This window comes from Klebsiella sp. F11 (genome assembly GCF_056712265.1).
Genome location: NZ_JBWYFE010000002.1, coordinates 1 through 57671, shown reverse-complemented (window position 1 = coordinate 57671; position 57671 = coordinate 1). Strand labels below are relative to the sequence as shown.

Here is a 57671-nt window from a genome sequence, read left to right as displayed (position 1 = left end):
CAGAGATGACCCGTGGCTGGATCGTCGATCTGCAGATGTGCGAGAAAGTCAAATCATTCAATGCAGTCAATCGGATTGCCTCTCCAGAGGAGATTGCCGGGCTTGTGTTATTTCTGGCATCCCCAATGGCGTCATTTATTACGGGTGCCGTTATTCCGGTGGACGGCGCGCAAACGGCTCATTGAGCCTGTGCCGACATTGGTGCGTGCGACATAACAGGAGAACACATGAAGATAATTGTCGTATTCAAATGTTCGCGTAATCCACAAGATGCGCGGGTGGGAGCGGAGGGTTCCCTTGAATGGTGTGGCGTAAAAATGGCCGTCAGTGATGACGATCCTGCGGCTATTCTGGCGGCGGGAGAAATTGCAAACGCTGATGATGAAATTATCGGTCTGACCATCGGCGACGGGGATACAGCTTGGGCCGCGGCACGCGGCGCGGCGCAGACGGTGGTAATAAGCGATGCGACGGTTGTCCCGAATAGTATGGTCACCGGCATGATGTTAGCGGCGGCAGTAAAGGAAATAGCTGACGTAGGCTTGGTTCTGATTGGCGACTCGGTTTGGGATTACGGCGTTGTGGCCGCCTTGTCCGGGCAACTGGGCTGGCCGACATTGAACAGAGTTACGGATATTCGGCGGCAAGGCGAGGACTGGCTAGCGACACGTCGGCACGGCAATTCCAGTCAAGAAATCGCGATCACTGGACCTGCCCTGGTGGCCATGGTCGCCAATCGCGCCGAACAACAAATGCCGAGTATGAAAGATGTGCTGGCTGCACGCAAAAAAATCATCACCAAGTTGGCCTCTGCGGATCTCAACCAAGCAACAGCAGCTACGGTCACTGTGCTCGGCACAGCGCTGCCCGACGAATCGACTACGCATATCATTGACGGCGCGGATCCGCAGCGGGCAACAAATGAACTGTTGAGTGCGCTGCGTACTCAGGGCGTATTGTGAACTGCCGCTTTCCGGCAAAAATGGATGGAGGTATGCAGTGAATACAGGCAGTTGGATTATTATCGTCGATGATCGACGGACAAGCGGCATGGCGGCGGCCGCAGGCCAGATTGGCGGGCACGTCACCGCCGCAGTTATCGGCTCCCGTGCTCTGGCAGATGCCGCCGCAGCGGTCGGTTTCGATACGGTACGCTGGTATGAAGTTGCCGACGGCGTGCCAATCGAAGCCTATGGGGCACAGGTTGCGGCAGATATTGCCAATGCGGCGCCACGCGTCGTTCTGGCATCTGACGCCGCACCGGGACGGGCCGTGCTGGGCACAGTCGCCGCGAGTCTGGATGCCGCCATTGTCGCCGCGATCTGCGATCTTTCTCTCGAAGAAGGTGTATTACACGTCAGCCGAAGTGCGGCGGAAGGCCGGATTATTGAAACATTAGCCGTCCACGGTTCATTGGCTGGCATCTACGAAGGCGCGGATGTTGAGACGGGAAGCAGCCAAACCGCTGAAGTACAGCCCATTGACATGGCCGCGCCCACAGCTACGTTACGGGTGATCAATACCGTACAGAATGATACCGATGGTAGCGGGCTGAACAGCGCCGCACGCGTGATAGGCATCGGACTCGGCGTACACGCTCGTGACGATCTCGCCGTTATCAAAAAATTAGCTACCGCCATGCATGCCGAAATCACCTGCTCTTTACCCGTATGCGACGATATGCGCTGGTTCGACTCCAGCCGGGTAGTTGGATCAACCCATAATCAAATCGCCCCCGAACTTTATATCGCCGTGGGTATCTCTGGCCAACCTCAACATCTTGCCGGCGTACGCGACGCTAAAGTGGTGGTCGCCATCAATAACGATCCTGACGCCAGGATCTTCAAATACTGCGATATCGGCATTGTCGGCGATCTTTATCGCATCGTTCCAGCTTTGACCGCAGCCCTAGAGGCTAGTCAGTAACCGGAACTTAGCTAAGAACAACGCCACAGGAGAAGATATTATGTCCGAACAAATTTCACCGGTTGATGCGGAGTACGATCTTATCGTCATCGGCGGTGGCGGCTCTGGTAAATCGGCCGCACTGACCGCAGCACAGGGAGGACTAAGGGTTGCCCTGCTGGAAAAAATGCCGCAGACCGGCGGCACATCAATCTATGCCGAGGGCACCGCGGCATTTGAATCGAGCGAACAGCAGGCACGCGGTACGCCAGATCATGCCGGTGCGCATTTCCCTACCCGAGCCGAGGGGTTCCGTCGGTATATGGAATACAGTCATCAACGCGCTAACCCAGAAGTCGTACGGATGCAGGTCGACAATACCGCAGAAACCATTGATATCCTCAAATCGCTGGGTATTGTCTACACCGATGTAACCATTTACGCCTATGAACAGCCGTTGGAATTATATACCTTCCATCGACCGGACGGACTGGGCGCCCATGTACAGGACATCTTGTTACGTACCTGTATCAATGCTGGCGTAGACATTTTCACCGATACACGGGCTAAAAAAATCGTCATGAGCGCTGGCGCAGTAGCCGGTGTACTGGCTGAGGATTCAAGCGGAAATCTGCTGCATCTATCTTGTAAAGCGACAATTATCGCCAGCGGCGGTTTCGGCAACAGCCCTGAACTGCGTAAAAAATATGCCTGGCAGGCACGGTATCTAGACGATACTTATGCTTGCGTACCGACACAAAACACAGGGGACGGTCTGACCATGGCTCTGCAAGCCGGTGCCGACACTGATAACATTGGCGCATTGATGATTATTCCTTGCGCACGCGGCAAAACGCTGACCTCGCACGTTAGCGGCGCTGGCTCGCAACCTGTGCTGTGGGTTAACAAAACCGCTTGTCGTTTCGTTAATGAAGAAGTCGCTATGAGTTTCTCGGATGCTGGCAACATCATATCCAAACAACCGGAAGCAACTGTGTTCGCTATTATAGACAGTGAAACTGTCCGGCATTTGATGGAAGATGGTTCAGATATCGGATTAGGCGATTTCATTCCCTTTAAGTTGAAGTTAAGTCGACTGTTGACCGAGCTGGGGCAGGATATTGCCGACGGTCTGGCCTGGAAAGGCGATACGATAACGGCGCTGGCTAAATCTATGGGACTTGACGCGGCGGTGCTCGATCAAACCGTAGCTGACTATAATCTGGCCTACGACAATGGCGTCGATCCGCTATTTTATAAACCAGCTAGGTTTTTACGCCCAGTGCGGAAAGAGCCGTTCTATGCCATCAATATGACCGGTAGCGTATTGGTGTCTACTGGTGGTATCAGGGTTAATGGCAATCTACAAGTCGTAGGCCGTGACAACCAGCCGATAGTCGGTTTGTACGCGGTGGGTAACGATGCCAGCGGATTGTACGGCGATACTTACAATCTGGATGTACCCGGTTCAGCCAATGGCTTCGCGCATACGTCCGGTCGGATGGCGGCGCGTCATGTACTGAGTGTTTTTGGACAACATAGCGCGGCGTGATGATTTACGCCGCGATCGGTAACACCCGGCCACGGCGTTTTCTCTATTTTGTCGTTAGGGAGTCGTAATCGTATGGCTGAACAGTACTCTACCTCCGCCGACGTCGATTTCGATGTCATTGTGATCGGCGCCGGTGTCGCCGGCTGTGTAACAGCATATCAATTGGCTAGCGCGGGTCATTCTGTGTTGCTGGTTGAACGTGGCGCCAAGCCAGGCAGCAAGAATTTATCGGGCGGGATTTTTTATTGTCACGTGATGGAACAGGTGTTTCCCGACTTCATCAATAGAGCGCCAGTGGAGCGGCGAATTACCCGCAACTGTCTGTCTTTTTTGACCCCAAATGCTTTCGTCAATCTGGATTATCTCGATCAGCGGTTAGCACAACCTGCCACCGCCGTCTCGGTATTGCGTGCTCGGCTTGATGACTGGCTGGCGGGGCAGTGCGAAGAAGCCGGTGTTATGTTGATGACGGGCGTGAAAGTCGATTCGCTGGTCAAACAATGCGATCGTATCGTCGGTATTCGCGCAGGCGACGACACGCTGCGCGCCAATGTAGTGGTCGCCGCTGATGGTATTAACTCCTTTATTTGCAAGGACGCTGGTATTCGTGCCCAAGAACCGACCCATCATTTGGCGGTTGGCGTTAAATCTGTGATTCGACTGACGCAAATGCAGATCGAAGATCGCTTTAATTTGACCGGCGATGATGGCGCTGCATATGCGTTGGTCGGCGATTGTACCGATGGCATCGGCGGTGGCGGGTTTATGTATACCAACAGAGATTCGGTATCAATCGGTGTCGTTCTGCGGCTTGATGAACTGGTTCGGCGCCAGGTATGTTCAGCGGATTTGCATGATAGATTTCTTCACCATCCGGCTATCGCGCCTTTCTTACGCGGTGGTGAATTACTCGAGTACGGTTGCCATCTTGTGGCTGAAGGTGGCGAAGCCATGGTGCACGATCTTGTCCGGCCGGGATTAGTCGTGGTGGGCGATGCCGCTGGTTTCACACTCAATACGGGCCTGACGATACGAGGCATGGATCTCGCGGCAGGCTCGGCGTTGGCTGCCGCCAAGGCTATTGACAGCGCACTGCGCCAAGGCAACGTTTCCCAGAGATGCTTGGATGCCTATTTGTCTGAACTGAATAACAGCTTCGTCGGCAAGGATATGCATACGTATGCCAAAGCGCCGGCATTCATGGAAAATCCCCGACTCTACGGTGATTACGGCGCGTTACTTAGCAACGTTCTCCTGGAGATGTACCACCTTGATACGCAACCGCGCCGACGAATACTGCCGACTGCCTTGAAGACATTCAGGCATTCTACGCTAAAAATGGGGCTGTTAATCAAAGATATATTTGCCGCTGCGAGGTCCCTATGAACGATATGCTTTTTGGCTCGGTCGCTGAGCGGCTGTATCACAATCGTTACGATACCGACCCGGAATTATCCCATATCGACGTAGATCAAGCGGCGGCCAGAGCCACTAAGGCAGGTCAGCTTCTGGTGCGAGTGTGTCCAGCAAATGTTTATTCGCTACAACCAGACGGATCGATAGGCGTGATGTATGCCGCCTGTCTGGAATGCGGTACCTGTCTGGCCGTCACGCCGCCCGGAGTAGTCAAATGGCATTATCCGCGCGGCGGCAAGGGCATTATTTATCGCGAAGGGTAATGACGGAAAAATAAGATGAATTTTCACTACCTAGGAGTAGGTTTATGAGTTTATCAATCAAAGTATTTGTCAGCAGCGATCAAGCGGCAGGATTCGGAGTCAGTTCGACGATCATTTACGGAGATAAACAAGCGATTCTGGTTGATGCCCAATTCACGCTATCCAATGCCCATCGATTAGTCGCCGAACTGATGGAGCTGGGACGCGAACTGACGATGGTGTTCATCACACATCTGCACCCAGATCATTTTCTCGGTCTGGAAGTGATCAAAGCTGCGTATCCTGCGGCGCGAGTAGTGTCATATGGCAAGGCGGCGGATGACGTCAACGATGCTTATGATTTCAAAATCGATTATTGGGGCAATGCCGTGCTGGACCAAAACGGTGCCAACATAAAATACGTGGTGGAGAAGCTTGATAGCGACACCCTGCAACTGGAAGGTGAAGAAATCAACATACTGGGCTTGATGTGCGGTGATTGCGTCACTATCGCACCGCTATGGATCCCGTCACTCAGAACACTGATTGCCTCCGACCTGGTATTTTCCAATACTCATGTATGGATTGCCGACATGCGAACACCGGAGCTAATTGAGGAATGGTTGAAAAACCTAAATAAATTGGAAGAGTTACATCCCGTTGCTGTTGTTGCGGGGCATTCGCCGCAGAATCCAACGCTCAGCCCCTCGGCAATCGGTTTCACCCGTGAGTATATTCGCACGTTTATAAAACAGTTCCGTATAACGACGTCCGCTGAGCAATTACAACAGGAAATGGAGCGGATTTATCCTAATCTGCCGGTGAAGATCTGCCTGGAATACAGCGCTCGAATACTCAAAGACAAATATGTCTGGCCCGGCGATTGGCCTTTAGCTTTGCGGCACATGCCGTCAGCATTCTAATTTCCTGTTGAATATTTCAATTTAGGCAGCCAACAGATAAAGGGTAATGCCTCTAATTAGTTGAATTGATGTATAATGCCCGCTTTTGAGGTTTTCTCATGGCCAGCGTTAACGTTCATTGTCCCCGTTGTCAGTCTGCTCAGGTTTATCGCCATGGTCAGAACCCTAAAGGCCGTGACAGATTTCGCTGTCGTGACTGCCACCGCGTGTTTTTACTCACCATGAGCAATGGGGCTTTGTCGGCAGTAAAGCCCGGCAGCACTGGCTCTGGTATGCCTACAACACCAAAACAGGGGGCGTTCTGGCTTATACGTTCGGCCCCCGTAATGATGAGACATGTCAGGAGCTGCTGGCGTTATTGACCCCCTTCAGCATTGGCATGATAACGAGCGACGATTGGGGAAGCTACGCCAGAGAGGTGCCGAAGGAGATACATCTGACTGGTAAAATTTTCACACAGCGCATTGAGCGAAACAATCTGACGCTGCGAACCCGTATCAAGCGGCTGGCACGCAAAACAATATGTTTTTCACGTTCCATCGAATTGCACGAAAAAGTCATCGGCGCATTCATCGAGAAATACATGTTCTACTAATTGGATGCATTACCAACTATTTGAGTAAACGCGAATTCAGATATACCCGTGATCATTGAAACTGCTTGATTTCGTCGGTGCTGAGGATCATGCTCAGGCCATGAACGTAAAACTGACCTCCGCACAGATTGCCGCCCTTGAGGCTCAGCACCGGCAGAGTCGTGACCGCCGTGTCTGCGACCGGATACGCTGCGTGCTGCTTTCTGCTCAGGGCTGGTCTCCTGCCATGATTGCGCAGTCTCAGCTTATTCATGAGACCACGGTTCTGCGTCATCTTTCTGATTATCTCAGCGACGGTAAACTCACCTCTGATAACGGCGGTTCGCAGGAGCATCTGACTCCCGGGGAGTCTGCTAAACTTCGTCAGCTTCTGACTGACACTGTTCACATCACGACGGCCAGTATCGTGTCGCTTGTCCGTGACCGCTTCGGTGTGCGCTACAGCATTCCGGGTATGAATAAGTGGCTTCACCGCAACGGGTTCACGTGGAAAAAACCGTCAGGTATTCCCCATAAGTTCTGCCCTGAACAACAGCAGCAGTTCATGACGCATTATGAGGCGCTGAAGCAGGCAGCCGGTGACAGCGAACCCATCCTGTTTATGGATGCGGTTCATCCGACGCAGTCAACGAAGCTGAGCTGCGGCTGGATAAGAAAGGGGGAACGGAAAGCAGTGAAAACCACCGGGAGCCGGACCCGCCTGAACATCATCAGCGCCCTCAGTGTGAACGACCTGGCCCGGACGGTGACCCGTGATTATCCGCAGATTAATGCGGATGCCATCTGCCGGTTCTTTATTGCGGTTCGCCAGACTTATCCGGTGTCGCAGAAAGTGCATCTGATACTGGACGGCGCGCCTTATCACCGTGCATCGCTGGTTAAGGACTGGGCCTTTGTGATGAATATTGAACTGCATTATCTGCCGCCGTACAGCCCGAACCTGAACCTGACAGAACGGTTGTGGAAGGTGATGAATGAGCATGTGCGGAATAACCGGTATTTTGCGTCGGCGAAAGCCTTCAGGGACGCGATAAAAGGATTTTTTGAACGAACCCTGCCGGAACTGGAGCAGAAACTCCGCAGCCGTATCAACGACAATTTTCAGATGTTGAGTTCAGCATCTTCATAGCATATTGACGTAAAGTAAGAGGCGAACTTATGAATAGTAAACATCCAGAAAAGACAGTGCTAATCACTGGAGGTGCCCGTGGGATAGGGAAATCGATTGCTATTAAACTTGCTAAACAAGGTTTCAGAGTCGCCGTCAACTATACAAATGATCAGCAAGAAGCAGAGAATACAGTAAAAATAATTGTTAATGCCGGAGGATACGCACGAACCTTCAGAAGCGATATTGGACTCCCTCAAAACATTCCAGCATTATTTGCGGATGTAGAAAAAAATTTAGGGAAATTAACTGCTTTTGTTGGTAATGCGGGCATTCAGGGCGATTTTTTAAGAGTAGACGAGCAGACACCCGAAAATTTAGAACGTCTTTTTTCCATTAACGTTACTGGCCTGATCCTGTGTGCAAGTGAAGCTGTACGTCGATTTTCTACCCGGCATGGCGGCTCAGGTGGAAATATTGTCTTTATATCATCCGCTGCCGCACGCCTTGGAGGACTGAATGGATTATCTGCATATGCGGCGAGTAAAGGTGCTGTTGACAGTTTTACCCGGGCCCTTGCTAATGAGGTTGGAAAAGAGAACATCAGGGTTAACGCAATTGCACCGGGGATAATTGAAACCCGAATGGCATCAACTGAAATAATAGATATTGCCCGTCAAATTGTCCCATTAGGAAGGGCAGGTCAGCCACGCGAAGTTGCTGATGTTGTAGCATGGCTTTTATCGCCGGAGTCAACCTATGTGACTGGAAGTATAATACCCGTCACAGGTGGTCGCTGATGAAATTCCCGTGATACGACAAATTGCTGAATGTGTTGCTTCAGGATGTTGCGGCTATGGCAGCGACATGGAACCATACATCCTGCACCTTGAAGTTTTTCGGGTATAATAAGTGCAACGCCCGGTCATGATGGTGTGGAAGGCACTGTTGCAAAGTTCGCGATAAGGTAGCCTGTAGTTTTATTGAAAGGCCTTATATTTCAAATGCTCTGCTCACCAGGCGCATCTCGCTCAGGGGATCTCCATAATAAAATGATGAGGCCTGTCCTTTGCGTAGTGCCCGCATCACTTCAATACCCTTTATTGTGGCGTAAGCCGTCTTCATGGATTTAAATCCCAGCGTGGCACCGATTATCCTTTTCAGCTTGCCGTGATCGCATTCAATGACGTTATTGCGGTACTTAATCTGTCGGTGTTCAACGTCTGACGGACACCGGCCTTCGCGTTTGAGCAGGCCAAGCGCACGGCCGTAGGTGGGCGCCTTATCCGTGTTGATAAATCGCGGGATCTGCCACTTCTTCACGTTGTTGAGGATTTTACCGAGGAACCGGTATGCAGCTTTGCTGTTACGACGCGGGGAGAGATAAAAATCGACGGTGTGCCCCCTGCTGTCGACGGCCCTGTAAAGATAAGCCCACCGGCCATTCACCTTCACGTACGTTTCGTCAATGTGCCACGGGTTCAGCTCGGAAGGGTTACGCCAGTACCAGCGCAACCGTTTTTCTATTTCAGGTGCATAACGCTGAACCCAGCGGTAAATCGTGGAATGATCAACGTTGACTCCGCGTTCGGCCAGCATCTCCTGCAGTTCACGATAACTGATGCCGTATTTACAGTACCAGCGTACCGCCCACAGGATGATGTCGCGCTGAAAATTCCGGCCTTTGAATGGGTTCATGTGCTGCTCCGTCAGCAAAAAGGTGAAGATGAGTCTATCACCAGCAGATTTTTGCAACAGTGCCCACTTATGTTATGTATCTGCATACTGTGCAGGTCTACCATACATTAATACTCTGTACCTGCGCATGGTCTTTCTGATTAGTGCTTAAGGGTCTGGAATTATTAAAATTGTTGCTAAGATAGCAATAATCCACTTACCGCAACAATCCGACCACTTTTGTTCCCTTCATGCAATAATCACTTTCTCCTCCTCCTGAGATCCGAAAAGCGGAGGTTCCGGATCTCCTGATCGCCACCCTGCCCCGCGTCCCCAGCAAACACAATATGTACCACTCTTTCAGCTGATGATTGTTCCATATATTGTGTTTTACCGGGGTGATCGTTAACGGCGAATCCGGGCCGAAAACCGCGATGTGATTATTTTGTGGGCGTGGTAGACTTCCGGAAACTGCTTAATTAAGGAAAAGTCGGATCAGGAAGAAAAGGTGCGTCCGGTAATTGCAGGTTGTGGTTATATGTCTACGTATTATCAGGCAGGTGATTTTTACGGGTAGTGATAATGCGAAATGAAAGGACGGGCGTCAGGGAGAGATGATTACGAGGTGGGACTATTTCTTTATCAATGACCAAGGATGCGAAATGACATTTTATGAAGTGATAACTCTGCTCGAAAAAGAACATGGCCACACTGAACTCTGGTTTTACTCTGGCACGGGTGAAACAGAGCCTGATCTGATTGCCAATAATATCCCAAACTGGAAATGGCCAAAAATTCTAAAGCGCAACGGACGGGCTGTCGCTGAGTTCACAGGAAAAGGCAAAGACTGGGAATTCATGGGGGATTATAAATCTCCTGATAACGATCCCTGTAGCCCACCGTGGGGAGCATGCCGTCTCGACGGCGAATTCATCGCCCTTTGCAATTTTTTTAATTACTGAGCCTCCCTGGCTCATCTTAAGACGTTGGCGGGATTTCGGGAGATTCAGTGAGGCAAAAATGGGAAAAATGAAAGAACTGCTGTTTGAAATGCAGGAAGAACACGCCGATGAATGGATTGCGGAAAATTACCCGGATGCTGAGGAAGGAACTCCTGAATGGGATGCGGCAGCACAGGAATACAGCTGGTTTCAGGACTGGATGGAAGAGGCGGCTGAGCAGCAATATTTTGAGGCTTCGCTTGCCAGTATTCCTGACCGTCTGCAGGGTGCAAAGACTGAGCTGGATGAGTTAGAGAGCCTGATGCAGTTCAACCAACCCAGGATTGTGGAGCGGATGGCTTACGTTCATTGCGTCAGTGTTCTGGACGGTTTTCTAATGTACAGCGCCAGGGCACTTCTTAGCCATCCCCCGCATCTGCAAACATTCCTGAAGAATGCGGGTGCTTTTGTCCGTAATGAGGACCGTAAATCACTTCTTAATCCTAAATGGTTTGAACAGGAGCCTGAAATCGATACTCCTGAAAAGTTTTATATCTTGCGAGCCCAAGCTCTTGTTGAAAAAATGACATTTCAAAGCCACAAAAAAATTCGTCGCTATTTTTCAACCATGCTGAAAACGCCACATGAATGGCCATTGCAGGAGATTGAGGGGTTAATCAAGACCCGAAACGCACTGGTACATCGTAGTGGAGTGTCCGAATCTCTTGAACCTGTATATATCAGCCAGGGTAGTGTGCAGATTGCTATCGGCACGGTACGTAAATTTATTACAGTGGCAGCTGAAACCCTTCTGCAGGAGGATGCACTATACAGGACGGATGATGGCATATTCTGAAATCACCACCGTGACACAATTCATGAACATTTTCACACGGGGTAATGTCGATGACTTCACCCCCCACTAGTTTTATACCAATAAGCAACACATCATTACCTGTTGCCATCGACTATCCGGCCGCGCTGGCCCTGCGTCAGATGGCTCTTGTACAGGATGAACTGCCGAAATACCTGCTGGCGCCGGAAGTCAGCGCCCTGCTCCATTACGTGCCGGATCTTCACCGCAAGATGTTGCTTGCGACGCTGTGGAACACCGGCGCGCGTATTAATGAGGCGCTGGCGCTGACAAGAGCGGATTTTTCGCTGGCTCCGCCATATCCGTTCGTACAGCTGGCCACGCTCAAGCAGCGCACCGAGAAAGCGGCGAGGACGGCAGGTCGTGCCCCCGCAGGCAGTCAGATCCATCGTCTGGTTCCGCTCTCCGATCACCAGTACGTCAGCCAGCTGCAGATGATGGTGGCCACGCTGAAAATTCCGCTGGAAAGACGAAACAAGCGCACCGGCAGAATGGAGAAGGCGCGTATCTGGGAGATCACAGACCGTACCGTCCGAACCTGGCTAAGCGAAGCGGTGGAGGCCGCAGCGGCCGACGGGGTGACGTTCTCAGTACCGGTGACCCCCCATACGTTCCGTCACTCCTACGCGATGCACATGCTGTATGCCGGCATACCACTGAAGGTTTTGCAGAGCCTGATGGGCCATAAATCGATTAGCTCGACGGAGGTCTATACGAAGGTGTTTGCGCTCGATGTGGCGGCACGACACCGGGTTCAGTTCCAGATGCCGGGGACCGAGGCGGTGGCGATGCTGAAAGGACGGGGTTAACGGCTACAGGCTGACGCGCCGGAGGCTTGTCCAACCCCTCGTCTGTCCAGAAGCGAGTACTGAACAGACGACGCGTTCAGAATGAAAAGCCGGGTAGGTACTTTGCCTCATCCGGGCAGTAAACGCGTTCTCAGGAGAGATGAATCAGTGTCGGATCTGCGCCAGGTCGTCTTCGGTCAGGCCGGTCATTTTCATGACAGTATTGCGGTCAATACCGCTCCTGAGCATGGTACGGGCAACTTCCAGCTTGCCTTCCAGCTTGCCTTCCAGCTTGCCTTCGTTACGCCCTTTTTCGATACCACGTTGTTCACCGAGCCGAATTCCCTTCTCGATGCCCTTCTGTTCAAGCTGTTGAGCGATGGTCATAAGTGCGTCTCCGTGTTGCGGCACACGCTGTGCCAGTTCGCGAACAAAGGCTTCGGCGTCAGCTGTTTCGCCTGCCTGGAGTATATAGTGTACCAGCGATATGACCTGGGATGAAGACAGATAGCCGGCCAGTAAAATGGGCGCCAGACGGTCAACCAGTTCAGCGAGGTCCCGCTGGTGAATATGTTTCTGCAGTAAGGTCAGCGCGGCCATGCTGCGGTGGCCGGCGATGTCATCATCAGGAATAACGGTCACATCAACCAGCGGGAAAGCGCTGCTGTAGAGTGTGCCTGCCAGTGTAGGGTCTTCAAACTCATCCAGCCAGCGGGTGGAGTACGGGTACGGGCTGCGCTTACCGGTATAGAACAACACAGGTATCACCAGTGGCAGTTTTTTATGCCCGGCCTCCAGATGGCGCTGCATGGCGGCCACCGCATACCGTATCAGGCGAAACGCCATGTGCCTGTCCGGCGACGACTGGTGCTCAATAAGCACGTGAACATAGCCTTCGCCGCCGGTGGTTTTCAGGCTGTAGAGGACGTCGCTGAAATACTGCCGGAGGTCATCCTCAACAAACGAGCCGGATTCCAGTTTCAGTGTGCTGAGGTCGCAGATGGCCTGCAGCTCTGCCGGGAGATGCAGCTCCATGAAATCCCGGGCAATATCCGGTTGCGTCAGGAACTGCCGGAATGTCGCATCGTGGGGTGTGGGCGTGGTGGTTTTCTTTTTCATCGGTCCATGCTCTGAAAAATGACGCTGTCATAATATCAGGGGTTTGACGGTCAACCGTGTAAAAAACCACGTTAAGAAGATAATTCGTTGTTTGAATTGAAATTTAATGGTCTCAACTCTCCCTTCAGAATATCCTCCGGCAGCGTGAACGTATAATGCCCGAGCATATTGATAGATCGGGAGGATGCCCACAAACTCGATAATGTTGCCGGACATATTGAGTTCGATAATGTCTTTTTTAGTTACGATGGCCGGAGGAAAATTCTCAACGGGATAAGCTTCACTGTTCCCGCAGGTAAAACTGTTGCGATAGTGGGAGCAACAGGAGCCGGGAAATCGACACTCTCAAGGCTTCTGTACCGGTTCTTCGACGTAACAGGAGGAAGCATTCGCATCGATGGACAGGATATAAGAGATGTCACCCAGTCTTCTCTCAGAGCTTCAATTGGAATTGTTCCTCAGGACACCGTTCTTTTTAACGAAACAATCAGATACAACATCGGTTATGGCAGACCTGATGCCACTCAGGAGGATATTGAAATGGCGGCCAGGTCAGCCCGGATAGATGATTTTATCCTGAGCCTGCCCGATGGCTATGACAGCCGCGTCGGCGAGCGGGGGCTGAAACTCTCTGGAGGAGAAAAACAGAGAGTGTCAATTGCCAGAGCCATTCTGAAGCGCCCAGGGATCATGATATTCGACGAGGCTACAAGTGCACTTGATACAGCCACAGAGCGCGAGATTCAGACCAGCCTGCGTGAAATCAGCATTAATCACACGACAATGATTATTGCCCACCGACTTTCAACAGTAGTAGAGGCGGATGAAATACTGGTACTTGAAAATGGCCAGATAACTGAGAGGGGGTCTCATACTGATTTACTTGAGGGTAACGGCCCTTACGCCTCCATGTGGAAATCCCAGTCCAGAGAGAGTTAACTCCGAATTGGTGCTATCAATTGCAGAAAGGGATGTATGGCTTAAGGGGTTTAAATTCCTTTATAAACAATTAACTATCCTCTTAGCGTGGTTTTTTCATCATTGGCCGTCAAACCCCGTATACACTCCGCTAGCGCTACGTGACTGGTTCGGCGCTGCGCCCGAAACCCGCAAAACCTAAACAAGCGGACAGGGAATGTTTTGTGTCCACCGCCACCGATGTGACGCCACACAAAATCCCGGTCAGGGCTGCGCCCCGACGCCCTGCCAGCGCCTCACGAACCCGGATTAAAATCCGTTCCCGTTCACCGTTTCCGGTACTTCTGTCAGACTGCGAAAAAAAATTTGCCGGGAGGACACATGGGCACAGGGGAAGACAGGCAGCAGAAGCAGCGGGAGTGCCGGGCGCTGCTGGAAGGGTTCTGGCCTGATACCTTCAGCTACAGCAGGCCGCGCCCGCTGAAGCTGGGGATCTTTGAAGAACTGGTCGCGGACGCCGCGCGCCGGGGGCTGCCGTTTGATGCGGCGGTCCTAAAGGCGGCGATAAAGGCCTACGTCTGCCGCTATGCGTATCAGCGGGCGATGAGCACGCACTCAGCGCGCATCGGGCTTGATGGTCAGCCAGCCGGGGAGGTTTCTCCGGAGCAGCGGGAATATTCGCGGCTTCAGATTCAGCGCATCGACGCGAAGGCGAAGGAAAAGAAGCGGAAACGGGCGGCAGAGGCCGCAAAGGCGGCGAAACCGTCAGCCGGTCAGTCCGGTGCATAACCATGCACCCCCGTAAAACCCGCTCAGCTCCATTCTGGCGGGTTTTCGGGAAGAAAAGGTGTGGTTTTGCGGCTGAGGGCGGAAAACCGCGCTGAGGCCGTTTTAGAGGGGCGCGCAAGTGGTCTTATGTTAAATATGAGTGCTGGGCAGACTCAGAAGAGGATGTGGCCGCCTCATGGCTGCGGCCAGCAAATAATAACTACAGGGAAGATACGGCTTGCACGTCGTGCTGGAAGACGTAAGGATCGGATAGCAGCTCAAATTGCTCATCGTCCGGATAGGTGACTGCAACCTGATACTGTTCGCCTGCGAATGCTTTTACAGCATCAAGATCTTTCCAGTAAGTAGCCAGGAAGAAATGCTCCCATTCACCCTGCGTTTCTCTGCGTACATACGCTCCCAGATTTCCTGGTGTCCCCTCTGAATGTTCAACACCGGTCCTTTGCAGATGATTTGCAAAGCCTTCTGCATGTTTGAGCGGTACGCATCCGTGCCATGTTCTGACAATCATATGTCTATCCTCATGTTGTGGAAGGATTTTAACCATAACATGGGATTGAAGGAGGTGTGATTCGTGATCGGGATGTTATGGTAAATATGAGGTCTGGCCGGTTCACCCGGAAATTGCGGCTGCGCTCAGTACAGGGAGCCACCTGTGTGCCGGTTATGCTGCCGTCATTTAAAACTGCCGATCACTGGGTAAAAATGCATCCGGTGCCAGAAATGCGAATAAGCCTGTCAGGGGGACATAATGTTCCGGCCTGACAAGCCAGCATCTTTAAATTCAGCTACTGAGCTGACCTAGTCCTGGCAAAATTGCGAATGGCAGCTTCAGCCAGACTTGATGCCGTATCAACAATCGACAGATGCTGTTGAGGATGGCTTTTAAGTAAGGGGCTGATGTCCGTACAGGCAATAAGCAGCGCTTGGGCACCAGCTTCCTGCGTCAGAGAAATCAGGTTTCGCCACTGCGTTATCACTTCAGGATAGGTAAATCCGTTTTGCTTAATCAGCGCTATCAAACGTGTAGTGATCGCGCGCAATGGGTCAGAAGAGACACAGCGCTTTCCCGCCAGATGAAGACGCTGCTGATAAAAACCCGCATCAAGCGTAGCCTCAGTAGCAATCACGGCGATGTTCTCCGTTTCGGCTGGCAGGCGTTCAAGCGCACAGTCGGCAATATGCAGGACAGGGATGCCAGCGCTGGTCTCCTGCATCTCAGTAAAGTAGCAGTGTGCCACATTGCAGGGAACCACGATCAAATTGACCCCGGCTTTTACCAGATTGCTAATGCCATCGCGCAATGCTGCGGACATTGCGGCATCGTCAACTGCCCGGTCAGGGAAAAAAGGTGTCGGCAAGGAAATAATATGCATTTTGGGATAGTCGATATCGAATCTTGCCCCGTATTGCTTTTGGCACTCATCCACCAACATATCGATAAAAGGCGCGGTGGAACGGGGGCCCATACCGGCTAACACCCCAAGACTGTAAGACATTACGCGCTCTCCCTGTGATAACGGAAAAAATTCATCATACATACATCAGGCATCAGGTTCACAACAGGGATGTTATGGTAAATAGCACTGCTACTTTGAGTGCACCCGATGCGTTGATGCTGGATGTTTTTTTAAAGAAGCTACAGGGCGTATGGGTCTTCGAACGAGCTCACCATTACAGTTCGGACAAATTCCCTCTAATTTAGTCTTCGTGCAATGGCTACAAAACGTGCATTCGAATGAGCACATGAAAGCTTCTTTCGATTCAGGAGGTAGATCATTATCGCAAAGTTCACAGTTTGGTCGCAGTTCTAACATGTATTTCTCCGTCCGATTTTCTGTTTGCTCAATTGGTCTTATGTTAAAAGCTACGTAGCCGACAGGTACGAATAAATTTCTTATTCGATCCGTTTCACATCAGAGATGATGCTCTGTTGCTGCTTCATGAAAAATGTCGCCCAGCCAGCCCGGGATCTCGTCTTCTGTCATATCGTCCGGAATGGCAATGTCGTAAATCCGGGAAAATTTTCGTTCCGTCAGGTCTGCACGGAATACCAGCCAGCGCTCACCCTCACGTTTGACCCCTACGTGTCGTCCAAAGACATTGTAGATCAGCATTATTGACGCCCTCTCAGGAACTGCGTAACAGAGATGTTATGGTAAATGGATTCAGGAGAACGCCCGAATGATATCGACCACTATCGCTATTGGGATTAATGGTATAGATAACTTATTTAACTTGTAGAAAATAAGCCATATTGGCACGAAAGACTTTGAGTGGTGAGATATCGAGGCTGTGATCATGTTGATTATGAACAAAGCTATGAATAGGCATATTGCAGAGATCGTAAGCATTTTTTACCGCTATCTGTTTTTTTTTGCATAATAATACTAATGCCCCCGTGGTGGGTATATAAAAATCACGGGGAGCGTAGCGACCATCGTCAAGCTCTTTTCTTGTGTGTCTTACCCTGCAAGGGGCTTGATTGTGTGGGTGTAGTGTCAGACCTCTGCAATCACACTATACCGCTTACTACTCCTTAGAAACTCACTTTATCAGGTGCCAGTTATCGTACTGCGAGACGGGGTAGAGCCTAACTCTTTCGCGGTTAAGTTACGTTTCCACCGTTTGCCTGTTTATCCTGCCGGAGTCGGGGTTTGACGGTCAACCGTGTAAAAAACCACGTTAAGAAGATAATTCGTTGTTTGAATTGAAATTTAATGGTCTCAACTCTCCCTTCAGAATATCCTCCGGCAGCGTGAACGTATAATGCCCGAGCATATTGATAGATCGGGAGGATGCCCACAAACATCGTAAGCGTAAACCCAGTGCCGTATGTAGCCATTAAACCAGTACTGGTAACTTAGACGCCCACTTGTTACAGACGGACATCTAAGTATGGAATCCCAATACTGGCGAAAAGAACCCCGCAAGAATTATTCGAATGACTTCAAGCTCCGTATGGTTGAACTGGCTTCCCGTCCCGGCGCCTGCGTTGCTCAGATTGCCCGTGAAAACGGCGTTAATGATAACGTCATCTTCAAATGGCTGCGGCTCTGGCAGAATGAAGGCCGCATATCGCGCCGCCTTCCGGCTACCGTAGTGACTTCATCACTACCAACGATACTACCTGTTGAGGTTGTACCTGATCCGACTCCATCTGGCAGGATGAACACTGAGCCAGCTCAGTTCTCAGCGCTGAACGCCTCCTCCTGTTGCGTCGAGTTCCGCCACGGCAAAATGACGCTTGAGAACCCGTCACCGGAGTTGCTGGCCGTGCTGCTCCGCGAGCTGACCGGGAGAAGCCAATGATATCCCTCCCGTCAGGCACCCGTATCTGGCTGGTTGCTGGCGTCACGGATATGCGTAAATCGTTCAATGGACTGGGCGAGCTGGTACAGCATGCACTTGATGAAAATCCGTTCTCCGGGCACCTGTTTATCTTCCGTGGCCGCAAAGGTGACACCGTGAAGATCCTCTGGGCTGATGCTGACGGTCTGTGCCTGTTTACCAAACGGCTGGAGGAAGGCCAGTTCATCTGGCCTGCTGTACGCGAGGGTAAAATCGCCATCACCCGCTCACAACTCGCCATGCTCCTCGATAAGCTGGACTGGCGTCAGCCAAAAACAGCCCGACTTAACTCACTGACAATGTTGTAAAAAGAGCATGACCGCATTATAAATGAGGTCATGAGTCAGGACTATATCGCCCGTATCGCCGCGCTGGAAGACGCGCTTCGCCAGAAAGACAGTCGGCTCAGCCTCGTTGCAGAGACTGAGTCGTTCCTGCGTTCTGCGCTGGCCCGCGCAGAAGAGAAAATAGAGAACGAAGAGCGCGAAATAGAGCATCTGCGGGCACAGATAGAAAAACTACGGCGGATGCTGTTCGGTACCCGCTCCGAAAAACTTCGCCGACAGGTTGAAGACGCCGAAGCCCTGCTGAAACAGCAGGAGCAGCAAAGCGATCGTTACAACGGCCGGGATAACGATCAGCAGGTTCCGCGTCAGCTTCGACAGTCGCGCCATCGCCGTCCTCTGCCTGACCATCTTCCACGCGAAATAAACAGGCTGGAGCCCGCCGAAACCTGCTGTCCGGACTGCGGCAGCGATATGGCATACCTCAGAGAAGTCAGCGCAGAGCAACTGGAGCTGGTCTCCAGCGCTCTGAAAGTGATCCGCACGGTCAGGGTGAAAAAGGCCTGCACCCGATGCGACTGCATCGTTGAAGCGCCTGCGCCATCACGCCCTATCGATCGGGGTATCGCCGGTCCGGGTCTGCTGGCCCGGGTGTTAACGGCCAAATACTGTGAACACCTGCCGCTATATCGCCAGTGCGAAATCTTTGCCCGTCAGGGCGTGGATCTGAGCCGGGCTCTGCTCTCCAACTGGGTGGATGCCTGTTGCCGGTTGATGATCCCGCTGGATGAGGCTCTTTACCGCTACGTGATGGACTGCCGCAAACTGCATACGGATGACACTCCGGTGCCGGTACTGGCACCGGGCAGAAAGAAGACGAAAACCGGGCGCATCTGGACGTACGTTCGCAATGACCGGAACGCGGGGTCGTCAGACCCGCCCGCAGCGTGGTTCGCCTTCTCGCCGGATCGGCAGGGGAAACATCCTCAACAACATCTTCGCCATTACCATGGCGTTCTGCAGGCCGATGCCTTCGCTGGTTACGACAGGTTGTTCAGTGCAGAGCGTGACGGCGGCCCGCTAACAGAAGCAGCCTGCTGGGCCCACGCGCGCCGAAAAATCCACGACGTCTATATAAGTACTCAGACGGTCACAGCAGAGGAAGCCCTGAAACGTATCGGTGAACTGTACGCGGTAGAAGAGGAAATACGCGGCCTCCCGGCAACTGAGCGGCTGGCAGCCAGGCAGTCCCGGAGTAAGCCGCTGCTGGCATCCCTGCATGTGTGGTTGGAGGAGAAAAGCGCAACGCTGTCGAAAAAATCCCGGCTGGGGGAGGCGTTCGCATATGCCCTGAACCAGTGGGATGCGCTGTGCTACTACTGCGATGATGGCCTGGCAGAGCCTGATAACAACGTGGCAGAACGCGCGCTGCGAGCTGTCTGCCTTGGCAAGAAAAATTATATCTTCTTCGGGAGCGATCACGGTGGTGAGCGTGGAGCCCTGCTGTACGGTCTGATCGGTACGTGCAGGCTGAATGGCATCGACCCGGAGGCTTACCTACGCCATATCCTGAGCGTTCTGCCGGAGTGGCCCAGCAACAAAGTGGCTGAACTTCTGCCCTGGAACGTGGATCTCACCAATAAATAGCCGTCAATACGGCACTCGCTGAACGCTTACTTATAAATGAGGTCATGAGTCAGGACTATATCGCCCGTATCGCCGCGCTGGAAGACGCGCTTCGCCAGAAAGACAGTCGGCTCAGCCTCGTTGCAGAGACTGAGTCGTTCCTGCGTTCTGCGCTGGCCCGCGCAGAAGAGAAAATAGAGAACGAAGAGCGCGAAATAGAGCATCTGCGGGCACAGATAGAAAAACTACGGCGGATGCTGTTCGGTACCCGCTCCGAAAAACTTCGCCGACAGGTTGAAGACGCCGAAGCCCTGCTGAAACAGCAGGAGCAGCAAAGCGATCGTTACAACGGCCGGGATAACGATCAGCAGGTTCCGCGTCAGCTTCGACAGTCGCGCCATCGCCGTCCTCTGCCTGACCATCTTCCACGCGAAATAAACAGGCTGGAGCCCGCCGAAACCTGCTGTCCGGACTGCGGCAGCGATATGGCATACCTCAGAGAAGTCAGCGCAGAGCAACTGGAGCTGGTCTCCAGCGCTCTGAAAGTGATCCGCACGGTCAGGGTGAAAAAGGCCTGCACCCGATGCGACTGCATCGTTGAAGCGCCTGCGCCATCACGCCCTATCGATCGGGGTATCGCCGGTCCGGGTCTGCTGGCCCGGGTGTTAACGGCCAAATACTGTGAACACCTGCCGCTATATCGCCAGTGCGAAATCTTTGCCCGTCAGGGCGTGGATCTGAGCCGGGCTCTGCTCTCCAACTGGGTGGATGCCTGTTGCCGGTTGATGATCCCGCTGGATGAGGCTCTTTACCGCTACGTGATGGACTGCCGCAAACTGCATACGGATGACACTCCGGTGCCGGTACTGGCACCGGGCAGAAAGAAGACGAAAACCGGGCGCATCTGGACGTACGTTCGCAATGACCGGAACGCGGGGTCGTCAGACCCGCCCGCAGCGTGGTTCGCCTTCTCGCCGGATCGGCAGGGGAAACATCCTCAACAACATCTTCGCCATTACCATGGCGTTCTGCAGGCCGATGCCTTCGCTGGTTACGACAGGTTGTTCAGTGCAGAGCGTGACGGCGGCCCGCTAACAGAAGCAGCCTGCTGGGCTCACGCGCGCCGAAAAATCCACGACGTCTATATAAGTACTCAGACGGTCACAGCAGAGGAAGCCCTGAAACGTATCGGTGAACTGTACGCGGTAGAAGAGGAAATACGCGGCCTCCCGGCAACTGAGCGGCTGGCAGCCAGGCAGTCCCGGAGTAAGCCGCTGCTGGCATCCCTGCATGTGTGGTTGGAGGAGAAAAGCGCAACGCTGTCGAAAAAATCCCGGCTGGGGGAGGCGTTCGCATATGCCCTGAACCAGTGGGATGCGCTGTGCTACTACTGCGATGATGGCCTGGCAGAGCCTGATAACAACGTGGCAGAACGCGCGCTGCGAGCTGTCTGCCTTGGCAAGAAAAATTATATCTTCTTCGGGAGCGATCACGGTGGTGAGCGTGGAGCCCTGCTGTACGGTCTGATCGGTACGTGCAGGCTGAATGGCATCGACCCGGAGGCTTACCTACGCCATATCCTGAGCGTTCTGCCGGAGTGGCCCAGCAACAAAGTGGCTGAACTTCTGCCCTGGAACGTGGATCTCACCAATAAATAGCCGTCAATACGGCACTCGCTGAACGCTTACATGATATCACCTCTATTCAGGTGGCCAAATTCAGTAAACCACTTCACCAGCTTGGTCACTCAGCCTGGTGAATTCAACATAAAAACCACCACCCCTCTGAACCACACTGACTTGCTCAACACTCTTTCCTGTTCTTTATTCCAGAAGCCGTTCTGAACAACCCCAATTTTCCATGGGATGGTTAATTGTGACAACGCAGGTAAGTAGGCACCGTAATTCTTAACCGTACTCCGTCCCTGATAACTCTGAACAACCAGTTCGTCAACAGGCAATGTATTGAGCGTGGCCACACGCCCAGTCTTCGCCCAGTCGAGCAAACCGGTAACACCCAGCGCATAATCATTTGGTAATAACGACCGGAGTCGGGTTAAGAAATCTCCGTACTCATCTAGTTTCTGCGTGGCAGCATCGAAATCAATCTGCAGACCTATAACATTGTTACCCGCAGACCTCCAGCGTTCTAGCAACGTTATGACCCGTCTCCAGTTAGAATCAGGTATATCTGTCGTCGTTATACGTATCGTCAACCAGATTTTAGGGAAAGTCAGTAAACTAACCGGAATCCCCATACGCTTGAAAGCAGCATGTCCCTGCCGGGAAACAATTTCACCCTGGTGCAGATACACCACCTGGGCGTTTCGCATCTGCAATGAGGGTCTGACCCCGGACCAGAGCCAAAATCCCTGGTATTCTTCCGCGTTAACATTCGCCATCGCTGGCACACATACGGTAAGCAAGATTACCAATAATACTGTAGCTCTTTTGCCCATTGGCTCCCCGGATACTCCATTTTCAGCTGAGTAAACCATCCCTTGCGTTTGAGCTTATCAACCCCCTCTCCTCCACAGCCATTGTTGCCCGACGGGGAGTAACACATCACCGCGCGATACAACGCATAACTTTTATCCTCGGGTTCACTTTTAGGATCCGTCATGACCGTCTGATAATAATCTTGCCGACTCGGTTGGGTCAGAGCATCGGCATCTCTGCCCAACACCGCTTCGCTAAGGTCTGCATTGCCGTTTCCATCGTTCAACAAATTAATCTTTGCGTCTGTTGTCCGAATAAACTCCCCAAGGCAGTTCAGCGCATGACCGTCCGTTCCATTTTTGCTCAATACCTCGACTATTTTTTCCAGAGACCGGCAGGAATATCCTTCCTCAGTATTTTCTCCAGACCATTCAAACACACTTAAATCCACATCTGAAAAATCCTCACCAATCACAGGGTGGGAAATATGTCCGGCCAGATTTTTATCTGCCAACCAGTCAACGTAATGGGCGGTGATAAGGTCATGCATCAACAATGAATGCAGTGCGATCGTTCGTTCTTCATCATTTGGGGCATTATTCACCTGCTGGCGAAGCAATTCTGGCGAAGCGCGGGTTTTTAATATGAAAGAACGATACCTCAGGCTGGTCACCTGACTGCTACTGTCAAAAACGTCTTCAGTTTTACCTGACAACACGAAGGTCGCCGCCAGTTCACTTTGCAAAAATTGCTGTTGCTCAATATTCTGGGTTGAATGTAATAACATTGACCAGTGTTCTCGGGCATTTCCCCATTTTTTTGCCGCCATCAGAGCCTTTCCATAGAGCACCTGCCGACTAAATACCAAAATGTCATCCTGGGGTAATATTGCCACCGGTTTTATCTGAGAAATTACGGCTGAATAATCCTTTTTCTGGTATTTCAGCATCAATTCAAGATATTCCCAATACGGCAATGTCTTTGGCGCCTCAAAAACTGGTTTTATCTGCGTTAAATAGTCTTCATCCACACATGGCTGGTGCCCCTTGCATTCCGTATCACGCATTAAACGTAAAGTTTGAATAAACGTTAATAATGGCGAATCAGGCGCATTCAGGAAATAACCGGAATTCCAGGTCATATCCTTGCTCAGCAACTTTGAGTCAGTTTCTGCGATGAGGATCGACAGCGCTTCGGGATCTCTAGTCTTTACAAGCGCCTGTTCACTGAGTTTTGCAAGTTCGTCCCAGTTTTGCAGGTACCAATTGATCCGCCTCTTAAGACCTAATGTTGAGGCTGCATACTGGCCTGCCGGCCACTGTTGTAGATAACCGTCTGCCCATTTCAGTGCTTCGAGCGCAGACCCTTGATCAATTTTTTTTACGTCAAAATCGCCATACTCCCCTTCGGCATTCTGGCTGCTGTTATTCAACGCATTGCGCATCAGCATGTAGCTACTGGTTTCGGAAAGCCATGACTGAGAGGAGTCCTTCAGCGACAACCATTTCTTTTTCGCCTGCTCATAATGTCCGGCATAGAAATCACTGGCCGCCAGGAGATACAACTTAAACTGTTGCGCATCAGAACCATCTGGGAAACTTAACACGTCAATTACCGCTTGTGAATCAGTACTACCTACACCGTTTATTTTTGCTTTTGCCAGTGATTGACGTTGTTCTTGTGTCAGATTTTTATCTGTAAGCAGTGCGTTAAAGAAATTGGCATCAGATTCCGGCGTCATTGACACAAAACGGTTATCAAGTGAATCTGTATCAGTGTCTGAATAGCTGCCTGACAGTTCATCCAGACCAAGCGCCTTAAGGGGGGCAATGACTGGAGAGGGGGCAAGATACGCTGGCTCAGTTTGAGTTTTTTGCATCTCACTGTACCAGCCATCAGGATGGGCACCGAAATAGAAGTTACGATTTCGGGTCAAATCCACAGGGACCTGTTGCTGGTGCAACGGTATGCCGTTGCGTTCACGGAGCAGGCGGAGTAAATTATCGCGTGTATCATTGGATGTATTGAGGGTCGGAAAACTTTCAAAAACACACCCTGCTTCCCCCCATGGGCAACTGCTCTCATCTGAAGATGCCTGTACTTGTTGACTGAACGGCAATGAGCTAAGCAGTGCCAAAACACTAATATAAAGTCCGTTATTCATATTATCCTCAGTAAGTATCCTCCGGCAGAGCCGGAGGCTTTAGGGTGAGCGCCTCAAAGGCGCTGACAAACCATGAGCCGCCCAGGGCGGCTGCTATACGTTCAGTTTCATCTGGTCGTATCATTCGTCTTCTCGTTCCTGATTGCGTATAGTCCCATTTCGTATGGCTTAAGCTCTGATAGTCTCTCATCACGAATCTGAAATCTCCTGGCGGAGATTTCAGATTCGCGCGACTGACTTAAAGGTCAAACCTTTCGGAGTCCCCCGGCAAAGCCGGGGGTTTAACGGACTTAATTATGTTCTTGGCGGATTAAACTCCGAAGTGCAACGCTAAGCCGCCATTCTTAGCTCTGCAAACACCACCGAAGGTTGCCTGAACCCGAGACATTTGCGTGGCCTGCTGTTCAGCGAGTTCTGGTAGTGCTGTAAATCATCTTCTGACACGGTCCGCAGGTCGGTTCCCTTCGGGATAAACTGCCGTAGCAGGCCATTTTTGTTCTCGTTCAGCCCCCGTTCATGCGATGCATACGGGTGCGCGAAGTAGGTTTCCGCTTCCAGCGCTTCCGCTATTGCCCAGTGCTCACTTAACTCACCGCCGTTATCGAACGTGATGGTGTGGCAAACATCTTTATAGCTACTCAGCATCGAGATAATGGCGCTGCTGACTTCACCTGCCTCTTTGGAGAACACTTTTTTAGTCAGATAGTTACGGCTCTTACGTTCGGCTAGCGTCACGATAGCGCCCGTACCCTGGGTACCCAGCACAAGGTCAGCTTCCCAGTCACCCAGGCGGCTACGCTCATCAACCACGGCGGGGCGCTGCTCGATAGATACCGCGTCCGGTATACGACCGCGCTTTGTCCCGTAGCCCTTGCGGTAACGGCGCTTACCCTGCCGCAGATGCTTATACAGTTCGCCAACATTGGCTTTATCTGCCTGAACATGCTGGTAAATTCACTCGTGGCTGACAGGGCTGCCAATGCGCTTACAGATAGCGCTGCTCTGTTCCGGACTCCACTTCCAGTACAGCCCGGTCTCAACGTAGAACAGGGTGTCCGGGCTGATAGAGTGCCTGGCTGCCGACCGCCGCCGGTCTTCACTCAATCGCTGAGCCTCTGCGGCCGAATAATCGCCAGCCATGCTGTTCCGCCGGACCTCGCGGGATACAGTAGACTTACTGACGCCAATACGCTTACTGATCTCAGTAAGGCTAATCTTCTCACCAAACAACAGAGCAATCTGGTATCGTGCGCCTTCGGTTAACTGCCGGTACTTCATGTTACTCGCTCATCTGTGGTAGGAAGAACGGTAATGCCTCCAATCAGTAGAACATGTACTTTTCGATGAAGGCACCGATGACCTTTTCGTGGATCTCAACTGAGCGTGAGAAGCAAATCGTTTTACGCGCCAGCCGCTTAATGCGAGTTCGGAGGGGCAGATTGTTTCGCTCAATGCGCTGTGTGAAAATTTTACCAGTCAGATGTATATAACTGCCCCAGTTATCGCTGGTAATCATGCCAATGCTGAAGGGCGTCAACAGGACCAACAGTTCCCGACATGTCTCATCGGTACGTGGGCCGAAGGTATAAGCCAGTACGCCACCCGTTTTGGTATTGTAAGCATACCAGAGCCAGTGCTGCCGGGCTTTACTGCCAACAAAGCCCCATTGCTCATCGAGTTCACAGATAAGAGCCACATCGGCATGAGCGACGGGAGAAGCGGTTATCCGGGACGGCGAGAGCTTTTTAATGTCCGTATGACGGTATTGATACCAACCTTAAGAACTCTGGCGGTATCGCGGACGCCGGCACCGTTGTGTGCCAGTTCAACTATCTGTTCTTTTACACCGGGTTTTCTGGCTTCACAGGTATAAGCCAGCTGAAAAACGCGGCGACATGACCGGCAACGAAAGCGCTCATGCCCGGAACAGCTGTGCCCATGGCGATAAACAGAATCGGAATGGCAACGAGGACAATAAACAGTAACGGTAGCCATAGAAAACCCTAAATACCAGTAGTATATCATGGTTTTCTATCGATTGAAGGCATTACCGGAAGAACGAGATAACTTATCGGTAGTTAACCCTTCCGACTACAATCTTCAAAGTCATGACCGAGCGTTGCACTTATTATCTGAATTCGCGGGGCTTGTTTTACGAGTTCAGGCAGCTTGCGAATGAGAAATACTGCCAGAGAATCCACCGATGGCACCTTCAATGACTGCACCGGCAGTATGGCCAGTCACGCTGCCGATACCCGCTCCGACGACGCCTCCGATCGTTCCGCCGATACCCGCTCCGGCACCACCGCCGATAATATTTCCGACAACGGGTACAACAGTACCTACGGCAGCACCAGCTAGCCCTGCGGCGGTCGAGCCGACAGCGGTACCTACTGTTCCACCAATGGCTGCGCCACCCCATGTCAGAACATCCTGAATGATGCCCGCGCCGCTGACATCCTCAACTTCATGAATCGTCAATTCACGCATATCTGTTCTCCTTGAAATTCCATTTAGAAATTATCGGCCAAAGATACCGCTGACAAAGGACGGCACGCCTTTGTATAACTCATTAACAGCATTTGTGGCCGTGTGGAACCCCTGTACAGCAAGATTCCCTGCAAAAGCGCCGATCGACGAGCCGATCTGTCTGGCTGGGGCATCAAGTACCTCATTGATCAGGTCGGTTACCACACCGGCACCACTGACTTGCTGAGGTCGAGTCCGTCAAGGTGGTGTAAATTCAGTTACAGTCTTCCGGTCCGGTAATGGGCCCGTTATGCGCTGAGTGGCAGCGCCTCGATTACTTCAGTTTCAGTGGGCTGGTCTATCTCCGCCATAGTGTGTTGTGGCAGATAACGGTTCTGCAGCAGCCATTCCTCATTCTGCTCCGTCAGCACCGCACCCAGCAGCCGCATGATGCTCTCTTCGTTGGGGAAGATGCCCACCACATCAGCACGCCGTTTCACCTCTTTGTTCAGACGCTCCAGTGTGTTCGTGGAGTGGATTTTCACCCGGTGCGCTTTCGGGAAGCCGAAGTACGCCAGCACGTCTGCTTCCGCCTCGTCCATCATCTCCGTGACTGCCGGCGCGCTTTTTTCCAGCTGGCCGGCGACCTCACGCCAGGTCGCATGGGCACTTTTCTCATCGGTCTGCACGAACACCTGTTGCAGCGCCGCGCGCACCACTGACTGGTTCGCCCTGCTGACGCGCCCCATCACATTACGCATGAAGTGGACCCGGCAGCGCTGCCAGCTGGCACAGAACACCTGCTGTATTGCCGCTTTCAGCCCGCTGTGCGAGTCGGAGATAACCAGCTTCACGCCTTCCAGGCCGCGTTCCTTCAGGTTCAGCAGGAAGGCCAGCCAGAACGCTTTCGCTTCTGACTCACCGATGCCCATTCCGATAATCTCCCGGCGACCGTCCAGGCTGACCGCGCAGGCGATTATAACGGCCACGCTGACCACCCGGCCGTTCTTGCGGACCTTCACGTAGGTCGCATCCAGCCACAGGTAGGGCCATTCCCCTTCCGGCGGTCGCTGCAGGAAGGCCTGCACACGCTCATCGATGCCGCGGCAGATGGACGACACCTGGCTGCGGGAGATGCCGGTCATTCCCATCGACTGGACCAGGGCGTCCACCTTGCGGGTGGAGACGCCATTTATCCACGCCTCCTGGATAACCGCGTTGAGCGCCTTCTCCGACAGCCTGCGGGCCTCGAGGAAGGACGGGAAGTACGAGCCTTCCCGCAGCTTCGGGATGCGCAGGTCCAGCGTACCGAGCCGGGTGTTGTACTGGCGGTCACGATAGCCGTTGCGGTAGGTCTCACGCTCATCACTGCGCTCATGGGGCTCCGCGTTGATGCGCTGGGTGACATCGGCTTCCATGATGCGGTTGAGCATAAATGCGGTGAGTTCATGCAGGAAGTCCTCACCGCCGGGTTGCATCAGGGTATTGCTGAATGTCATGCTGTTGTCAGCCATCGGTTTGTTCCTTTTGGATAATGTCTTCATAACCATTACCTTACCGGATAAGCCGATGGCTCTCACCATCCTTCCGAATTTACACCACGTCCTAAGACTCTACCTGATCCTGAGCGTCGGAATCCGTGGTCGGATTCATCGGAATATGCAAGCATACTACAACACTAAATTTGTGTCATGACCGGTATTTGGCATGGATACAGCTTCATATCTGGCGCGAAAGGCGATTAAAGAAAGTTACTATAATGAACGATATGGAAAGAACGGTTGGGCATCATGGATTGCACCGGCTGGCCCCCTCCCGCAGCTGCAAGCTAAAGCCAGAAGTTAACGGCGACATGTCATTTGGACGTTAACTATCAGATTTAGGGCTGGTATTCGTGATATACAAAATCCTATAGTCAGAGAAAAAGCGGCCAGATGTGCCACTGTTCCCCAATTATTTACCGCAAGGAACAATTTTAATGAGAAGACTCCCCGTTTACCTGTTGCTTGATACATCAGGTTCAATGCATGGCGAACCCATTGAGGCTGTAAAAAATGGTGTTCAGACGCTGCTAACCACGTTGAAGCAGGACCCATATGCTTTAGAAACAGCGTTTGTGTCGGTTATTACTTTCAATTCCTCAGCACACCAGGCCGTTCCTCTGACAGATCTGCTTAGTTTCAACCTACTCTCTTTGACCGCGAGCGGAACGACTGCACTGGGCGAAGCCTTATCTCTGATTGCGAATCGAATTGACTCAGAAGTCATGAAAACAACGGCAGATACAAAAGGTGACTGGCGACCGTTGGTGTTCCTGATGACTGATGGCGCTCCGACCGACGACTGGCGAAAAGGCCTTAATGATTTTAAAGCAGCCAGGAAAGGCGTCGTTGTAGCCTGCGCGGCAGGCCATGATGCGGACACCAGTGTACTGAAAGAAATTACAGAAATCGTCCTACAGCTCGATACCGCTGACAGCTCTTCTATCAAAGCGTTCTTCAAATGGGTATCGGCGAGTGTTTCTGTAGGAAGTCAGAAAGTTGACGCAGGTAAGAAAGAGGTTATCGGTCTTGATGATTTACCTCCACCACCGCCAGAAGTGAACGTAGTTTTATAAGATATTAATAATAGAGGGGATCCCATGACAGTCAGCTTACGAAAAGGGCAAGGCGTTAGCCTGCGTAAAAATGAGTTCGATCTTTCTTCGGTCACTATCGGTCTTGGCTGGGATATTAACGAAGAAAAAAAAGGTCTTCTCGGTGGGCTTTTCGGTAAAAAAGAGGAAGAGTATGACCTTGATGTCATCGCCTTCCTTTGCAACGATGCCGGAAAGGTTACTGACCTCGGAAATGTTGAAAACGGTAAACCCACGCTAGTTAATGGCGATATTGTGTTTTTTAACAGTCTTCGCCATAAGTCTGGGCAAATCTGGTTGACTGGCGATAACCGGACAGGTGCCGGAGACGGAGACGATGAGCAAATAATTGCAAAACTAAATAGTCTCGATCCGAAGTATGAAAAAATTGTCTTCATTGTTCAAATCTACAACGGCGAAAAATTACAGCAGCACTTCGGTAAAGTACGTAATGCATTTATCCGGGCGGTGGATGGAAGAAATATCGAAATGGCCCGGTTTGACCTTTCAGGAGGCGCGTCCTTTAATGGTCAGCGATCGATGGTCTTTGCTGAACTCGTTCGTGAACCAACCGGCTGGAAACTGAATGCGATCGGTGAGCCGTCAACCACAGATTCCTTCGTCAGCCATCTGAGGAATTATATCTAAATGCGCAGACTACCTGTTTATCTCCTTATCGACACTTCTGGCTCGATGCGTGGCGAATCAATACATTCAGTGAATGTCGGTGTTCAGGCGATGCTGAGTGCCCTGCGACAGGACCCCTACGCGCTGGAAAGTGTCCATATCTCTATCATCACATTTGACAATGAAGCCCGGGAATATGTCCCTCTGACAGCTCTGGCTGATTTTCAGTTTATGGACATTCAGGTGCCCAGTGCGGGAGGGACATTTACGGGAGCTGCACTGGAGTGCCTGATGAGTTGTGTAGACCGGGACATCCGCCGGTCTGATGGCGAGCAAAAAGGTGACTGGCGACCGCTGGTCTTCCTGATGACTGATGGCACGCCTTCTGATGCTTGGGCTTTTGGTGAAGCCGTTAAAGAGGTTCATCACCGTTCATTTGGATCCATCATCGCCTGTGCTGTTGGTCCTAAAGCTGGGCATGAACATCTTAAGCAACTGACTGACAAAGTTGTAGCGCTGGAGACGCTGGATTCGACAGCCTTTTCTGGCTTTTTCAAATGGGTCAGCGCAAGTGTGGCATCAGGAAGTTCGAGTGCCGGGGTAAATGCTTCCTCAGACACGCTTCCCCCTCCTCCACCTGAAATACAGCTGGTCCTTTAAGTACTAACCGGTATGGCAGGAGGACAACCTTGCCATACATCGTTTCAGTCCATCAATGAAGTGGACGTAATTTATAGCGTGATGGGGTTTCTTATGAGACGGCTTCCCGTATTCTTTGTTCTGGACTGTTCAGAGTCCATGATTGGTGAAAATCTAAAAAGGATGAATGATGGCTTACAGATGATCGTTAACGATCTGCGTAAGGATCCCCATGCACTCGAAACAGCCTGGATTTCGGTTATTGCATTTGCGGGTGTCGCCAGAACTATTGTACCCCTTCATGATATTGTGTCTTTTTATCCCCCTCGCCTTCCTGTCGGCGGAGGGACAAGCCTTGGGGCTGCGCTACGGGAACTTACGGCACAAGTAGATTCTCAGGTGCGTAAAACCAGCCTCGAAGAAAAAGGAGACTGGAAACCTGTGGTTTACCTGCTCACCGATGGACGTCCTACCGATGATGTCTCAGGTGAAGTAAAACGCTGGAATGATTTTTACGCCAAAAAAGTGAACCTGATCGCAGTAGGTATGGGGAATTCGGTAGACCTTAGTGTTCTTCGCCAACTGACTGAAAACGTTTTACTGTTTACGGAAAGCCAGGACGGAGATTTCACGCGTTTCATACAGTGGATCACCGCCTCCGTCACGGCCCACAGCAGAAGCGTAGGAGAAGATACTCAACCGCCACTGAAACAGACCGACTATATTGTCAAACTCGCCAAAGATGAAATCACCAGAGCTTACGATGATAACTGCGTGGTTCTGACCGGGCGTTGCAGCAAAACACGTCGACCCTATCTCATGAAGTATGAACGGCCACCGGCTAAGGTGTCAGGACTTGCATTTAACCTGAACCTGAACACCTTCAATATTGCAGGCTGCTATCCGATCGATGAAGACTACTTCTCATGGACGGATATGGCCGCATCTGGCGTTCAGGTTAATACCAGTGAACTCCACGGTGTACCTGGATGCCCGCATTGCGGAAACAATAGCGCTTTCGCGATGTGCAGCTGTGGGAAGCTTCTTTGCATCGATGGGCCCGATGATGTTATCTGCCCATGGTGTGAGAAAGGACTGTCCTTTCAGGACGACGGTGGGCATTCCGATTTCAACGTTAGCAGAGGACGCGGCTGATGAGCGAGTTTATAACACCTGAACATAAAATTGTTGCCCTTATTCTGGAGGCATCGGGTGAGCTAGCTGACTTTGAGTGCGTTCTCCGGCTTTGCGACGAAGATGATATTGAACAAGCTGTTCGACAATTGAGGGAAACGGTCATAAAACGGTTTTCATGTAGGAGAGTCTCTGAAGAAGCCGTTCAGACTGATGTGGACAGTTCATCTACGCTCCTGTCAGACAGTAACTCTCTCCCACAAAACACAGGCGAAAATGAAAACACTTTCCCTGTGACAGACGCAATCCACGCAGATATTGAAACAACCGGAAGCGAGGCGCATGAAACGCATAATGAAATGCCCGGTGAAGCCGCTGTCGGGGGCGTTCAGGTAAATATTGAGGAAGATATCGCTGAAACGAAAAATGAGTTGCCTCTGACTACCGACATAGCGCAGCCAAAGGAGCAGGTAACTTCCAGTTCTGCTGAAATTGATGAAAATTTTCCTCCCGTCGCAGCCAATGCTTTAAGGCCCGGAGAGGTTCCTCACAGAGCAAGTAAGGAGGATCCCGCTCTCCTCCAGAAAATCCCAGAGGTGTCTATTGTGCTGCCAAATGCCCGGGTGGGTGAACGCTTTGACGTTTCTTTAGAGATAGCGACCGATACGGGTGTCCCGGCAGACATTACTGAGATTAATTTCCCTCAGGACATTGGACTGATTTTTAATTTTAACGAACGACGTATCCAGGGGACGCCCACTCACAGCGGAGACTTTGAAATTTCAGTGAAGTGGTCCTGCAGTACACATCCTGACAATGTCAAAAAGTTACTTTTTGTCGTCAACCCTGACCCAAAAAGTCTCTGGAAAGTGATAGATCCACCTTCGGATGGACCTTTTTACAAGGACAGTATCGCCCATCAGGGGATCACCCAGTCAGGTATACATATTGCTGGTGCAAGTCGTCGTGGACGTTCCCATGAACATGTGGGCTCCTTCCGCGACGATGATTTCTACCTCAATTTCAGTGAGGTATCTGGCTGGAGTGTATTACTGGTGGCAGATGGCGCGGGTAGCGCTAAATTTTCTCGGGAAGGCTCACGAATCGTTGCAGACACCGTTGGGAATTATCTTTTCAACCAGCTGAAGGATGAGAAAGGGCATGAAATAAAAGACAAAGTTTTACGCTGGAATAACGATGATCAGCGCGTTGTGTGGGATTTCATGAATCACCACTTCAGACAGGCGGCGGTGCTAGCCGTAAACAATATCAGCAGTGCTGCAATTATGGCTGAAGACAAAGTTAAGTCATTCTCTACGACTTTACTCGCGTCCGTCACGTTTCGCGGCGGTGCCGATTTGTTTGCCGCTTCCTTCTGGTTGGGGGATGGTGCCATAGCCGCATATGGGCCAGTTGGGAAAGTCAGAGTCCTTGGCACACCAGATAGCGGGGAATATGCAGGCCAGACTCGGTTTCTGGATGCGGAGGCTGTCAGTGATGCCGCGTTCAGTAAACGTATCAGTATAGGTAAGTGGAATGATATCTCACACCTGGTTCTGATGACTGATGGTGTTTCCGACCCCTGGTTTGAAACGGATAACGGGCTTCAGAACCCGGTTAAATGGGACAAGCTAATGACAGAGCTTTCTCCCCTTCTCTCCGCTCCTGAGAAGACCTCAGAACAACTGGTGGAGTGGTTAAACTTCCTCTCTCCCGGCAATCATGATGATCGCACAATCATTGTACTCTGGTGAACTAAATGGGATCGCAGGTGGCTCATGGCAAATATAATTACGTGCAAAACCAGGGATGGTAAAACCATTCAGTACGTCGATGAAGTCATCGGCTCGGGCTCAATGAAAGATGTGTATTTCTCTCCGGATAAATCATACGTCGTCGCCTTCTACCATAAACCCCAGAATGAACAGGCCCGGGAACGTATCAATATGATCACCGGGCGGTACCGGCAGAATATTTTTGAACAGACCGGCGGAGACTACTGGAAAGGTCTCTTCTGCTGGCCCACTGATGTTGTTGAGCACGCCGATAAGGTGGGTATTGTCGTACCTGCTTATCAGCAGCATTTCTTCTTCCGATATGGTTCCAAAAACAATGACTTCCTCGGTATAAAAGGACGTGAAAAAGAAGGTAAATGGTTTGCCAGTGCCAACAATCAAAATAAATTTCTCGATCCGCGTGAACGTGGAAATACGCTCAACTACCTGAAAGTCTGTATTCTGCTCACGCGTGCTGTGAGGCGAATGCATGCTGCCGGTCTGTGCCATAGCGACCTGAGTTATAAAAATGTGCTGATAGACCCGGAACTGGGCCATGCATGCATTATCGATGTTGATGGGCTGGTGGTACCCGGGAAATATCCCCCTGACGTGGTCGGTACGCCCGATTTCATTGCCCCGGAAGTGGTGAAGACAAGTCACCTCCCCAAAGACGATCCCCACAGGGTGTTACCGAGTATAGCAACTGACCGGCATGCGCTTTCAGTGCTGATTTACATGTATCTGCTTTTCCGGCACCCACTACGTGGAGGGAAAATTCACGACATCAATGATGAAGTCAGGGATGAGGCTCTCTCCATGGGAGAGCGAGCATTGTTCATCGAACATCCGACTGATAAGAGCAACGCAGTTAAGGTCAGCCAGGTCTCTTCGTTCTCACTCCCCTGGGCGGACCCCCAGAAAATTCCGTATACCGTTATGGGCCCTTATTTGAAACCGCTCTTCGATCGGGCATTTATTGATGGATTGCATGATCCATCACAACGCCCTACAGCTGATGAATGGGAAACGGCGCTGGTAAAGACGGTCGATTTAATTCAGCCTTGTCAGAATGATGATTGTGAACAGAAATGGTACGTTTTCTCCGGTAAGACTAAACCCGCTTGTCCTTATTGTGGCACGCCATACAAAGGTAAGCTTCCTATCCTTAACCTGTATTCATCGAGAAAGGCTGGAACGTTCAGACCAGATGATCACCGGCTTATTGTGTGGAGCGGTCAGTCATTATATGCATGGCACGTCAATCGGCTGATTGCACCTAATGAACGAACAACCGATGAGCAGAAGAAAAGGGTTGGTTATTTCGTTTTCCATAATGACCAATGGTGGCTGGTTAACGAGGGTATACACGGGCTGATGTCTCTACCTGACCGCAAATTGATTGCGATTGGTGATAAGCTACGTCTGAATGACAACGCTCAGTTTATTCTCTCTCCTGAGGATGGTGGCCGTTTGGTAGTGGTTCAACTTTTGATTAATTAGAACTTATACCCGTGATCATTGAAACTGCTTGTTGTGGTCAACTAATACTGGCCACCGCATTAGACTGTATGTAGTACAGTCGCTCCGATTCATTTGGCGTCAAGCCGCCGTTGTACCAGTGAGGCCGTACGGCGCTGTAATAGCCCGTGATATAGCAGATTATCGCGCTTTGAGCCTCGTTGAAGTTGTTGTAGCCCTTCGTCGGCACCCATTCTGTCTTCAGGCTTCGGAAGAACCGCTCCATTGGCGCATTATCCCAGCAGTTACCCCGACGACTCATGCTCTGCTTTATCCGGCAGCGCCACAGCGCCTGTCGGTACTGGCGGCTGGTATAGTGTCTGCCCTGGTCGCTGTGGAACATCACGCCCGCTGGTCGGCCGCGTAGCTCCCAGGCCATCTGTAGCGCTTTGACCGTCAGTGCTGAGTCCGGCGCCGTCGACATCGCCCAGCCCACCGGTTTACGGGCGAACAAGTCCAGCACCACCGCCAGATAAGCCCAGCATTTGCCGGTCCAGATGTAGGTCACATCGCCGCACCAGACCTGGTCCGGCGCGGTTACTGCGAACTGCCGGTCGAGATGGTTCGGTATTTCAACGTGTTCGTTTCCGCCGCGTTTGTATTTGTGGGCCGGTACCTGGCAGCTGGCGATATCCAGCTCTTTCATCAGCTTACCGGCCAGCCAGCGGCCCATTTTGACACCAGAGTTCCTGGTGACGATAGTCGCGATGCTTCGGGTGCCTGCAGAGCCGCCGCTGGCGTTCCAGGCCTCCATGACCTGGCTGCGTTTAGCCACTCGCTCACCATCGGGCTCACTGCCCGAAGCCTGCCAGTGCCTGTAGCTGCTGCGATGGACTTCAAAAGTCTGGCACAACACAGCGACCGGATATCGCGCTCTCAACCTGTCGACTACCGTGAATCGTTGAGTGCGTCCGACATTAAGAGCGCCGTAGCCTTTTTTAGGATTTCATTTTCCATTTCAAGGCGTTGAATTTTCTTCTTCGCCTCACGCAGCTCAAGCTGTTCTGGCGTCAGAGGAAGCCCGGCAGGCGTTTCCCCCTGACGCTCGAGTTTCAGTTTATTAACCCAGCGGGTAATAGCCGAATGGCTGACATTAACTGCCTCTGCGGCCTTAACGTAGGTATAGCCGTGGTCGACAACCAGTTTTGCTGCTTCGAGCTTAAATTCTGCCGTGAAATGTTTTGCCATTGGTTCACCTGTGGTGTTGGGGAAGTGAGAGTATCACCTTCCGATCAGGTGGCCAGTATCAGTGTGCCACTACACATCGAAAGCTGCTGGCTATACAGGCTCAGTTCAAGACGCGCGTTGGCCACTGGCTTTCCATCAGGATAGAGCAGCACGATGTCGCCATTCACCGGCTCGTTGGTGCGAAAATCAGATTTAGCCATCGCCAGTGAAATTTCGAAGTGCGGTTTGATGTAGCTAGCGACACGGAATGAGCTGCTGTAAACCTGATTATTGTAGGTTGAGCGCAGTTCATAGCCACCGGCCACGGCATTTTCTGGCAGTTGAAAACGCCCCTGCGCCCCGGATTTACCGTCAACAGGGAAGTTCAAGGTTTGCAACGTTGCTCCATTGGCATCCAACACGGTCAAACTCAACGAACCTAGCTTGAGCGCGACGGAATCCAGCGCATTCTTGAATTCGCGCCCGATCAGTTTGACTTCAACCCAATCACCTGGGCGATAGAGCGGCCGATCGGTGAAGGTATAAAGTTTGGTGTCATAAATCTCGCTGTCGTAATAAAAGTTCTCCGAAACAAACACCCCGCCTTCGCTGTCTTCACCCATCACATACGAGCGCTCTGGCGAGATATGGCGCAGGCTCAGTAAGCCGTTCTTATCCGTCTGACCGCTGTTCATGATGCCCAACCCGTCGCTCCACAAGATGCGCGTTCCCGCCACCGCCTGCCCGTCATTGCGGCCAACGGTCCAGACCAATAGCTCGCTGCCAGAAACCTTACTCATGGCCACAGTATTAGAGACAAACAGCACGGTGGTCGCCCGGTATTGGCCAATCAGAGCTTCTACCAGATACAGGCCCGGCTTTAGCTTGCCCAAGGGAACGTAGACATTACCCGGCAAAGGTTCAAAGAAACCGCTGGATGAGCCCTGCATATTGACGTGTTCTGGCGTCTGGATCGGTTGCGCGTCCCACAGTGGGTAACGGAACTGGCTAATCAGTGGCAAATTCTTCAGCGGCGCAAACTGCGGCTGCACGGTGAATTTGGGTTGTTCACTTAGCGCGTCACCCATCTTCAGCTCCGGCAGCACACTAGTCACTTCCTGGCGGGTATCAGAGGAAAAGGTTCTCTGCATCACGCGGCGTGACTTGCCGTACCAGTTATCCCAAAGATAAGACAGCGTGTTAGATAAGCCCTCACCCTAGTATTGACCTTCGATCATAATGCGATGGAGGTTTTTCTGCTTTTTCAGAAACTCCATCGGTTTATCGATACGGTATAAACGGATATCTACGCCACCATACTGCTCGGCCTCAAAACGGCGGTAATCGCGCCCTGGCGCTTCTAGGCGCACTTTCGCCACTTCATCTGTGGCAAAGCTGCTGTCAGAAAGCAAAAAGAAGGATTGCTGCGGAACGCTATAATTACTCGCAGGGAGCTCAGTCTCGGCATAGGCCAAGCTCAAGGGAATGAATAAAACCATCCCTAGCAGCAGTTTTTGACACATACGCGGCAGAATTATCATCGTGACAGGAAACCTAAGCGATAAATGCCAATGAAGTTGGGGTTCGATTCGTCGGGTATCCATCGGGTGTCCATCCATTTTATCAATTGTTGCATGCTCACCGCACGCATTCCATTATCTGTCGAACTTGAAGAACCAGTGTGATAGGCGATATAACGCCCCATCCAGATCATCAGATGCTGATCGTCACCCTGGTCAAAAAACAGTAGATCGCCCGGTTGCGCTTGATTCATGTCGCGGCCAATAAGTTGGCTGTTAAATTGGATCAGCTTGATGGCATCTACATAGGGGCCTTGCTGGCCCCCCCCTTGCTGCCAACGTTGAGCAAACTGGCGCTGTTGCGGGCTGATGTCCAGCTCTGGTGGCAGGTAGCGATTAGATAAACCATTCGCCCGCAGCCATTTGCTGTCATGAATTTTCAGGGATTCATTGGCAACAAAGCGCACCAGACCGGCGCAGTCCTGCTGATACCAGCGCGCACTTGGCCCTTGGCGTAACTGCTCTTCGGCAATGCGCACAAACCATGAGCGGAATACGTTGGATTGCTCAGGGGTCAGTGGCGCAACCGTCTCAACGGCTAGGCTGCCCCGGCTGAAAAGCATCAGGCCCATTAGGAACAGCAGGCCTAACGTTGTCTGTTTGACGATCATAGCTCCTGCCATTTCAGCGGTAGCCACTGCCAAGACTCGTGGGTCTTGGTATCCGCAGGCAGGGTTAAGGCATAGCGCTGTTGCCCAGCCAATGCGCTAAGTTTAGGTAATAACAAGGTTTGGGCCGCGTTATAAAATACCGGTTCGACACTCTTTGGCAGGCTGGCAAACACTTCCTGCTTAAATAACCCGGACAGGGCTACAGGAGCCATGTAAACCGGCACCACGGCCTGTTGTGGTAATACGTCCGCCAGCGGTGGGAAATTTTTATCCAGCGTTTGCAGCGCTTTATTCACCAGTTTGTCATCTAGAGAAAACATCAGCATCTGACCATGTCGCGCCAAGCTGACGCGGAAGAACATAGCACGCCTTTGGCGTGAGCGGCGCTGCTGCGCAGCTTCGGGGATGTTCATGACCGCTGCCCCGTTTTATACTCTGCACCATGTATATCCCCCGCCCCGCAAAGCTGCTTTTCTCCATTGATGACGGCTGGAACAAGTTCCTCGAAAAATTCGGTGATACCGTCAGCCCGTGGACCCGGCTCTCCGTTGAACGCATGCTCGCCTGCAGCACCACCGCCATGGGCGTCCGCCGTTACTGTTGTTCTTCTCCGGACTGCTCTCACTCCCGTTTCTTCTGCCAGAGCTGTGGCTCAAGAGCCTGCAGCTCCTGCGGATTTAAAGCCACGGAACAGTGGATTGCACAGCAGACCCACATTCTTCCCGACTGCGACTGGCAGCACATCACCCTGACCATGCCCCATCTGCTGTGGCCCTTTTTTAATCACAACTGGCCCCTGCTTAACCACCTCTTCCTGGCGGCCACCCGCGCCATGCTCCGCCATGCCCGTAAACAGGGTCTGGAAATCGGCATCTTCTGTGCCCTGCACACCTACGGTTGCCAGCTGAACCCGCATCCGCATATCCACGTCTCCGTCACCCGGGGCGGGCTCGATATTAAACACGGCGTCGGGAAGAATATCTTCTTTAAGAAGGATAAGGTGGAGGAAATCTGGCGCAATGCCGTCACTGAGATGTTGCGGGAACACTATGAGCAGATTAATCCCGGCGGCCTTGCGGGTTACGGTCATATCCGGGATGAGGAGCACTGGCGGCGCTACCTTCGTGCACAGTGGCAGCGGTACTGGAAAGTTCACTTCGCAAAAAAGACGCACGGTGCCTGGCGGTGCGTGAAATACCTGGGCCGGTATCTGAAACGTCCGCCGGTGTCGGCCTCGCAACTGCGGCATTACAGCGGCGGCGCCGTGGTGCATCACTATTACGACCACCGGACACAGCGGCACCGGCAGCAGACGCTGTCGCAGGAAGAGATGATCGGACGCTATATCAGCCACGTGCCGGAAAAGTATTTTAAAATGGTGCGGTATTACGGATTCTTATCCAGCCGTAAACGGGGCACGCTGCTGCTGAAGGTGTATGAGGCCCTGGAGATGGAAGCGAGGAATAAACCGGATAAGCCCGGCTTCGCCGCGCTGATGAAAGCGTTCCTGCGCACGGATCCGTACAAATGCATTCTGTGCGGCGACCGGCTGCGCTTTGTCAGCGCGCAGGCGAGCAGACACGCCACGGAGTTAGTGGCAGAAAGGCTGCACAGTATCGACCGGAAACGATGGCTTCGGTCACAGGCTGCAGGATAAGTGCGTCTGAAAAACGCATTTCAGGTTAAAAATTAGCCAAAAGGTGTTTTTTTCATCATTAGTTCCCCCACCGCACGCCATTACTGCTCTCCTGACGACCCTGTTCATGGTCTTAAATTTTTTAAAACGCTTTTCCAAATCGCTAACCATGAACTCAGGGTCATGACTGCCCAGTCTTTACTCTGAGTATGGTTTGCCGGGTAGTATTAAATTCCCGGGCAATGGCGCTGATACTGATCCCGGCGTTAATCCGTGCAATCACCGTGGTTTTCTGCTCTTCATTCAGCACTGAAGGACGTCCAAACCGCTTTCCGGATGCTTTTGCCCGCGCAATACCAGAGTGCGTACGCTCTAGCAGCAAATCCCGCTCAAACTCAGCCACGGCTGAAATCACCTGCATTGTCATTTTCCCTGCCGGACTGGTCAGGTCCACGCCACCCAGCGCCAGGCAATGTACCCGAATGTCAGATACTGCAAGTTGTTCGACGGTTTTTCTTATATCCATCGCATTGCGGCCAAGGCGGTCAAGTTTGGTGACAATCAGTACATCACCATTTTCCATGCGATCAAGAAGCCTGATAAATCCCGGTCTTTCGCTGGCCGCGACTGACCCACTGATGTGTTCCTCAATTATTCGCTGGGGTCTGACAGCAAAACCGGCGGTTTCGATTTCTCTGTGCTGGTTCTCAGTTGTTTGCTCCAGAGTGGAGACCCGACAGTAAGCAAAAACACGTGACATAGGAAACTTTCCGTACGAAATGGATGTCCGAATTATAAGGTATGTACGAAATTAATTTTACTGACTTTCGGACACGTTGTCAGATTGGTGTACGAAACCGCTCTTTCGGACGTCTTTTAGCACTGCTGTGCAAAACTGAGTGAAATCATTTTCAGACATCCATTTCGTACGGGAAATTGTATCAGTAATACCAGGGGGGCACCCCACTGCTCAACACCGGAGCCGCTTTGAGCGATAGAATAATGAGAACAAAAATCAGCCGGAGACTGAGGGAAGTAAGCTTTATGCTAAAGCATTAAAAAAAACTGACCCTGTCAGGTATAACAAATTTCACGAGGCCACTGTTATGTCAAAAAAAACATATCCCGGGATTATTACTCATTTAGTAATAACAATCGCTTTTATGGCGTGCTCCAGTGCATCAGAAGCAAGACAGTCATCGACAGTGACTGATAACGTTCACATGAACCCAAAATCACACACACTAAAAAAAATCAATCAGCAGAAGATAATCAATGAGCTGCACTTATTTTTCTCTGGCGACAGTTCCGTTCTGCAGGACCCTGAAACGGGCAGTTCGACAAAGGCAGTCAGTCGTATAATCTCCGGCTTTGAACAGGATCCGCCAAGATTCACATTGTTGCCTGATGGTGGGATAATCGCATGGGGCTGGCAGGAGGGACAGGCTTTTTTTCAATCCGTGGTGGTCTTCAACAATTCCGGTACCATTGTGATGGCTGGTCTTGCTGACAACATACCCCGGATTTATTCATGGCAAAGCGGTGCGTTGGCTAAAAACATGCGCGAATATAATCAGTTACTTGATGAAGAGTCTGCATACTCCCCTCCTCCCAGAGCTATTTTTTACACCGTCAATCAGTCAGCCGCAGATAAGTACTACCCCCTTGTATCTCAATGGATTCAAGCCAGTCTTATGGGATTTAATACAAAATGTTCAACACCGGAACAATCAGCATCCTGCCAGCTGACGAAGGATATAGAGATACCTACATCAATCTACAGACGTGCATGCAAAAATGCGCCTTCCCCGCAATGTGCGCTGAAGAAACCATCCTTATCTGTCGCTCCATTTCCAGACACGGACGTATTTGAACAATAACTACCAGCCGAATGCCATAAGACACAACAGCGCCGGATTCACCGGACTGGAGTGATTGGGCCGGAGCGGAAGGTAATCGATTTGTCCGACCACCGGCGCTGAACCGGGAACTGCCGCAGACCGCAACCGGACTCCTCAAAGCAGGGCCAGTATCAGCACTGTTTCCCGATAATCCGTCACCTCACGGTAAACCATTATGGTAAGCGTTCAGCGAGTGCCGTATTGACGGCTATTTATTGGTGAGATCCACGTTCCAGGGCAGAAGTTCAGCCACTTTGTTGCTGGGCCACTCCGGCAGAACGCTCAGGATATGGCGTAGGTAAGCCTCCGGGTCGATGCCATTCAGCCTGCACGTACCGATCAGACCGTACAGCAGGGCTCCACGCTCACCACCGTGATCGCTCCCGAAGAAGATATAATTTTTCTTGCCAAGGCAGACAGCTCGCAGCGCGCGTTCTGCCACGTTGTTATCAGGCTCTGCCAGGCCATCATCGCAGTAGTAGCACAGCGCATCCCACTGGTTCAGGGCATATGCGAACGCCTCCCCCAGCCGGGATTTTTTCGACAGCGTTGCGCTTTTCTCCTCCAACCACACATGCAGGGATGCCAGCAGCGGCTTACTCCGGGACTGCCTGGCTGCCAGCCGCTCAGTTGCCGGGAGGCCGCGTATTTCCTCTTCTACCGCGTACAGTTCACCGATACGTTTCAGGGCTTCCTCTGCTGTGACCGTCTGAGTACTTATATAGACGTCGTGGATTTTTCGGCGCGCGTGGGCCCAGCAGGCTGCTTCTGTTAGCGGGCCGCCGTCACGCTCTGCACTGAACAACCTGTCGTAACCAGCGAAGGCATCGGCCTGCAGAACGCCATGGTAATGGCGAAGATGTTGTTGAGGATGTTTCCCCTGCCGATCCGGCGAGAAGGCGAACCACGCTGCGGGCGGGTCTGACGACCCCGCGTTCCGGTCATTGCGAACGTACGTCCAGATGCGCCCGGTTTTCGTCTTCTTTCTGCCCGGTGCCAGTACCGGCACCGGAGTGTCATCCGTATGCAGTTTGCGGCAGTCCATCACGTAGCGGTAAAGAGCCTCATCCAGCGGGATCATCAACCGGCAACAGGCATCCACCCAGTTGGAGAGCAGAGCCCGGCTCAGATCCACGCCCTGACGGGCAAAGATTTCGCACTGGCGATATAGCGGCAGGTGTTCACAGTATTTGGCCGTTAACACCCGGGCCAGCAGACCCGGACCGGCGATACCCCGATCGATAGGGCGTGATGGCGCAGGCGCTTCAACGATGCAGTCGCATCGGGTGCAGGCCTTTTTCACCCTGACCGTGCGGATCACTTTCAGAGCGCTGGAGACCAGCTCCAGTTGCTCTGCGCTGACTTCTCTGAGGTATGCCATATCGCTGCCGCAGTCCGGACAGCAGGTTTCGGCGGGCTCCAGCCTGTTTATTTCGCGTGGAAGATGGTCAGGCAGAGGACGGCGATGGCGCGACTGTCGAAGCTGACGCGGAACCTGCTGATCGTTATCCCGGCCGTTGTAACGATCGCTTTGCTGCTCCTGCTGTTTCAGCAGGGCTTCGGCGTCTTCAACCTGTCGGCGAAGTTTTTCGGAGCGGGTACCGAACAGCATCCGCCGTAGTTTTTCTATCTGTGCCCGCAGATGCTCTATTTCGCGCTCTTCGTTCTCTATTTTCTCTTCTGCGCGGGCCAGCGCAGAACGCAGGAACGACTCAGTCTCTGCAACGAGGCTGAGCCGACTGTCTTTCTGGCGAAGCGCGTCTTCCAGCGCGGCGATACGGGCGATATAGTCCTGACTCATGACCTCATTTATAATGCGGTCATGCTCTTTTTACAACATTGTCAGTGAGTTAAGTCGGGCTGTTTTTGGCTGACGCCAGTCCAGCTTATCGAGGAGCATGGCGAGTTGTGAGCGGGTGATGGCGATTTTACCCTCGCGTACAGCAGGCCAGATGAACTGGCCTTCCTCCAGCCGTTTGGTAAACAGGCACAGACCGTCAGCATCAGCCCAGAGGATCTTCACGGTGTCACCTTTGCGGCCACGGAAGATAAACAGGTGCCCGGAGAACGGATTTTCATCAAGTGCATGCTGTACCAGCTCGCCCAGTCCATTGAACGATTTACGCATATCCGTGACGCCAGCAACCAGCCAGATACGGGTGCCTGACGGGAGGGATATCATTGGCTTCTCCCGGTCAGCTCGCGGAGCAGCACGGCCAGCAACTCCGGTGACGGGTTCTCAAGCGTCATTTTGCCGTGGCGGAACTCGACGCAACAGGAGGAGGCGTTCAGCGCTGAGAACTGAGCTGGCTCAGTGTTCATCCTGCCAGATGGAGTCGGATCAGGTACAACCTCAACAGGTAGTATCGTTGGTAGTGATGAAGTCACTACGGTAGCCGGAAGGCGGCGCGATATGCGGCCTTCATTCTGCCAGAGCCGCAGCCATTTGAAGATGACGTTTGCTGTGGTCGAATAATCAGGACACTAAACTTACATCCAAAATGGAGGTGTTTAGTGAATCAGAAGCGAAAGTTTACGCCAGAATTTAAGAAGGAAACGGTGGCCCTGGTGCTGACGCAAAATTACTCCATTGCGCGTGCCGCAACTTCTTTGGGGATCAGCGCCAAAACATTGCGCAGTTGGGTCGCCGCCGCGCGCCAGCGCCATGAAAGTCCGCTTAGTGAAGATGAACAAGCTGAACTCCGAAGGCTACGTCTAGAAAACAAAGAGTTACGCATTGAGAAGGAAATATTAAAAAAGGCGAGCGCCTTCTTTGCGAAGCACATGTCGTGAGATACCAGTTTATCCTCGATAACGCAGGTAATTACAGGCTACGGACGCTTTGTCGCGTGATGCGCATTAGCCCGTCCGCATGGTATGCCTGGCGAAAAAAGCCGATAGCCTGCCCGTCGAAAGATACCGCAGTCAGGGTGATGCTCAAGGCGTTATTCTCTGCCAGTCGGGAAAGTGCCGGGAGCCGAACGCTGGTTAAAAAGCTCCGTGAAGAAGGCGTCACCATAAGTCGTTGGCGCGTTAGAAAAATCATGAGCGAAGAGGGACTTCTCTGCCGGCAACGCCGTGCCTGGAAGGTCACAACGAAACCGAAGAAAGGGGCTGATTTTGCACCAAATCTGTTGAATCAGAACTTCAATCCTCCCGGACCGGACCAGATATGGGTGAGTGATATTACGTATCTGAAAACGGGTGAAGGCTGGTTGTACCTGGCTGCGATCATGGATTTATATTCCCGCCGGATCGTCGGTTGGCACATTGACAAGAGAATGACATCGTCGCTGGTTTGCCGGGCTCTCATGCAGGCTTACAACCTGCGCAATCCACCGACAGGGCTGGTCGTCCATACCGATCGTGGAGCGCAGTATACCAGCAAGCGCTTCCAAACGCAGTTAACCAGTTACGGACTCAGAAGCAGCATGGGAGATGTTGGCGCCTGCTGGGATAACGCGGTAATGGAGCGTTTTTGGGGCAGTTTGAAACATGAATGGGTGCTGTTGATCCCGCAGCAGACGCGGGCAGGTATGAAACGTGATGTTGCAGACTATATGCGTTATTACAATCTTGACAGAAACCATGCTTCGAATGGGTATTTATCGCCAGTGCGATATGAACAGATGGCTGAGAAAAAAGTGTCCTGTTTAACTTGACCAGATCAGTTATCATTAACGCCGTTTTCACGGGCAATCTGAGCAACGCAGGCGCCGGGACGGGAAGCCAGTTCAACCATACGGAGCTTGAAGTCATTCGAATAATTCTTGCGGGGTTCTTTTCGCCAGTATTGGGATTCCATACTTAGATGTCCGTCTGTAACAAGTGGGCGTCTAAGTTACCAGTACTGGTTTAATGGCTACATACGGCACTGGGTTTACGCTTACCCATTATGGACCTGTGTCAGCGTTTTCCGCGTTGTGATAGCATAACCGGGTCATTTTTCAGAGCCAGGGCTGATGAAGAAAAAAAGCAACACTCCCACTCTCCACGATGCCACATTCCGGCAGTTTCTGACCCAGCCGGATATTGCCCGGGATTTCATGGAACTCCATCTCCCTGCAGAGTTACGCGCCATCTGTGACCTCAGCACGCTGAAACTGGAATCAGGTTCGTTCGTCGAGGATGAACTGCGGCAGTATTTCAGCGACGTCCTCTACAGCCTGAAAACCACCGGTGGTGATGGCTACGTTCACGTGCTGATTGAGCACCAGTCGTCGCCGGACAGGCATATGGCTTTCCGCCTGATACGCTATGCCGTGGCCGCCATGCAGCGCCATCTGGAGGCAGGGCATAAAAAACTTCCCCTGGTGATACCGGTGCTGTTCTATACCGGTAAGCGAAGCCCTTATCCGTACTCCACCCGCTGGCTGGATGAGTTTGACGACCCCACGCTGGCAGGCAGACTCTACAACAGCGCGTTCCCGCTGGTCGATGTGATCGTCATTCCGGATGATGAAATTGCTGGCCATCGTAGTCTGGCCGCCCTGACCCTGCTGCAGAAACACATTCACCAGCGGGACCTGACTGAACTGGTTGACCGTCAGGCCCCATTTTACTGGCCGGATATCTGTCTTCATCCCAGGTATTATCGCTGGTACACTATATCGTACAGGCTGGCGAAACAGCAGACACCGAAGCCTTTGTACGCGAACTGGCACAGCGTGTGCCACAACACGGAGACGCACTTATGACCATCGCACAACAGCTTGAGCAGAAGGGCATCCAGAAGGGCCGTGAGCAGGGTATCCAGCCAGGCAGGCAGGAAGGCCGCAATGAAGGCAAACTGGAAGTTGCCCGAACCAGGCTGCAGAACGGCATTGACCGTAATACCGTAATGAAAATGACCGGTCTGACTGAAGACGACCTGGCGCAGATTAGCCATTAATCAGATAAGGTTTTAAAATTACTCCATAACAGGATCTTCTGCTACAAAAGGCACAAGCAAGTAACAAGAAAATATTAAAACGAAAAAGGACTCGTAACTATGTCAGTTGCCATATCCCGTATCACAAAATTCGTCATATTTTCTGTTTCGTTTTTGCTTAGCAGCTGTGTTTACTATGATTATCCCACACCTCATATTGAGGGTACGTTGACTAGCGCTGGAGAACCGCTTGCCGGGGTAGTGATTTCGTTAACTGAATTCCACCGCCAAACCGCTACTGTGCAGACCGACAGCAACGGGCATTTTTCAATGGCCCCGAAAAGAGACTGGCATCTGTTTATTCCCGTGGGGCCACAGGATAGTCAGATTTGCTGGACGCTGACAACAATCGATGCTAACGGTCGAAAACTCAGCATTTACAGCGAGCAGCGTTTTGGCGGGGCTTTCTCAGGCTATTCAAGAAACGATCGGGCTAATCTGATCTGCGATCTGTCAATTGCAGACGACAAGATCCGAAGCAAGCAAGACAATCTATTCTGCAAATTGGCATCCTCCCCGCGCTGAAGGACAGGGATCGGTTCTGTCGCATTAACGACAACAGGTCAGCAGAAGTCATGCTGTCTGTTTTTTAGGCAGTCAACAGATAAAATTGCTCTGCAGGCGACAATCCTTCGCCCGCTGGATGATGAAGCTGTCCTTTACGGATCATGTTTACTGAAGCCGTGACCGACTTTGCCAAACGCATCCTGAAACCACAATGGCGAAGTACCCTGGAACCAGGTATCCTGTCCACGCTGGCTTTGGGCAGCTGCCGATTCTAGGTTTAAGCCGCTTTTTAGGAGCTCTATCATACCAGGGGTGGAAATCATGAACGGATCGCTTTTCCCGCGTCTCTCGGCCCTTCGTTGGATTTTGGCGTCGGCGGCTATGTTTGCGTCATTTTCCGCCGTGCCGACGTACGCGCCGCCTGCCCATCCCGATGCTTCAGATCGCTTTGTATTGTGCGAAGAATATTGCGGTCTGGTCGACGGAACCGGAGCGCGTGTCGGTGATCGCGTGTTCGAACATCTGGACGACTTCAAAGGCCCCGTCGCGATCTATACCCGCAAACAGAAATATGGGGCCATAGACCGGTCGGGCCACCGGATCATCAAGCCGGTACACGACGTATTGTGGTCGCCCGCAGACGGATTTCTGGTCGCCGAAGACAAGCTGCCGTCTGGCTCCGACAGCGTTGAAACCGAGACCGACTACACCCTGTTCGACGCTCTCGGCGACGAATTACTGCACCTGCGGGGCGACTTCAGTTTTGGGGGCTGGGGTAAGCATGTCTATTATAAGGCCCGGTGTTCAGAGAACGAGGTCTGCCCGACCATCTTTCTCGATGGCCAGGGCAAGCCGATCGCTCAGTTTTCGTATTTCAACCCCGGGGAAACCCTGGCTGTGGCCAGCCCGGACGGCGGGCACTATGGTTTCGTCGATGAGACTCTGCGCTTTGTGATCCTGCCCCTCTATAGGTCCGTCGAGGCATTCAAGCGGGATGTCACCGTGGTGAGTACAGCGACGGGCCCCGCACTGATCGATCGGCAGGGGCGTGAACTGGTCGCGCCGGGACTGTATTCCCATATCTATGTCTGGCAAGATTCGTCATTCATCACCGCTTTACGCGCCGACCGGCCTAACTGCGCCCTCTATATTCGGCAAGACGGCGAAGCAATACGCCTTCCGGAAGGCATTTGCGCGGATAACGCGGAATATATCGATACCCTAGGCTATGCCTTCGTCAGGGACGATAAGGATCGATTCGGCATCATCGACGAGCGCGGCCGGGTTCTGATCCCCCCATCCTATCCCTGGCTGCGCCCGCTCAACGATCGCTATCTTGTGACCGGGGACGACGCCTCACAGCCGAAACGCTTCGGGCTGGTGAACCGGCAAGGCGAGGTGGTGCTGCCTGTAAGCCCGACCAGAATTATTGAGTACCCGTACAATGCCCCTTTGGGGCCCGAAGGTCTTCACGATGCGCTGATCGGCGTCTCGACAGAGGGAAAGGTCGGACTGCTTGGTTTAGACGGAAAATGGATCATCCCGGCGCAGTATACGGAGGCGCGGGTGATGGCTCCGGATATGGTGGCGATGCGTGATGCCGATGATCGCTACCGGTTCTTTACCTCCGCAGGAAAGTCGCTTCCGCTTGTCAGCGATAGCGAACCTTCGGATATTTCGAGGCAAACTGCCGAGGCGCGAGGACCCTTCCGTTTCAGTCGGATTGAAACTCGCCCGGGCGTGAAGCTTTTCTACAAAGGTCTGGCAGGCCGGACTGGTCAAATCCTGCTCCCGACCGAGTATGCGAGTATTGAAGATGCCGGCGATAATCTGCTGGCTTTATGGGCGCCTGGTCCGGAGAAAATCGGCTTTGCAGACAGGTCAGGCCGGATCATTGCCGAGCCGCAGTTTGCCGATCTGGTCAGGTCGTTCCGGCGCGGCGCCGCCATCGTGCGGAACTGGCAAGGCGACACAATCCTGCTGGGTGGGGACGGCAAGACGATCGCCAGCTTCGCGGCGTTGTTTCCGGATATCGCCAACAGCGGTGGTGGGTTCGATCAGGTCTATCAGGCTCTGGATATCTGCATCGACCCCGATCCGACCGCCGAGCCTGAGGAAAGACCATCCCTGAAACCCACGGCGCAGAAAATATGCCGGGATCCGGCGTTGCGTGCCCAGTCCCGGGAGGCCGAGAAAGCCTGGCGCAGCGCCCAATCCGGAAACTGCCTGCCGGATGTATTCATCGCCCTTCGCCCCGCCTATGATCAGGCGCTGGCCGATTGCGCCGATGGAACCTGTGTCGGCAATGCCATGCGTGCCTTCCGCCAGCAGATTGCGAAGGCCACGCGGGACTGCACTGCTTTGACCGGGCCGGAACCTTCCCGGCGCTCCATACCCGCATCGCTGAGAACGCAACTGACGGAACGGATCGCCTCCGAAGCGGCCAGGAATGGCGATGAAATCGCTGACGACACCGGTCAGGTTTCGATCGACTTCCAGCCGATCGCGCTGGGCCAGCGCCAGGCAATCCTGGCCACCGCTGCGACCAGTGCACATAACGGACCGATCTGGCTTTTCCAGCGTAATCCTCGCGGCGGCTGGGACCAGATTTTTGAAGGCTACGCCGGCTATCTGCGTCCCCTGGAAGTGACCCGTACGATCAGGAACGGCATGCCGGTGCTGCGTAACCAGCAGCACGTCAGTTGTTGCGAACATGCAGTCGAATATTACGCCTATGACGGAAAGACATACAAGCCGCAGCTTTCCTGCACGCAGCTTTACGATGCAGACGAGACGCCACTGTTGTTTTGCCAGAATAAGGGGTTTGACGGTCAATGAGGTTCTAACGGAATGGACGCCCCCAACTTAAACGGCATCAGTGTGCCAAAATGGGTAATGCCTCCAATTAGTAGAACATGTACTTTTCGATGAAGGCACCGATGACCTTTTCGTGGATCTCAACTGAGCGTGAGAAGCAAATCGTTTTACGCGCCAGCCGCTTAATGCGAGTTCGGAGGGTCAGGTTATTACGCTCGATGCGTTGTGTGAAAATTTTACCAGTCAGATGTATCTCCTTCGGCACCTCTCTGGCATAACTGCCCCAGTTATCGCTGGTAATCATGCCGATGCTAAAGGGCGTCAACAGGGCCAACAGTTCCCGACATGTCTCATCGGTACGTGGGCCGAAAGCATAAGCCAGTACGCCACCCGTTTTGGTATTGTAAGCATACCAGAGCCAGTGCTGGCGGGCTTTACTGCCAACAAAGCCCCGCAGCTCATCAAGTTCATATGCCGCGTCTGTCCCTGATTTCTGCATCAGCTCTACCCTATGAATGTAAGCGTAAACCCAGTGCCGTATGTAGCCATTAAACCAGTACTGGTAACTTAGAGCCTATCCCAATAGGATTTTGTTCCAGACAATGATGCCGCAGGCAAAATGCAACATGGCCTCGTAATTTTCGGCCTTCTTTTCCCATCGGGTCAGAACCCGGCGAAAGCGATTCATCCAGCTATGAGTCCTCTCGACAACCCAGCGATGGGCTTTGAAGTCGGTGTTTTTACCTGCATCAGACTCCTCTTTACGGGACTGGATATGCGGCTCGTAGCGGCGGCTCTGTAGATACGTTTTCAGCCAGCCAGCTTCGTAACCTTTGTCCAGGCAGAGTCTGAGTTTTTGCCCCGGACGCCCCGTCTGAAGTGCATCGAGCGTATCTGCAACCAGTTTGATATCGTGCGTGTTCGCTGCTGCAACAACCAGCGACAGAGGAAGCCCGTTGGCGTCTGTCAGCAGGCTACGCTTTACGCCTTGTTTCCCTCTGTCCGTGGGATTACGGCCTGTTTTTTTGTTCCTGACAATGGCGATTTGGTCATACAGCCGTCCATCGACAGCCAGGACCAGTCAATGCCGTCCAGATGTTCTGCTGTGGTCGAATAATCAGGACACTAAACTTACATCCAAAATGGAGGTGTTTAGTGAATCAGAAGCGAAAGTTTACGCCAGAATTTAAGAAGGAAACGGTGGCCCTGGTGCTGACGCAAAATTACTCCATTGCGCGTGCCGCAACTTCTTTGGGGATCAGCGCCAAAACATTGCGCAGTTGGGTCGCCGCCGCGCGCCAGCGCCATGAAAGTCCGCTTAGTGAAGATGAACAAGCTGAACTCCGAAGGCTACGTCTAGAAAACAAAGAGTTACGCATTGAGAAGGAAATATTAAAAAAGGCGAGCGCCTTCTTTGCGAAGCACATGTCGTGAGATACCAGTTTATCCTCGATAACGCAGGTAATTACAGGCTACGGACGCTTTGTCGCGTGATGCGCATTAGCCCGTCCGCATGGTATGCCTGGCGAAAAAAGCCGATAGCCTGCCCGCCGAAAGATACCGCAGTCAGGGTGATGCTCAAGGCGTTATTCTCTGCCAGTCGGGAAAGTGCCGGGAGCCGAACGCTGGTTAAAAAGCTCCGTGAAGAAGGCGTCACCATAAGTCGTTGGCGCGTTAGAAAAATCATGAGCGAAGAGGGACTTCTCTGCCGGCAACGCCGTGCCTGGAAGGTCACAACGAAACCGAAGAAAGGGGCTGATTTTGCACCAAATCTGTTGAATCAGAACTTCAATCCTCCCGGACCGGACCAGATATGGGTGAGTGATATTACGTATCTGAAAACGGGTGAAGGCTGGTTGTACCTGGCTGCGATCATGGATTTATATTCCCGCCGGATCGTCGGTTGGCACATTGACAAGAGAATGACATCGTCGCTGGTTTGCCGGGCTCTCATGCAGGCTTACAACCTGCGCAATCCACCGACAGGACTGGTCGTCCATACCGATCGTGGAGCGCAGTATACCAGCAAGCGCTTCCAAACGCTGTTAACCAGTTACGGACTCAGAAGCAGCATGGGAGATGTTGGCGCCTGCTGGGATAACGCGGTAATGGAGCGTTTTTGGGGCAGTTTGAAACATGAATGGATGCTGTTGATCCCGCAGCAGACGCGGGCAGGTATGAAACGTGATGTTGCAGACTATATGCGTTATTACAATCTTGACAGAAACCATGCTTCGAATGGGTATTTATCGCCAGTGCGATATGAACAGATGGCTGAGAAAAAAGTGTCCTGTTTAACTTGACCAGATCATTCGCAGGCAAGCAAACCGTTCTGCCAGAAGCGTTCGAAGACTCCCGCATCGCGCCATTCCTGGAAGCGTCGGTGTGCAGAACTCGATGAACATATCCCGGTGGCGTTCAGGGCGTTCCACTGGCAACCGGTCCTGAGGACGAAGAATATGGCATCCATGGCAGCACGGTTATCAACGCGTCTACGATGAGTCCCCAGTGGGTGGCTGGTTTTATGCTCCGGGATGAGTGGAGCCATTTTTTCCCATAGTTCGTCGCTGATCTGCCACTTGCTACCCGCCATACATTCCCCCTCAGAAATTACCGTAACGTATTATACGATAATTCCTTTTGGGATAGGCTCTTAGGACGTGGTGTAAATTCGGAAGGATGGTGAGAGCCATCGGCTTATCCGGTAAGGTAATGGTTATGAAGACATTATCCAAAAGGAACAAACCGATGGCTGACAACAGCATGACATTCAGCAATACCCTGATGCAACCCGGCGGTGAGGACTTCCTGCATGAACTCACCGCATTTATGCTCAACCGCATCATGGAAGCCGATGTCACCCAGCGCATCAACGCGGAGCCCCATGAGCGCAGTGATGAGCGTGAGACCTACCGCAACGGCTATCGTGACCGCCAGTACAACACCCGGCTCGGTACGCTGGACCTGCGCATCCCGAAGCTGCGGGAAGGCTCGTACTTCCCGTCCTTCCTCGAGGCCCGCAGGCTGTCGGAGAAGGCGCTCAACGCGGTTATCCAGGAGGCGTGGATAAATGGCGTCTCCACCCGCAAGGTGGACGCCCTGGTCCAGTCGATGGGAATGACCGGCATCTCCCGCAGCCAGGTGTCGTCCATCTGCCGCGGCATCGATGAGCGTGTGCAGGCCTTCCTGCAGCGACCGCCGGAAGGGGAATGGCCCTACCTGTGGCTGGATGCGACCTACGTGAAGGTCCGCAAGAACGGCCGGGTGGTCAGCGTGGCCGTTATAATCGCCTGCGCGGTCAGCCTGGACGGTCGCCAGGAGATTATCGGGATGGGTATCGGCGAGTCAGAAGCCAAAGCGTTCTGGCTGGCCTTCCTGCTGAACCTGAAGGAACGCGGCCTGGAAGGCGTGAAGCTGGTTATCTCCGACTCGCACAGCGGGCTGAAAGCGGCAATACAGCAGGTGTTCTGTGCCAGCTGGCAGCGCTGCCGGGTCCACTTCATGCGTAATGTGATGGGGCGCGTCAGCAGGGCGAACCAGTCAGTGGTGCGCGCGGCGCTGCAACAGGTGTTCGTGCAGACCGATGAGAAAAGTGCCCATGCGACCTGGCGTGAGGTCGCCGGCCAGCTGGAAAAAAGCGCGCCGGCAGTCACGGAGATGATGGACGAGGCGGAAGCAGACGTGCTGGGGTACTTCGGCTTCCCGAAAGCGCACCGGGTGAAAATCCACTCCACGAACACACTGGAGCGTCTGAACAAAGAGGTGAAACGGCGTGCTGATGTGGTGGGCATCTTCCCCAACGAAGAGAGCATCATGCGGCTGCTGGGTGCGGTGCTGACGGAGCAGAACGAAGAATGGCTGTTGCAGAACCGCTACCTGCCACAACACAGCATGGCGGAGATAGACCAGACTGGTGAAACCGAAGTAATCGAAGCGCTGCCACTCAGCGCATAACGGGCCCATTACCGGACCGGAAGACTGTAACTGAATTTACACCACCTTGACGGACTCGACCCATAATCGGCCTAGAAAAATATCAATCAGAGAGAAGGTAACGCTCGCCGCAGCCATGAGACCGAGCAGAGCGAGTGAGCAGGCGAGGAAGCGAAGAGGACCATACATGCAGATAGCTCTTACGCACTGTAACAGAATAATAATCCATACTCAGTTGAGAACAGGTCGATTTTGCGGACGAGCAGGGCTGTGGGAAACAGGTCAACTTGGCGGACGGCCAGGACTGTGGGAAACAGGTCAACTTTGGGGGCGGCCGGGACTGTGGGAAACAGGTCAACTTTGGGGGCGGCCGGGACTGTGGGAAACAGGTCAACTTTGGTGGCGGCCGGGACTGTGGGAAACAGGTCAACTTGGCGGACGGCCAGGACTGTGGGAAACAGGTCAACTTGGCGGACGGCCAGGACTGTGGGAAACAGGTCAACTTGGCGGACGGCCAGGACTGTGGGAAACAGGTCAACTTGAACCGCCCCGGTTTTCCGGGAGAGTGTTTTGTCTGTGAACTCAGGCTGCCAGATCCTTATTACCGATGGAAGCGTAATATGCCTGTTCGGCTTCTGCCGGTGGGATATGACCCAGCCTTTCCAGCAACCGGCGATTGTTGTACCAGTCCACCCACGTCAGTGTAGCAAGTTCAACCTCTGATCTGGTTTTCCAGCTTTGACGATGTATGACCTCCGCTTTGTAAAGCCCGTTGATGCTTTCTGCCATTGCGTTGTCGTAGGAGTCTCCTGTGCTGCCCGTTGATGCCAGCAGCTCTGCGTCCTTTAGCCGCTGCGTGTACGCCAGTGACACATACTGCGACCCTTTATCGCTGTGATGGATGGTGCCCGTCGGGCGCCGGGCCCACAGCGCCTGCTCCAGCGCATCCAGCACGAACGCCGTCTCCATTGACGACGACACCCGCCAGCCCACGATACGCCCCGCGAACACGTCGATGATGAACGCCACATACGCGAAGCCCTGCCAGGTGCTCACGTACGTGAAGTCTGCCACCCACAGCTGGTCTGGCCGTTCTGCCACGAACTGGCGGTTCACCCGGTCGCCGGCGGCGGCGTCTTTCCGGCTGACGGTGGTCCGGATATTTATGCCCCGCCGCACCCCGGCGAGCCCCATCGCCTTCATCAGCCGTGCCACCGTACATCTGGCCACGCTGATGTGCTCGCGGAGCAACTGACGCCAGACCTTGCGAATGCCATACACACTGTGGTTTTCATCGTACACGCGCTGTATCTCCACTTTCAGAAGGTCGTCACGCTGTTCCCGCAGGCTGCGCCTGTCCGGATGCCGGCGATGTTGGTGATGCCGGTAATATGTCGACGGGGCGATATCCAGCTCGTGGCATACCGGTCCGACCCCGTGTTCACTGCGCAGGGTATCCACCAGGGGCGCTATTTTTTCCACAGGCGGTCGAACTCCGCCTTCGCAAAATACGCGGAAGCCTGGCGCAGAATGTCGTTGCTGCGTTTCAGCTCACGGTTCTCCCGCTCCAGCTCTTTCAGGCGCTGGCGTTCAGCGGTGGTGAGCCCACCGTCACCTGCACCGGCATCGCGCTCATACTGACGCAGCCAGGTACGCAGGGTCTCAGGCGTACAGCCGATTTTAGGGGCGATGGAGCTGATGGCTGCCCACTGTGAGTCATAGTCGTTCTGGCTTTCAATAACCATACGAACGGCCCGCTGACGAATCTCAGGGGAAAAGCGAGTATTTTTAGTCATCCTGTTTACCTCTCTCAAAGAGTTTAGTCTCCAGGATTCCCGGGGCGGTTCAACTTGGCGGACGGCCAGGACTGTGGGAAACAGGTCAACTTGGCGGACGGCCAGGACTGTGGGAAACAGGTCAACTTGGGGAACGGCCGGGACTGGGGGAAACAGGTCAACTTGGCGGACGACCGGGACTGTGGGAAACAGGTCAACTTGGCGGACGGCCAGGATTGTGGGAAACAGGTCAACTTGGCGGACGGCCAGGACTGTGGGAAACAGGTCAACTTGGGGGACGGCCAGGACTGTGGGAAACAGGTCAACTTGGCGGCCGGCCAGGATTGTGGGAACAGGTCAACTTAGCGGTCTACTCGAACGTTTGGTGGGAAAAAAGTCAAGTTCGGCATGTACTATGGGAAATACAGCAAGTTTAATACCCCCCCATATCTAAGCAACTTACCAAAGGGGGGTGGCAATACATGTTATTGTTTTATATCAAGAAAACTAAACAATAAGCGACCGTCTTCTTCGGTTTTATAACTTACCTTTAATGGTGTCTTCTCATTAATTTTCTTCAGAGCAGGTTCCAGGAAGGTACGCTTCATTTCAGCAATATTGTTTTTCTGCGAGGCAGGGAGCATAAACCTTTCACATAACCAGTCATGTGTGGTGATCCAGACACCAGTGCTCCGGAACTGACACAGGCTTTCATAAAGCCGGATGACACGAACACTATTAAGCTGGCCACAGTCATAGAGAGAATAGGTAGTGAACTGGGAGGTTAAGCCGACAAGGAATGGCATGACCTTGTAGTTAAATTCAATCTGCCAGGAACCCCGGCCTCGCTTCATTCCTGCTTCAGCCAGCCACGGACGTTTAACTTCTTCAAACTCACCTTCTTTTGGATAAAAGGTAACCGTTGATTCGCCCAGAGCATTTACCCCAGCCTTCACATCACGACTGGCGACAGACGTAGCGACATTGAAGTATTTGACGTAATCGGAAACGCTGATTTTGAAGAGCGGCAATACGTCAGAGTCATCTTCCTGGCTGTCATTAAAATAGGCCTGCATGAGGCATAACCACAGCACACGTTTTGCCTGAAGAGGCAGGTAATATGCAGCTTCGGTCAATTCGTTAGATTGCTTTATACTGGCGCGTTTTTTAAACGTTTTAGTAGCTGGCAAGAGTGCTTGAGTATCCATTTCAATGCCTATGGGTAATTTTTTACCCACCCATAATGACAGTGAAAACTGAAATTGCAAGCTATCGAGATACTTATCCACCGGAAAAATCTGCAC

Annotated in this window: 50 protein-coding genes, 10 pseudogenes and 1 other annotated feature (1 of these 61 running past the window's edge); of the genes and pseudogenes, 33 read left to right on the top strand and 27 right to left on the bottom strand. The window is 52.5% G+C overall.

Features of this window, described 5'->3' with window-relative positions:
* The 10 genes and pseudogenes from AC1M2H_RS28060 to AC1M2H_RS28015 all read left to right on the top strand — a co-directional run.
* Nucleotides 1-185, top strand: the 3' portion of a protein-coding gene (locus AC1M2H_RS28060; RefSeq protein WP_480152178.1) for a glucose 1-dehydrogenase. The gene continues 577 nt to the left of window position 1, outside the view; the window shows 185 of its 762 coding nt (coding positions 578-762); its start codon lies beyond the left edge, outside the window; its stop codon occupies nucleotides 183-185.
* Between the two features lie 42 nt (nucleotides 186-227).
* The gene (locus tag AC1M2H_RS28055) at nucleotides 228-962 is read left to right on the top strand and encodes a hypothetical protein (protein WP_480152177.1); all 735 of its coding nucleotides are present in this window, start codon (nucleotides 228-230) and stop codon (nucleotides 960-962) included.
* A gap of 37 nt (nucleotides 963-999) precedes the next feature.
* Nucleotides 1000-1926: an electron transfer flavoprotein subunit alpha/FixB family protein gene (locus AC1M2H_RS28050; RefSeq protein WP_480152176.1), complete on the top strand. Its 927-nt coding sequence runs from the start codon at nucleotides 1000-1002 to the stop codon at nucleotides 1924-1926.
* Nucleotides 1927-1966: 40 nt separating this feature from the next.
* On the top strand, nucleotides 1967-3457 hold the full coding sequence (locus AC1M2H_RS28045) for an FAD-dependent oxidoreductase (protein WP_480152175.1): 1491 nt from the start codon (nucleotides 1967-1969) through the stop codon (nucleotides 3455-3457).
* A 72-nt stretch (nucleotides 3458-3529) separates the two neighbouring features.
* Complete coding sequence (locus AC1M2H_RS28040) at nucleotides 3530-4843, top strand: FAD-dependent oxidoreductase (RefSeq protein WP_480152174.1); 1314 nt, start codon at nucleotides 3530-3532, stop codon at nucleotides 4841-4843.
* Nucleotides 4840-5136 carry a ferredoxin family protein gene (locus tag AC1M2H_RS28035; RefSeq protein WP_480152173.1) on the top strand — a complete coding sequence of 99 codons (297 nt, stop codon included), beginning with the start codon at nucleotides 4840-4842 and terminating at the stop codon, nucleotides 5134-5136. The genes AC1M2H_RS28040 and AC1M2H_RS28035 overlap by 4 nt, the downstream gene beginning before the upstream one ends.
* 44 nt (nucleotides 5137-5180) lie before the next feature.
* Nucleotides 5181-6038 carry an MBL fold metallo-hydrolase gene (locus AC1M2H_RS28030; protein WP_480152172.1) on the top strand — a complete coding sequence of 286 codons (858 nt, stop codon included), beginning with the start codon at nucleotides 5181-5183 and terminating at the stop codon, nucleotides 6036-6038.
* 98 nt (nucleotides 6039-6136) lie between these two features.
* Nucleotides 6137-6633, top strand: a pseudogene (locus AC1M2H_RS28025) (IS1 family transposase).
* A gap of 100 nt (nucleotides 6634-6733) precedes the next feature.
* Nucleotides 6734-7762, top strand: coding sequence for an IS630 family transposase (locus AC1M2H_RS28020; RefSeq protein ID WP_480152282.1), 1029 nt, complete (start codon nucleotides 6734-6736; stop codon nucleotides 7760-7762).
* 29 nt (nucleotides 7763-7791) lie between these two features.
* Nucleotides 7792-8541 (top strand): SDR family NAD(P)-dependent oxidoreductase, encoded by a 750-nt coding sequence (locus AC1M2H_RS28015; protein ID WP_480152171.1) that lies wholly within the window; start codon nucleotides 7792-7794, stop codon nucleotides 8539-8541.
* Between the two features lie 193 nt (nucleotides 8542-8734).
* Here AC1M2H_RS28015 and AC1M2H_RS28010 read toward each other — a convergent pair whose 3' ends face one another.
* Nucleotides 8735-9439, bottom strand: coding sequence for an IS6 family transposase (locus tag AC1M2H_RS28010; RefSeq protein WP_480152281.1), 705 nt, complete (start codon nucleotides 9437-9439; stop codon nucleotides 8735-8737).
* Nucleotides 9440-10080: 641 nt separating this feature from the next.
* Here AC1M2H_RS28010 and AC1M2H_RS28005 point away from each other — a divergent pair.
* From AC1M2H_RS28005 to AC1M2H_RS27995, 3 genes are all read left to right on the top strand, one after another.
* On the top strand, nucleotides 10081-10380 hold the full coding sequence (locus AC1M2H_RS28005; protein ID WP_480152170.1) for a hypothetical protein: 300 nt from the start codon (nucleotides 10081-10083) through the stop codon (nucleotides 10378-10380).
* Nucleotides 10381-10447: 67 nt separating this feature from the next.
* Nucleotides 10448-11215, top strand: a complete 768-nt coding sequence (locus tag AC1M2H_RS28000; protein ID WP_480152169.1) for a hypothetical protein — start codon at nucleotides 10448-10450, stop codon at nucleotides 11213-11215.
* Nucleotides 11216-11265: 50 nt separating this feature from the next.
* On the top strand, nucleotides 11266-12042 hold the full coding sequence (locus AC1M2H_RS27995) for a site-specific integrase (protein ID WP_480152168.1): 777 nt from the start codon (nucleotides 11266-11268) through the stop codon (nucleotides 12040-12042).
* Nucleotides 12043-12186: 144 nt separating this feature from the next.
* Here the strand turns inward: AC1M2H_RS27995 and AC1M2H_RS27990 are convergent, their stop codons facing one another.
* Nucleotides 12187-13140, bottom strand: coding sequence for an Rpn family recombination-promoting nuclease/putative transposase (locus AC1M2H_RS27990; RefSeq protein WP_480152167.1), 954 nt, complete (start codon nucleotides 13138-13140; stop codon nucleotides 12187-12189).
* Between the two features lie 168 nt (nucleotides 13141-13308).
* Between AC1M2H_RS27990 and AC1M2H_RS27985 the strand changes: the two are divergent.
* Together AC1M2H_RS27985 and AC1M2H_RS27980 are read left to right on the top strand one after the other, a co-directional pair.
* Nucleotides 13309-14079: pseudogene (locus AC1M2H_RS27985) on the top strand (ATP-binding cassette domain-containing protein); the annotation flags it as partial.
* A 360-nt stretch (nucleotides 14080-14439) separates the two neighbouring features.
* Complete coding sequence (locus AC1M2H_RS27980; protein ID WP_480152166.1) at nucleotides 14440-14847, top strand: ProQ/FINO family protein; 408 nt, start codon at nucleotides 14440-14442, stop codon at nucleotides 14845-14847.
* 199 nt (nucleotides 14848-15046) lie between these two features.
* Here AC1M2H_RS27980 and AC1M2H_RS27975 read toward each other — a convergent pair whose 3' ends face one another.
* The 4 genes and pseudogenes from AC1M2H_RS27975 to AC1M2H_RS27960 form a co-directional block, all read right to left on the bottom strand.
* A complete protein-coding gene (locus AC1M2H_RS27975; protein WP_480152165.1) occupies nucleotides 15047-15358 on the bottom strand; it encodes a hypothetical protein in 312 nt (103 codons plus the stop codon).
* Nucleotides 15359-15635: 277 nt separating this feature from the next.
* Complete coding sequence (locus tag AC1M2H_RS27970; protein ID WP_480152323.1) at nucleotides 15636-16388, bottom strand: aspartate/glutamate racemase family protein; 753 nt, start codon at nucleotides 16386-16388, stop codon at nucleotides 15636-15638.
* Between the two features lie 48 nt (nucleotides 16389-16436).
* Nucleotides 16437-16664 carry a DUF1272 domain-containing protein gene (locus AC1M2H_RS27965; RefSeq protein WP_480152163.1) on the bottom strand — a complete coding sequence of 76 codons (228 nt, stop codon included), beginning with the start codon at nucleotides 16662-16664 and terminating at the stop codon, nucleotides 16437-16439.
* An 80-nt stretch (nucleotides 16665-16744) separates the two neighbouring features.
* A pseudogene (locus tag AC1M2H_RS27960) lies at nucleotides 16745-16964 on the bottom strand (DUF7661 family protein).
* 781 nt (nucleotides 16965-17745) lie between these two features.
* Between AC1M2H_RS27960 and tnpA the strand changes: the two are divergent.
* From tnpA to tnpC (AC1M2H_RS27940), 4 genes are read left to right on the top strand one after another with little or no spacing between them, the layout of a single operon-like run.
* Nucleotides 17746-18159 carry an IS66-like element accessory protein TnpA gene (gene tnpA, locus AC1M2H_RS27955; RefSeq protein ID WP_480148419.1) on the top strand — a complete coding sequence of 138 codons (414 nt, stop codon included), beginning with the start codon at nucleotides 17746-17748 and terminating at the stop codon, nucleotides 18157-18159.
* Nucleotides 18156-18506: an IS66 family insertion sequence element accessory protein TnpB gene (tnpB, locus tag AC1M2H_RS27950; protein WP_191939720.1), complete on the top strand. Its 351-nt coding sequence runs from the start codon at nucleotides 18156-18158 to the stop codon at nucleotides 18504-18506. The genes tnpA and tnpB (AC1M2H_RS27950) overlap by 4 nt, the downstream gene beginning before the upstream one ends.
* Before the next feature lie 30 nt (nucleotides 18507-18536).
* Entirely contained in the window at nucleotides 18537-20129 is a 1593-nt protein-coding gene (gene tnpC / locus AC1M2H_RS27945) for an IS66 family transposase (RefSeq protein ID WP_480148900.1), read from the top strand.
* A 44-nt stretch (nucleotides 20130-20173) separates the two neighbouring features.
* Complete coding sequence (tnpC, locus tag AC1M2H_RS27940; RefSeq protein ID WP_480148900.1) at nucleotides 20174-21766, top strand: IS66 family transposase; 1593 nt, start codon at nucleotides 20174-20176, stop codon at nucleotides 21764-21766.
* Between the two features lie 89 nt (nucleotides 21767-21855).
* On the opposite strand, the gene AC1M2H_RS27935 is transcribed toward tnpC (AC1M2H_RS27940), so the two are convergent.
* From AC1M2H_RS27935 to AC1M2H_RS27910, 6 genes and pseudogenes are all read right to left on the bottom strand, one after another.
* Entirely contained in the window at nucleotides 21856-22566 is a 711-nt protein-coding gene (locus AC1M2H_RS27935; RefSeq protein ID WP_480152162.1) for a DUF3142 domain-containing protein, read from the bottom strand.
* Complete coding sequence (locus AC1M2H_RS27930; RefSeq protein WP_480152161.1) at nucleotides 22536-24710, bottom strand: PA5441 family protein; 2175 nt, start codon at nucleotides 24708-24710, stop codon at nucleotides 22536-22538. Before AC1M2H_RS27930 ends, AC1M2H_RS27935 begins: the two co-directional genes overlap by 31 nt.
* Before the next feature lie 330 nt (nucleotides 24711-25040).
* Nucleotides 25041-25988: pseudogene (locus tag AC1M2H_RS27925) on the bottom strand (IS30 family transposase).
* Nucleotides 25989-26031: 43 nt separating this feature from the next.
* A protein-coding gene (locus tag AC1M2H_RS27920; RefSeq protein WP_480152160.1) for an IS1 family transposase occupies nucleotides 26032-26705 on the bottom strand; the annotation gives its coding sequence in 2 pieces (ribosomal slippage) (nucleotides 26032-26459 and nucleotides 26459-26705; 675 coding nt in all).
* A 165-nt stretch (nucleotides 26706-26870) separates the two neighbouring features.
* A complete protein-coding gene (locus AC1M2H_RS27915) occupies nucleotides 26871-27200 on the bottom strand; it encodes a hypothetical protein (protein ID WP_480152159.1) in 330 nt (109 codons plus the stop codon).
* Nucleotides 27201-27487: 287 nt separating this feature from the next.
* Entirely contained in the window at nucleotides 27488-28693 is a 1206-nt protein-coding gene (locus AC1M2H_RS27910) for an IS256 family transposase (protein WP_480152158.1), read from the bottom strand.
* Between the two features lie 464 nt (nucleotides 28694-29157).
* Between AC1M2H_RS27910 and AC1M2H_RS27905 the strand changes: the two genes are divergently transcribed.
* From AC1M2H_RS27905 to AC1M2H_RS27880, 6 genes are all read left to right on the top strand, one after another.
* The gene (locus AC1M2H_RS27905) at nucleotides 29158-29796 is read left to right on the top strand and encodes a vWA domain-containing protein (RefSeq protein WP_480152157.1); all 639 of its coding nucleotides are present in this window, start codon (nucleotides 29158-29160) and stop codon (nucleotides 29794-29796) included.
* 24 nt (nucleotides 29797-29820) lie between these two features.
* A complete protein-coding gene (locus AC1M2H_RS27900; RefSeq protein ID WP_480152156.1) occupies nucleotides 29821-30462 on the top strand; it encodes a TerD family protein in 642 nt (213 codons plus the stop codon).
* The gene (locus AC1M2H_RS27895; protein ID WP_480152155.1) at nucleotides 30463-31101 is read left to right on the top strand and encodes a vWA domain-containing protein; all 639 of its coding nucleotides are present in this window, start codon (nucleotides 30463-30465) and stop codon (nucleotides 31099-31101) included. It abuts the gene before it with no gap.
* Between the two features lie 93 nt (nucleotides 31102-31194).
* Entirely contained in the window at nucleotides 31195-32235 is a 1041-nt protein-coding gene (locus AC1M2H_RS27890; RefSeq protein WP_480152280.1) for a TerY-C metal binding domain-containing protein, read from the top strand.
* On the top strand, nucleotides 32235-33968 hold the full coding sequence (locus AC1M2H_RS27885; RefSeq protein ID WP_480152154.1) for a PP2C family serine/threonine-protein phosphatase: 1734 nt from the start codon (nucleotides 32235-32237) through the stop codon (nucleotides 33966-33968). The genes AC1M2H_RS27890 and AC1M2H_RS27885 overlap by 1 nt, the downstream gene beginning before the upstream one ends.
* 24 nt (nucleotides 33969-33992) lie before the next feature.
* The gene (locus AC1M2H_RS27880; protein WP_480152153.1) at nucleotides 33993-35492 is read left to right on the top strand and encodes a protein kinase domain-containing protein; all 1500 of its coding nucleotides are present in this window, start codon (nucleotides 33993-33995) and stop codon (nucleotides 35490-35492) included.
* Nucleotides 35493-35529: 37 nt separating this feature from the next.
* On the opposite strand, the gene AC1M2H_RS27875 is transcribed toward AC1M2H_RS27880, so the two are convergent.
* From AC1M2H_RS27875 to AC1M2H_RS27860, 4 genes and pseudogenes are all read right to left on the bottom strand, one after another.
* A protein-coding gene (locus AC1M2H_RS27875; protein ID WP_480152152.1) for an IS3 family transposase occupies nucleotides 35530-36698 on the bottom strand; the annotation gives its coding sequence in 2 pieces (ribosomal slippage) (nucleotides 35530-36443 and nucleotides 36443-36698; 1170 coding nt in all).
* 59 nt (nucleotides 36699-36757) lie between these two features.
* Nucleotides 36758-38218: pseudogene (locus AC1M2H_RS27870) on the bottom strand (MG2 domain-containing protein); the annotation flags it as partial.
* Nucleotides 38215-38829, bottom strand: a complete 615-nt coding sequence (locus tag AC1M2H_RS27865; protein ID WP_480152279.1) for a DUF1175 domain-containing protein — start codon at nucleotides 38827-38829, stop codon at nucleotides 38215-38217. The pseudogene AC1M2H_RS27870 and the gene AC1M2H_RS27865, both read right to left, overlap by 4 nt.
* A 35-nt stretch (nucleotides 38830-38864) precedes the next feature.
* The gene (locus tag AC1M2H_RS27860) at nucleotides 38865-39281 is read right to left on the bottom strand and encodes a DUF2138 family protein (RefSeq protein WP_480152151.1); all 417 of its coding nucleotides are present in this window, start codon (nucleotides 39279-39281) and stop codon (nucleotides 38865-38867) included.
* Nucleotides 39282-39310: 29 nt separating this feature from the next.
* Between AC1M2H_RS27860 and AC1M2H_RS27855 the strand changes: the two genes are divergently transcribed.
* Nucleotides 39311-40525: an IS91 family transposase gene (locus AC1M2H_RS27855; RefSeq protein ID WP_480152150.1), complete on the top strand. Its 1215-nt coding sequence runs from the start codon at nucleotides 39311-39313 to the stop codon at nucleotides 40523-40525.
* 160 nt (nucleotides 40526-40685) lie between these two features.
* Here the strand turns inward: AC1M2H_RS27855 and AC1M2H_RS27850 are convergent, their stop codons facing one another.
* A complete protein-coding gene (locus AC1M2H_RS27850) occupies nucleotides 40686-41264 on the bottom strand; it encodes a recombinase family protein (RefSeq protein ID WP_480152149.1) in 579 nt (192 codons plus the stop codon).
* 346 nt (nucleotides 41265-41610) lie between these two features.
* Here AC1M2H_RS27850 and AC1M2H_RS27845 point away from each other — a divergent pair, with 346 nt between their 5' ends.
* Entirely contained in the window at nucleotides 41611-42384 is a 774-nt protein-coding gene (locus AC1M2H_RS27845) for a hypothetical protein (RefSeq protein WP_480152148.1), read from the top strand.
* Between the two features lie 229 nt (nucleotides 42385-42613).
* Here the strand turns inward: AC1M2H_RS27845 and tnpC (AC1M2H_RS27840) are convergent, their stop codons facing one another.
* Genes tnpC (AC1M2H_RS27840) through AC1M2H_RS27830 form a run of 3 tightly spaced genes read right to left on the bottom strand, consistent with a single transcriptional unit; the run spans nucleotide 42614 to nucleotide 44727 of the window.
* Nucleotides 42614-44206 carry an IS66 family transposase gene (gene tnpC, locus AC1M2H_RS27840; RefSeq protein ID WP_480148900.1) on the bottom strand — a complete coding sequence of 531 codons (1593 nt, stop codon included), beginning with the start codon at nucleotides 44204-44206 and terminating at the stop codon, nucleotides 42614-42616.
* A 30-nt stretch (nucleotides 44207-44236) separates the two neighbouring features.
* Entirely contained in the window at nucleotides 44237-44587 is a 351-nt protein-coding gene (gene tnpB / locus AC1M2H_RS27835; RefSeq protein WP_191939720.1) for an IS66 family insertion sequence element accessory protein TnpB, read from the bottom strand.
* Complete coding sequence (locus AC1M2H_RS27830) at nucleotides 44584-44727, bottom strand: hypothetical protein (protein WP_480152147.1); 144 nt, start codon at nucleotides 44725-44727, stop codon at nucleotides 44584-44586. Before AC1M2H_RS27830 ends, tnpB (AC1M2H_RS27835) begins: the two co-directional genes overlap by 4 nt.
* Before the next feature lie 153 nt (nucleotides 44728-44880).
* On the opposite strand from AC1M2H_RS27830, the gene AC1M2H_RS27825 reads away from it, so the two are divergent.
* A protein-coding gene (locus tag AC1M2H_RS27825; RefSeq protein ID WP_480151852.1) for an IS3 family transposase occupies nucleotides 44881-46067 on the top strand; the annotation gives its coding sequence in 2 pieces (ribosomal slippage) (nucleotides 44881-45157 and nucleotides 45157-46067; 1188 coding nt in all).
* Nucleotides 46068-46072: 5 nt separating this feature from the next.
* On the opposite strand, the gene AC1M2H_RS27820 is transcribed toward AC1M2H_RS27825, so the two are convergent.
* Nucleotides 46073-46210, bottom strand: coding sequence for a transposase (locus tag AC1M2H_RS27820; protein WP_480152146.1), 138 nt, complete (start codon nucleotides 46208-46210; stop codon nucleotides 46073-46075).
* Nucleotides 46211-46367: 157 nt separating this feature from the next.
* Between AC1M2H_RS27820 and AC1M2H_RS27815 the strand changes: the two are divergent.
* Both AC1M2H_RS27815 and AC1M2H_RS27810 read left to right on the top strand, forming a co-directional pair.
* A pseudogene (locus AC1M2H_RS27815) lies at nucleotides 46368-47296 on the top strand (Rpn family recombination-promoting nuclease/putative transposase).
* Between the two features lie 99 nt (nucleotides 47297-47395).
* Entirely contained in the window at nucleotides 47396-47860 is a 465-nt protein-coding gene (locus AC1M2H_RS27810; RefSeq protein ID WP_480152145.1) for a DUF6795 domain-containing protein, read from the top strand.
* A 64-nt stretch (nucleotides 47861-47924) separates the two neighbouring features.
* Here AC1M2H_RS27810 and AC1M2H_RS27805 read toward each other — a convergent pair.
* A pseudogene (locus AC1M2H_RS27805) lies at nucleotides 47925-48011 on the bottom strand (IS6 family transposase); the annotation flags it as partial.
* A gap of 152 nt (nucleotides 48012-48163) precedes the next feature.
* Between AC1M2H_RS27805 and AC1M2H_RS27800 the strand changes: the two are divergent.
* Nucleotides 48164-50680, top strand: a complete 2517-nt coding sequence (locus AC1M2H_RS27800; protein WP_480152144.1) for a WG repeat-containing protein — start codon at nucleotides 48164-48166, stop codon at nucleotides 50678-50680.
* A gap of 67 nt (nucleotides 50681-50747) precedes the next feature.
* Here the strand turns inward: AC1M2H_RS27800 and AC1M2H_RS27795 are convergent.
* A pseudogene (locus AC1M2H_RS27795) lies at nucleotides 50748-51128 on the bottom strand (IS1 family transposase); the annotation flags it as partial.
* Between the two features lie 105 nt (nucleotides 51129-51233).
* Nucleotides 51234-51751, bottom strand: a pseudogene (locus AC1M2H_RS27790) (IS5 family transposase); the annotation flags it as partial.
* Between the two features lie 3 nt (nucleotides 51752-51754).
* Here AC1M2H_RS27790 and AC1M2H_RS27785 point away from each other — a divergent pair.
* A protein-coding gene (locus AC1M2H_RS27785; RefSeq protein ID WP_480152143.1) for an IS3 family transposase occupies nucleotides 51755-52962 on the top strand; the annotation gives its coding sequence in 2 pieces (ribosomal slippage) (nucleotides 51755-52052 and nucleotides 52052-52962; 1209 coding nt in all).
* Nucleotides 52963-52970: 8 nt separating this feature from the next.
* Here the strand turns inward: AC1M2H_RS27785 and AC1M2H_RS27780 are convergent.
* Nucleotides 52971-53252: pseudogene (locus tag AC1M2H_RS27780) on the bottom strand (transposase); the annotation flags it as partial.
* A gap of 155 nt (nucleotides 53253-53407) precedes the next feature.
* On the opposite strand from AC1M2H_RS27780, the gene AC1M2H_RS27775 reads away from it, so the two are divergent.
* The gene (locus AC1M2H_RS27775) at nucleotides 53408-54613 is read left to right on the top strand and encodes an IS256 family transposase (RefSeq protein ID WP_480152142.1); all 1206 of its coding nucleotides are present in this window, start codon (nucleotides 53408-53410) and stop codon (nucleotides 54611-54613) included.
* A 561-nt stretch (nucleotides 54614-55174) separates the two neighbouring features.
* Here the strand turns inward: AC1M2H_RS27775 and AC1M2H_RS27770 are convergent.
* Nucleotides 55175-56388 (bottom strand): IS3 family transposase gene (locus AC1M2H_RS27770; RefSeq protein ID WP_480152141.1). Its coding sequence is split into 2 segments (ribosomal slippage): nucleotides 55175-56100 and nucleotides 56100-56388, totalling 1215 coding nucleotides; the frame shifts between segments, so codons are not numbered across the junction.
* Nucleotides 55991-56107, bottom strand: a sequence feature (AL1L pseudoknot). It overlaps the preceding gene by 117 nt.
* A 464-nt stretch (nucleotides 56389-56852) precedes the next feature.
* A partial coding sequence (locus AC1M2H_RS27765; RefSeq protein WP_480152140.1) for a replication initiation protein occupies nucleotides 56853-57671 on the bottom strand: 819 nt, incomplete at its 5' end.

Bases quoted from the DNA above. Each gene is read 5' to 3' on its own strand.
- AC1M2H_RS28005 (WP_480152170.1), top strand. From the start codon at position 10,081: ATGACATTTTATGAAGTGATAACTCTGCTCGAAAAAGAACATGGCCAC.
- AC1M2H_RS28030 (WP_480152172.1), top strand. From the start codon at position 5,181: ATGAGTTTATCAATCAAAGTATTTGTCAGCAGCGATCAAGCGGCAGGA.
- AC1M2H_RS28015 (WP_480152171.1), top strand. From the start codon at position 7,792: ATGAATAGTAAACATCCAGAAAAGACAGTGCTAATCACTGGAGGTGCC.
- AC1M2H_RS28055 (WP_480152177.1), top strand. From the start codon at position 228: ATGAAGATAATTGTCGTATTCAAATGTTCGCGTAATCCACAAGATGCG.
- AC1M2H_RS27910 (WP_480152158.1), bottom strand. From the start codon at position 28,693: ATGGCTGACAACAGCATGACATTCAGCAATACCCTGATGCAACCCGGC.
- tnpB (WP_191939720.1), bottom strand. From the start codon at position 44,587: ATGATATCCCTCCCGTCAGGCACCCGTATCTGGCTGGTTGCTGGCGTC.
- tnpB (WP_191939720.1), top strand. From the start codon at position 18,156: ATGATATCCCTCCCGTCAGGCACCCGTATCTGGCTGGTTGCTGGCGTC.
- AC1M2H_RS28035 (WP_480152173.1), top strand. From the start codon at position 4,840: ATGAACGATATGCTTTTTGGCTCGGTCGCTGAGCGGCTGTATCACAAT.
- AC1M2H_RS27830 (WP_480152147.1), bottom strand. From the start codon at position 44,727: ATGAACACTGAGCCAGCTCAGTTCTCAGCGCTGAACGCCTCCTCCTGT.
- AC1M2H_RS27930 (WP_480152161.1), bottom strand. From the start codon at position 24,710: ATGAATAACGGACTTTATATTAGTGTTTTGGCACTGCTTAGCTCATTG.
- AC1M2H_RS28040 (WP_480152174.1), top strand. From the start codon at position 3,530: ATGGCTGAACAGTACTCTACCTCCGCCGACGTCGATTTCGATGTCATT.
- AC1M2H_RS27990 (WP_480152167.1), bottom strand. From the start codon at position 13,140: ATGAAAAAGAAAACCACCACGCCCACACCCCACGATGCGACATTCCGG.
- AC1M2H_RS27890 (WP_480152280.1), top strand. From the start codon at position 31,195: ATGAGACGGCTTCCCGTATTCTTTGTTCTGGACTGTTCAGAGTCCATG.
- AC1M2H_RS27810 (WP_480152145.1), top strand. From the start codon at position 47,396: ATGTCAGTTGCCATATCCCGTATCACAAAATTCGTCATATTTTCTGTT.
- AC1M2H_RS28010 (WP_480152281.1), bottom strand. From the start codon at position 9,439: ATGAACCCATTCAAAGGCCGGAATTTTCAGCGCGACATCATCCTGTGG.
- AC1M2H_RS27905 (WP_480152157.1), top strand. From the start codon at position 29,158: ATGAGAAGACTCCCCGTTTACCTGTTGCTTGATACATCAGGTTCAATG.
- AC1M2H_RS27860 (WP_480152151.1), bottom strand. From the start codon at position 39,281: ATGAACATCCCCGAAGCTGCGCAGCAGCGCCGCTCACGCCAAAGGCGT.
- AC1M2H_RS27820 (WP_480152146.1), bottom strand. From the start codon at position 46,210: ATGGAATCCCAATACTGGCGAAAAGAACCCCGCAAGAATTATTCGAAT.
- AC1M2H_RS27965 (WP_480152163.1), bottom strand. From the start codon at position 16,664: ATGTTAGAACTGCGACCAAACTGTGAACTTTGCGATAATGATCTACCT.
- AC1M2H_RS27855 (WP_480152150.1), top strand. From the start codon at position 39,311: ATGTATATCCCCCGCCCCGCAAAGCTGCTTTTCTCCATTGATGACGGC.
- AC1M2H_RS27880 (WP_480152153.1), top strand. From the start codon at position 33,993: ATGGCAAATATAATTACGTGCAAAACCAGGGATGGTAAAACCATTCAG.
- AC1M2H_RS27845 (WP_480152148.1), top strand. From the start codon at position 41,611: ATGTCAAAAAAAACATATCCCGGGATTATTACTCATTTAGTAATAACA.
- AC1M2H_RS27865 (WP_480152279.1), bottom strand. From the start codon at position 38,829: ATGGGCCTGATGCTTTTCAGCCGGGGCAGCCTAGCCGTTGAGACGGTT.
- AC1M2H_RS28000 (WP_480152169.1), top strand. From the start codon at position 10,448: ATGAAAGAACTGCTGTTTGAAATGCAGGAAGAACACGCCGATGAATGG.
- AC1M2H_RS27895 (WP_480152155.1), top strand. From the start codon at position 30,463: ATGCGCAGACTACCTGTTTATCTCCTTATCGACACTTCTGGCTCGATG.
- AC1M2H_RS27775 (WP_480152142.1), top strand. From the start codon at position 53,408: ATGGCTGACAACAGCATGACATTCAGCAATACCCTGATGCAACCCGGC.
- AC1M2H_RS27970 (WP_480152323.1), bottom strand. From the start codon at position 16,388: ATGTATGATGAATTTTTTCCGTTATCACAGGGAGAGCGCGTAATGTCT.
- AC1M2H_RS28045 (WP_480152175.1), top strand. From the start codon at position 1,967: ATGTCCGAACAAATTTCACCGGTTGATGCGGAGTACGATCTTATCGTC.
- tnpA (WP_480148419.1), top strand. From the start codon at position 17,746: ATGGAATCCCAATACTGGCGAAAAGAACCCCGCAAGAATTATTCGAAT.
- AC1M2H_RS27915 (WP_480152159.1), bottom strand. From the start codon at position 27,200: ATGCGTGAATTGACGATTCATGAAGTTGAGGATGTCAGCGGCGCGGGC.
- tnpC (WP_480148900.1), top strand. From the start codon at position 18,537: ATGAGTCAGGACTATATCGCCCGTATCGCCGCGCTGGAAGACGCGCTT.
- tnpC (WP_480148900.1), bottom strand. From the start codon at position 44,206: ATGAGTCAGGACTATATCGCCCGTATCGCCGCGCTGGAAGACGCGCTT.
- AC1M2H_RS27885 (WP_480152154.1), top strand. From the start codon at position 32,235: ATGAGCGAGTTTATAACACCTGAACATAAAATTGTTGCCCTTATTCTG.
- tnpC (WP_480148900.1), top strand. From the start codon at position 20,174: ATGAGTCAGGACTATATCGCCCGTATCGCCGCGCTGGAAGACGCGCTT.
- AC1M2H_RS27900 (WP_480152156.1), top strand. From the start codon at position 29,821: ATGACAGTCAGCTTACGAAAAGGGCAAGGCGTTAGCCTGCGTAAAAAT.
- AC1M2H_RS27975 (WP_480152165.1), bottom strand. From the start codon at position 15,358: ATGATTGTCAGAACATGGCACGGATGCGTACCGCTCAAACATGCAGAA.
- AC1M2H_RS28020 (WP_480152282.1), top strand. From the start codon at position 6,734: ATGAACGTAAAACTGACCTCCGCACAGATTGCCGCCCTTGAGGCTCAG.
- AC1M2H_RS27850 (WP_480152149.1), bottom strand. From the start codon at position 41,264: ATGTCACGTGTTTTTGCTTACTGTCGGGTCTCCACTCTGGAGCAAACA.
- AC1M2H_RS27800 (WP_480152144.1), top strand. From the start codon at position 48,164: ATGAACGGATCGCTTTTCCCGCGTCTCTCGGCCCTTCGTTGGATTTTG.
- AC1M2H_RS27995 (WP_480152168.1), top strand. From the start codon at position 11,266: ATGACTTCACCCCCCACTAGTTTTATACCAATAAGCAACACATCATTA.
- AC1M2H_RS27935 (WP_480152162.1), bottom strand. From the start codon at position 22,566: ATGGGCAAAAGAGCTACAGTATTATTGGTAATCTTGCTTACCGTATGT.
- AC1M2H_RS27980 (WP_480152166.1), top strand. From the start codon at position 14,440: ATGGGCACAGGGGAAGACAGGCAGCAGAAGCAGCGGGAGTGCCGGGCG.